53 protein-coding genes (1 of these 53 running past the window's edge) are annotated in these 57,671 nt (G+C 72.2%); 47 read left to right on the top strand and 6 right to left on the bottom strand.

Translation table 11 applies throughout. The features are described 5' to 3' along the window. The 3 genes in view from pyrG to TAE01_RS16280 are tightly spaced (at most 7 nt apart) and all read left to right on the top strand, a layout consistent with a single transcriptional unit that may run on beyond the window. A protein-coding gene (gene pyrG / locus TAE01_RS16290) for a CTP synthase (protein ID WP_371860850.1) crosses the window boundary here: on the top strand, positions 1-281 show its end. Its footprint begins 1,549 nt before the window's first position; 281 of the gene's 1,830 nt are visible here — the last part of the coding sequence; its start codon lies off the left edge, out of view; it ends in the stop codon at positions 279-281. 7 nt (positions 282-288) lie between these two features. Next, positions 289-966 carry an NUDIX domain-containing protein gene (locus tag TAE01_RS16285; protein ID WP_147067860.1) on the top strand — a complete coding sequence of 226 codons (678 nt, stop codon included), beginning with the start codon at positions 289-291 and terminating at the stop codon, positions 964-966. Beyond that, complete coding sequence (locus TAE01_RS16280) at positions 963-1,391, top strand: YchJ family protein (protein WP_147067859.1); 429 nt, start codon at positions 963-965, stop codon at positions 1,389-1,391. The genes TAE01_RS16285 and TAE01_RS16280 overlap by 4 nt, the downstream gene beginning before the upstream one ends. Here the strand turns inward: TAE01_RS16280 and TAE01_RS16275 are convergent. Beyond that, positions 1,293-2,276 (bottom strand): EamA family transporter, encoded by a 984-nt coding sequence (locus tag TAE01_RS16275; protein WP_147067858.1) that lies wholly within the window; start codon positions 2,274-2,276, stop codon positions 1,293-1,295. The two genes, TAE01_RS16280 and TAE01_RS16275, sit on opposite strands and share 99 nt — an antisense overlap. Positions 2,277-2,349: 73 nt before the next feature. On the opposite strand from TAE01_RS16275, the gene TAE01_RS16270 reads away from it, so the two are divergent. Further along, positions 2,350-3,273 carry a LysR family transcriptional regulator gene (locus TAE01_RS16270; protein WP_246111405.1) on the top strand — a complete coding sequence of 308 codons (924 nt, stop codon included), beginning with the start codon at positions 2,350-2,352 and terminating at the stop codon, positions 3,271-3,273. A gap of 22 nt (positions 3,274-3,295) precedes the next feature. On the opposite strand, the gene TAE01_RS16265 is transcribed toward TAE01_RS16270, so the two are convergent. Further along, positions 3,296-4,036 carry a TetR/AcrR family transcriptional regulator gene (locus TAE01_RS16265; RefSeq protein WP_147067857.1) on the bottom strand — a complete coding sequence of 247 codons (741 nt, stop codon included), beginning with the start codon at positions 4,034-4,036 and terminating at the stop codon, positions 3,296-3,298. A gap of 113 nt (positions 4,037-4,149) precedes the next feature. On the opposite strand from TAE01_RS16265, the gene TAE01_RS16260 reads away from it, so the two are divergent. Beyond that, entirely contained in the window at positions 4,150-5,688 is a 1,539-nt protein-coding gene (locus TAE01_RS16260; RefSeq protein ID WP_147067856.1) for an MFS transporter, read from the top strand. A 92-nt stretch (positions 5,689-5,780) separates the two neighbouring features. On the opposite strand, the gene TAE01_RS16255 is transcribed toward TAE01_RS16260, so the two are convergent. Beyond that, positions 5,781-6,869, bottom strand: coding sequence for an acyltransferase family protein (locus TAE01_RS16255; RefSeq protein ID WP_147067855.1), 1,089 nt, complete (start codon positions 6,867-6,869; stop codon positions 5,781-5,783). Between the two features lie 128 nt (positions 6,870-6,997). Here TAE01_RS16255 and aspS point away from each other — a divergent pair, with 128 nt between their 5' ends. The 4 genes from aspS (at position 6,998) to TAE01_RS16235 (ending at position 11,664) form a co-directional block, all read left to right on the top strand. After that, entirely contained in the window at positions 6,998-8,827 is a 1,830-nt protein-coding gene (gene aspS, locus TAE01_RS16250) for an aspartate--tRNA ligase (protein WP_147067854.1), read from the top strand. Between the two features lie 205 nt (positions 8,828-9,032). Continuing rightward, positions 9,033-10,742, top strand: coding sequence for a peptide-N4-asparagine amidase (locus TAE01_RS16245; RefSeq protein WP_147067853.1), 1,710 nt, complete (start codon positions 9,033-9,035; stop codon positions 10,740-10,742). A 25-nt stretch (positions 10,743-10,767) separates the two neighbouring features. Continuing rightward, entirely contained in the window at positions 10,768-11,220 is a 453-nt protein-coding gene (locus TAE01_RS16240) for a helix-turn-helix domain-containing protein (protein WP_222594158.1), read from the top strand. Between the two features lie 9 nt (positions 11,221-11,229). Next, a complete protein-coding gene (locus TAE01_RS16235) occupies positions 11,230-11,664 on the top strand; it encodes a VOC family protein (RefSeq protein ID WP_147067852.1) in 435 nt (144 codons plus the stop codon). Between the two features lie 19 nt (positions 11,665-11,683). Here TAE01_RS16235 and TAE01_RS16230 read toward each other — a convergent pair whose 3' ends face one another. Both TAE01_RS16230 and TAE01_RS16225 read right to left on the bottom strand, forming a co-directional pair. Further along, positions 11,684-12,448 (bottom strand): GNAT family N-acetyltransferase, encoded by a 765-nt coding sequence (locus TAE01_RS16230; RefSeq protein WP_186815246.1) that lies wholly within the window; start codon positions 12,446-12,448, stop codon positions 11,684-11,686. Further along, positions 12,445-14,640 (bottom strand): MMPL family transporter, encoded by a 2,196-nt coding sequence (locus TAE01_RS16225; protein ID WP_147067850.1) that lies wholly within the window; start codon positions 14,638-14,640, stop codon positions 12,445-12,447. Before TAE01_RS16225 ends, TAE01_RS16230 begins: the two co-directional genes overlap by 4 nt. Before the next feature lie 20 nt (positions 14,641-14,660). Between TAE01_RS16225 and TAE01_RS16220 the strand changes: the two genes are divergently transcribed. The 16 genes from TAE01_RS16220 to TAE01_RS16145 all read left to right on the top strand — a co-directional run bounded on the left by TAE01_RS16220 (position 14,661) and on the right by TAE01_RS16145 (position 32,603). Then, positions 14,661-16,061, top strand: a complete 1,401-nt coding sequence (locus TAE01_RS16220) for a replication-associated recombination protein A (RefSeq protein ID WP_147067873.1) — start codon at positions 14,661-14,663, stop codon at positions 16,059-16,061. 271 nt (positions 16,062-16,332) lie between these two features. Then, entirely contained in the window at positions 16,333-17,364 is a 1,032-nt protein-coding gene (locus TAE01_RS16215) for an ABC transporter permease (protein WP_246111404.1), read from the top strand. A gap of 71 nt (positions 17,365-17,435) precedes the next feature. Further along, the gene (locus TAE01_RS16210) at positions 17,436-19,211 is read left to right on the top strand and encodes an ABC transporter substrate-binding protein (RefSeq protein WP_246111403.1); all 1,776 of its coding nucleotides are present in this window, start codon (positions 17,436-17,438) and stop codon (positions 19,209-19,211) included. Between the two features lie 115 nt (positions 19,212-19,326). After that, entirely contained in the window at positions 19,327-20,313 is a 987-nt protein-coding gene (locus TAE01_RS16205; protein WP_222594157.1) for an ABC transporter permease, read from the top strand. After that, complete coding sequence (locus TAE01_RS16200) at positions 20,310-21,380, top strand: ABC transporter ATP-binding protein (RefSeq protein WP_147067849.1); 1,071 nt, start codon at positions 20,310-20,312, stop codon at positions 21,378-21,380. The genes TAE01_RS16205 and TAE01_RS16200 overlap by 4 nt, the downstream gene beginning before the upstream one ends. Next, positions 21,377-22,423 (top strand): ABC transporter ATP-binding protein, encoded by a 1,047-nt coding sequence (locus tag TAE01_RS16195; protein ID WP_147067848.1) that lies wholly within the window; start codon positions 21,377-21,379, stop codon positions 22,421-22,423. Before TAE01_RS16200 ends, TAE01_RS16195 begins: the two co-directional genes overlap by 4 nt. A 411-nt stretch (positions 22,424-22,834) precedes the next feature. Next, on the top strand, positions 22,835-25,507 hold the full coding sequence (gene alaS / locus TAE01_RS16190; RefSeq protein ID WP_147067847.1) for an alanine--tRNA ligase: 2,673 nt from the start codon (positions 22,835-22,837) through the stop codon (positions 25,505-25,507). Positions 25,508-25,509: 2 nt separating this feature from the next. Continuing rightward, the gene (ruvX, locus tag TAE01_RS16185) at positions 25,510-26,016 is read left to right on the top strand and encodes a Holliday junction resolvase RuvX (RefSeq protein WP_147067846.1); all 507 of its coding nucleotides are present in this window, start codon (positions 25,510-25,512) and stop codon (positions 26,014-26,016) included. After that, complete coding sequence (gene mltG / locus TAE01_RS16180) at positions 26,013-27,272, top strand: endolytic transglycosylase MltG (protein WP_147067845.1); 1,260 nt, start codon at positions 26,013-26,015, stop codon at positions 27,270-27,272. Before ruvX ends, mltG begins: the two co-directional genes overlap by 4 nt. Before the next feature lie 14 nt (positions 27,273-27,286). Beyond that, positions 27,287-28,159 carry a shikimate dehydrogenase gene (locus TAE01_RS16175; protein WP_246111402.1) on the top strand — a complete coding sequence of 291 codons (873 nt, stop codon included), beginning with the start codon at positions 27,287-27,289 and terminating at the stop codon, positions 28,157-28,159. Positions 28,160-28,167: 8 nt separating this feature from the next. Continuing rightward, on the top strand, positions 28,168-28,869 hold the full coding sequence (locus TAE01_RS16170) for a prepilin peptidase (protein ID WP_246111401.1): 702 nt from the start codon (positions 28,168-28,170) through the stop codon (positions 28,867-28,869). Positions 28,870-28,943: 74 nt separating this feature from the next. Further along, entirely contained in the window at positions 28,944-30,164 is a 1,221-nt protein-coding gene (aroC, locus tag TAE01_RS16165) for a chorismate synthase (RefSeq protein ID WP_147067842.1), read from the top strand. Next, complete coding sequence (locus tag TAE01_RS16160) at positions 30,158-30,688, top strand: shikimate kinase (protein WP_147067841.1); 531 nt, start codon at positions 30,158-30,160, stop codon at positions 30,686-30,688. Before aroC ends, TAE01_RS16160 begins: the two co-directional genes overlap by 7 nt. Continuing rightward, positions 30,685-31,812 carry a 3-dehydroquinate synthase gene (gene aroB, locus TAE01_RS16155; RefSeq protein ID WP_147067840.1) on the top strand — a complete coding sequence of 376 codons (1,128 nt, stop codon included), beginning with the start codon at positions 30,685-30,687 and terminating at the stop codon, positions 31,810-31,812. Before TAE01_RS16160 ends, aroB begins: the two co-directional genes overlap by 4 nt. 10 nt (positions 31,813-31,822) lie before the next feature. Then, positions 31,823-32,260 (top strand): type II 3-dehydroquinate dehydratase, encoded by a 438-nt coding sequence (gene aroQ, locus TAE01_RS16150; RefSeq protein WP_142178275.1) that lies wholly within the window; start codon positions 31,823-31,825, stop codon positions 32,258-32,260. A gap of 49 nt (positions 32,261-32,309) precedes the next feature. Beyond that, a complete protein-coding gene (locus tag TAE01_RS16145; RefSeq protein WP_147067839.1) occupies positions 32,310-32,603 on the top strand; it encodes a hypothetical protein in 294 nt (97 codons plus the stop codon). A gap of 39 nt (positions 32,604-32,642) precedes the next feature. Here the strand turns inward: TAE01_RS16145 and TAE01_RS16140 are convergent, their stop codons facing one another. Continuing rightward, complete coding sequence (locus TAE01_RS16140; RefSeq protein WP_147067838.1) at positions 32,643-34,700, bottom strand: HelD family protein; 2,058 nt, start codon at positions 34,698-34,700, stop codon at positions 32,643-32,645. Between the two features lie 285 nt (positions 34,701-34,985). Here TAE01_RS16140 and efp point away from each other — a divergent pair, with 285 nt between their 5' ends. The 22 genes from efp to TAE01_RS16030 all read left to right on the top strand — a co-directional run. Next, on the top strand, positions 34,986-35,549 hold the full coding sequence (gene efp / locus TAE01_RS16135; protein ID WP_147067837.1) for an elongation factor P: 564 nt from the start codon (positions 34,986-34,988) through the stop codon (positions 35,547-35,549). Positions 35,550-35,565: 16 nt separating this feature from the next. Further along, entirely contained in the window at positions 35,566-35,979 is a 414-nt protein-coding gene (gene nusB / locus TAE01_RS16130) for a transcription antitermination factor NusB (RefSeq protein ID WP_147067836.1), read from the top strand. Between the two features lie 298 nt (positions 35,980-36,277). Beyond that, on the top strand, positions 36,278-36,880 hold the full coding sequence (gene pyrR, locus TAE01_RS16125; protein ID WP_147067835.1) for a bifunctional pyr operon transcriptional regulator/uracil phosphoribosyltransferase PyrR: 603 nt from the start codon (positions 36,278-36,280) through the stop codon (positions 36,878-36,880). Then, positions 36,877-37,878: an aspartate carbamoyltransferase catalytic subunit gene (locus tag TAE01_RS16120; RefSeq protein ID WP_147067834.1), complete on the top strand. Its 1,002-nt coding sequence runs from the start codon at positions 36,877-36,879 to the stop codon at positions 37,876-37,878. Before pyrR ends, TAE01_RS16120 begins: the two co-directional genes overlap by 4 nt. Continuing rightward, the gene (locus tag TAE01_RS16115; RefSeq protein ID WP_147067833.1) at positions 37,875-39,212 is read left to right on the top strand and encodes a dihydroorotase; all 1,338 of its coding nucleotides are present in this window, start codon (positions 37,875-37,877) and stop codon (positions 39,210-39,212) included. The genes TAE01_RS16120 and TAE01_RS16115 overlap by 4 nt, the downstream gene beginning before the upstream one ends. A 20-nt stretch (positions 39,213-39,232) precedes the next feature. Continuing rightward, the gene (gene carA, locus TAE01_RS16110; RefSeq protein WP_246111407.1) at positions 39,233-40,510 is read left to right on the top strand and encodes a glutamine-hydrolyzing carbamoyl-phosphate synthase small subunit; all 1,278 of its coding nucleotides are present in this window, start codon (positions 39,233-39,235) and stop codon (positions 40,508-40,510) included. A gap of 1 nt (position 40,511) precedes the next feature. Then, positions 40,512-43,844, top strand: a complete 3,333-nt coding sequence (gene carB / locus TAE01_RS16105; RefSeq protein WP_147067832.1) for a carbamoyl-phosphate synthase large subunit — start codon at positions 40,512-40,514, stop codon at positions 43,842-43,844. Further along, positions 43,841-44,731 carry a dihydroorotate dehydrogenase electron transfer subunit gene (locus TAE01_RS16100; RefSeq protein ID WP_147067831.1) on the top strand — a complete coding sequence of 297 codons (891 nt, stop codon included), beginning with the start codon at positions 43,841-43,843 and terminating at the stop codon, positions 44,729-44,731. The genes carB and TAE01_RS16100 overlap by 4 nt, the downstream gene beginning before the upstream one ends. Continuing rightward, positions 44,731-45,681 (top strand): dihydroorotate dehydrogenase, encoded by a 951-nt coding sequence (locus TAE01_RS16095; protein WP_147067830.1) that lies wholly within the window; start codon positions 44,731-44,733, stop codon positions 45,679-45,681. The genes TAE01_RS16100 and TAE01_RS16095 overlap by 1 nt, the downstream gene beginning before the upstream one ends. Positions 45,682-45,713: 32 nt before the next feature. Beyond that, positions 45,714-46,589 carry an orotidine-5'-phosphate decarboxylase gene (gene pyrF / locus TAE01_RS16090; RefSeq protein WP_147067829.1) on the top strand — a complete coding sequence of 292 codons (876 nt, stop codon included), beginning with the start codon at positions 45,714-45,716 and terminating at the stop codon, positions 46,587-46,589. A 4-nt stretch (positions 46,590-46,593) separates the two neighbouring features. Next, the gene (locus TAE01_RS16085) at positions 46,594-46,980 is read left to right on the top strand and encodes a hypothetical protein (protein WP_147067828.1); all 387 of its coding nucleotides are present in this window, start codon (positions 46,594-46,596) and stop codon (positions 46,978-46,980) included. Between the two features lie 171 nt (positions 46,981-47,151). Further along, a complete protein-coding gene (gene mihF / locus TAE01_RS16080) occupies positions 47,152-47,469 on the top strand; it encodes an integration host factor, actinobacterial type (protein WP_030201881.1) in 318 nt (105 codons plus the stop codon). Next, a complete protein-coding gene (gmk, locus tag TAE01_RS16075) occupies positions 47,469-48,089 on the top strand; it encodes a guanylate kinase (RefSeq protein ID WP_147067827.1) in 621 nt (206 codons plus the stop codon). The genes mihF and gmk overlap by 1 nt, the downstream gene beginning before the upstream one ends. A 101-nt stretch (positions 48,090-48,190) precedes the next feature. After that, on the top strand, positions 48,191-48,454 hold the full coding sequence (rpoZ, locus tag TAE01_RS16070; protein ID WP_030201887.1) for a DNA-directed RNA polymerase subunit omega: 264 nt from the start codon (positions 48,191-48,193) through the stop codon (positions 48,452-48,454). After that, positions 48,451-49,719, top strand: a complete 1,269-nt coding sequence (coaBC, locus tag TAE01_RS16065) for a bifunctional phosphopantothenoylcysteine decarboxylase/phosphopantothenate--cysteine ligase CoaBC (RefSeq protein WP_503827262.1) — start codon at positions 48,451-48,453, stop codon at positions 49,717-49,719. The genes rpoZ and coaBC overlap by 4 nt, the downstream gene beginning before the upstream one ends. A gap of 94 nt (positions 49,720-49,813) precedes the next feature. Then, complete coding sequence (gene metK, locus TAE01_RS16060; RefSeq protein ID WP_147067825.1) at positions 49,814-51,037, top strand: methionine adenosyltransferase; 1,224 nt, start codon at positions 49,814-49,816, stop codon at positions 51,035-51,037. 16 nt (positions 51,038-51,053) lie between these two features. Beyond that, positions 51,054-53,093 (top strand): primosomal protein N', encoded by a 2,040-nt coding sequence (locus tag TAE01_RS16055; protein WP_147067824.1) that lies wholly within the window; start codon positions 51,054-51,056, stop codon positions 53,091-53,093. A 97-nt stretch (positions 53,094-53,190) separates the two neighbouring features. Beyond that, complete coding sequence (locus TAE01_RS16050; protein ID WP_147067823.1) at positions 53,191-54,474, top strand: saccharopine dehydrogenase family protein; 1,284 nt, start codon at positions 53,191-53,193, stop codon at positions 54,472-54,474. A gap of 122 nt (positions 54,475-54,596) precedes the next feature. Then, entirely contained in the window at positions 54,597-55,133 is a 537-nt protein-coding gene (locus tag TAE01_RS16045) for an ArsR/SmtB family transcription factor (protein WP_147067822.1), read from the top strand. Further along, positions 55,130-56,413, top strand: a complete 1,284-nt coding sequence (locus TAE01_RS16040; protein ID WP_147067821.1) for an MFS transporter — start codon at positions 55,130-55,132, stop codon at positions 56,411-56,413. The genes TAE01_RS16045 and TAE01_RS16040 overlap by 4 nt, the downstream gene beginning before the upstream one ends. A 42-nt stretch (positions 56,414-56,455) precedes the next feature. Then, the gene (def, locus tag TAE01_RS16035; RefSeq protein ID WP_147067820.1) at positions 56,456-57,001 is read left to right on the top strand and encodes a peptide deformylase; all 546 of its coding nucleotides are present in this window, start codon (positions 56,456-56,458) and stop codon (positions 56,999-57,001) included. 1 nt (position 57,002) lies between these two features. Continuing rightward, positions 57,003-57,671 (top strand): methionyl-tRNA formyltransferase (locus TAE01_RS16030; protein ID WP_147067819.1); only part of this gene is annotated, 669 nt, incomplete at its 3' end.

Below are 57,671 nucleotides of genomic sequence, written 5' to 3'. Positions count from 1 at the left end.
TCGTCGAGTTCGTCGAGCTGCCGAGCGACGTCCACCCGTACTACGTCTCGACGCAGGCCCACCCGGAGTTCCTGTCGCGGCCGAACCGGGCGCACCCGCTCTTCGCGGGGCTCGTGGGCGCGGCGCTCGAGCGCCAGCGCAGCGAGCGTCTCGTCGAGGTCGAGCGTCACCGCGCGGCCGTCGACGCCGGCGCCGCGTCGAACGAGCGGGCCGACGAGCAGCACGCGGCGGACGAGCTCGCGACGGTCTCCTCGGCGGGCTCCGCCACGGACGCCGGCTGAGCCGCCGGTGAGCCTCGACGCACCGCGCGGCACGTCGGCCGACCTCGTCGAGGAGTGGACCGCCGAACCGGTCCTCGAGTCGACGACGCCCTTCGCGGGCATCATCTTCGACGTCGTGCGCGAGCGCGTCGACCTCGGTGCCGGGGGAGTGGTCACGCGTGATCTCGTGACCCACCCCGGCGCCGTCGCCGTGCTCGCCCTGCGCGAGCTCGACGGCGTCCCGCACGTGCTCATGATCCGGCAGTACCGTCACGCGAGCGGAGGCCACGTGTGGGAGCTGCCCGCGGGCCTGCTCGACGTGGACGGCGAGCCGCCATGGGAGGCCGCGGCGCGCGAGCTCGCCGAGGAGGTCGACCTCACGGCCGAGGAGTGGCACGTTCTCGCCGACGACGTCACCTCGCCGGGGGCCTTCCCCGAGACGGTGCGGATCTTCCTGGCCCGGCGCCTCGGGGAGGTGGCCGAGGCCGACGCCCACCAGCGCACGGCCGAGGAGCTGACGCTCCGTCCGCTCTGGGTGCCGCTGGACGACGCCGTCGACGCGGCCCTCGCCGGCCGGATCAGCAACTCGGCCACCCTCGTCGGGCTGCTCTCGGCCGGCTTGTCGCGTGCCCGCGGCTGGTCGACGCTGCGGCCCCACGACGCGCCGTGGCCGGCTCGTGAGGCGCAGCGGGCCGCGAGGTCATGAGCAGGGCCTTCGGGGGCGACCTCTCGACGCCGTGCCCGTGCGGGGGTGGCGCCGAGGGGCTCACGTATGCCGTGTGCTGCGCGCCGCTCCACCGCGGCGAGCGCTTGGCCGTCACTGCGGAGGAGCTCATGCGTTCGCGCTACGCGGCGTTCGCGACCGGCGACGAGGACTACCTCGTGCGGACGTGGCACCCGCGCACCCGGCCCGACCGGGTCGGTCTCGACCCGGCGACGCGATGGACGGGCCTGACGGTGCTCCGCACGCACGGCGGCGGCCCGGACGAACCCGACGGTGTCGTCGAGTTCGTCGCGCGGTGGACCGAGCCGTCAGCGGGGGCCGGGAGTCGTCGGGGAGAGCTGCACGAGGTCAGCCGTTTCGCTCGACGCGCGGGCCGGTGGCTCTACGTCGACGGCGAGCACCGATGAGGGCCCTGCGGACGGCACTGCGCGTCGCCGGATGACCGCGACGGCGACGCCGGCCAGCAGCACGACGCCGCCGACGAGCTCGAGCGCGTGCGGCCGCTCGCCGAACACGACGGCGGCCGCGGCCATGCCGAAGACCGGCACGAGCATCGCGAACGGGGTCACCTTCGCGACGGGGTAGCGCCCGAGCAGCGTGTTCCAGATCCCGTAGCCGACGAGCGAGGACAGGTAGGCCGTGTACGCGGACGAGGCGACGGCCTGCCAGTGGACGTGGCCGAGCGCCGCTCCGATGGCGGTGGGGCCCTCGAAGACGAGCGAGAGGGCCAGCGCGGGCACCGGCACGACGAGGCCCGACCACACGGTCACCCCGAGGCCGGCGCCCCGCCCGGTCAGCGCGCCCGCCCGCCGGGTCAGCACGTTGCCGACCGCCCACGACACTGCTGCGAGGACGAGGACGACGAGGGGCAGCAGCGGCGCGGCCAGACCGCGCCCGACCGCGATGGTGACCAGTCCGGCGCCGCCGAGCGCCACCCCGGCGCGCTGCAGTGCCGAGGGCCGCTCGCGGAGCCAGACGGCGGCGATGACGACGGTGAGGAGCACCTGGGCCTGCAGGACGAGCGAGGAGAGTCCCGGCGGCATGCCGAGGTGCAGCGAGAGGTAGAGCAGGGCGAACTGGCCCAGGCTCGTGAAGGCACCGATGAGGGCGAGGTCGCGCCAGGGCAGCGCGGGGCGGCGCACGAGGAACACCGCGGGGACGCAGACGACGACGAAACGCACCGCGAGGAAGAGCAGCGGTGGCACCGAGTCCAGCCCGGTCCGGATCGCGACGAAGTTCGTGCCCCAGAGCAGGGCGACGAGGACGGCGAGGGCGGTGTCACGGCGGCGCATGTCGCCATCCTCGGGGTGGTCAACCCTTCACGTCCATCGAATGGTCGTTGCCCTGACTGTGTAGCATCGCTGCATGATCGATCCCGTCGCGCTGCGCTCCCTCGTCGCTGTCGAGGCCCACGGCTCCGTCGGGGCCGCCGCCGCCGCGCTCGACTACACCCCGAGTGCGGTGTCGCAGCAGATCAAGCGGCTCGAGTCCCAGACCGGGGTCCAGCTGCTCGAGCGGCAGGGGCGGGGCGTGCTGCTCACCGAGGCCGGTCGCTCGCTGTCCGAGTCGGCGCGCGACCTGCTCGCCCACATCGAACGCCTCGAGTCGCGCCTGCACGGTGCCAGTGGTGAGACCGTCGGCACGGTGCGGCTCGCGACGTTCGCCACGGCATACCGTGGGATCGTCGTCGGCGCCATCGGCCGGCTCCGGGCTCTCGCTCCCGATGTCACCCTCCGGCCCGACGAGATCGACCCGTGGGACGCGGTGGACGCCGTGGCGGCCGGCACGCACGACCTCGCCCTCGTGCACAACTGGGAGCCCTTGCCGCTCGCGATCCCCGACCACCTCGAGGTGCGGGACCTCGGTCGGGACCGGGCCGACGTCCTCGTGCACGAGGACCACCCGCTCGCCACCCGGTCCAGCGTCGGCGTCGCGGACGTGCTCGAGGAGGAGTGGGCCAGTGTCGCCCCCGGCTCGATCTGCCACCAGTGGCTCCAGAAGATGTACGCCGACGTCGGCCGGGCCCCGCGGATCGGCCACGTCGCGCTCGAGTTCGCCACGCACGTCGCCCTGGTCTCACGGGGCGAGGCCATCGCCCTCGTGCCCCGGCTCGGGCGCGGGCCGCTGCCCGCCGGGGTCGTCGCCGTCCCCATCGTCGACCCGGTCTCCGAGCGCACCGTGAGCCTCGTCTGGCGTCGCACCATGACGGCGAGCCCGGCGCTCGCGGTCACCGTGGAATGCCTTGCGGCAGAAGCCTCCAAGGACCTGCGGCCCTTCACGGTGAGCTGATCGGGGGCGCGGATGCGCCGGGTCAGCGGCCGGCCTGGAGGCTCAGCCCGGCGAGAATGAGGTCGAGGCCGGCCCGGAACTGCTCGGCGTCGTCGTGGCCCGCGAACTCGTCGACGACGTGGTGGATGAAGGGAAACTCGTCAGCGTCCAGGGCTCGCCACTGGGCGGCGTAGCGGGCGAGGTACTCGTCCCGGTCGACCTCGCCCGAGAGCACTGCCTCGGGGGCCTGCTGGCCCATGTCGGCGGCGGTGCCGACGACGAAGCCGACGATGGCCGAGACCGCGTGGAAGCTCTCCCGGGGACCCAGCTCCAGCCGCAGCACCTGCTGTCCGAGCCGCTCGTAGAGGCGCAGGCCGTTGGGCTGCACACCGGTGTCGCGCATGAAGTAGGCGCCGAGCCAGGGCCGCTCGACGATCGCGTCGAAGAGTGCCAGCGCGATGGTCCGGAGGTCGTCGACGGGGTCGCCCCCGCCGACGCCCTCGACGGCGACGAGGACGTCGGCCAGGACGTGGTCGGCTGCTCGGTCGAGCAGCTCGTCCTTGCTCGAGACGTACCAGTAGATGCTGGCCGCACCCCCGCCGAGACGGGCTGCGAGGGCGCGGAACGTCAGGGCGTGCTCACCGCTCGTGTCGAGCAGGGCGACGGCCTCGGTGAGGACGGCTTCGAGCGAGTGCGAGGTCCGTCGGCGGCCCGCTGCGGGGCGCTCGCGGACGGCTCGGACCTCGGGTGAGGGCCGGGCGCCGTGCTGTCGCTGAGGGCTCATGCGCCCCATCCCACCACACCGCTCCTCGGCGTGGTTGCGGACATCGAACATCGTTCTATAAGATCGAACAGCGTTCGAGTGTCGAACGTTGTTCGATAAGAAGGAGGCGGTCCATGACGACGATCACGACGCCGAACCACACCTACCCGTCGCTCCGCGCGGCGTGGCTCCCGATGCTCGCGCTCTGTCTCGCCTTCTTCGTCGAGATGGTCGACAACACCCTCCTCACAATCGCGCTGCCGACGATCGGCCGCGACCTCGGGAGCGGCACCACCGCCCTCCAGTGGGTCACCGGCGCCTACTCGCTGACGTTCGGGGGACTGCTGCTCACCGCCGGCTCGGCCGCGGACCGGATCGGCCGGCGCCGCGTGCTCCTCTGGGGGCTCGCGGGCTTCGGGGCCATCAGCCTCGCTGTCGCGGCCGTGACGACGACGGGCGAGCTCATCACCCTGCGCGCTGCCCTCGGGGTGGCGGCCGCAGCCATGGCGCCGATCACCAACGCGCTCGTCTTCCGCCTCTTCGACGGCCAGGCCCTCCGGATGCGCGCGATGACGGTCATGATCGTCGTCGGGATGTCGGGCTTCGTCCTGGGACCGCTGCTCGGCGGCACCGCGCTCGCCCACGTGCGGTGGGAGTGGCTGCTCCTCGTCAACGCCCCCATCGCCCTGCTCGCGTGGGTCGGCGTGCGGCTCGGGGTGCCGGCCGACCGTCCCGAGGACCTCACCGTCGATCGGCCCGACCTGCCCGGCGCCCTGCTCAGCATCGCCACCATGGGCCTCGGCTGCTACGCCCTGACCAGCGGGGTCGAGCACGGGTGGGTGTCGGCAGCGACCGTCACTGCGGTCGTCGGTGCCGGGCTCGCGCTCGTCGCCTTCGTCCGCCACGAGAGGCGCACCGCCTCGCCGATGCTCGACCTCACCCTGTTCTCCAACGGGACCGTGCGTGGTGCGACCGTCGCGCAGGCCGGCACCTCGATCGCGATGGCCGGCGTCATGTTCGGCCTCATCCTGCACTTCCAGTACGCGTGGGGCTGGAGCCCCGTGCGAGCCGGCCTCGCCAACCTCCCGCTCATCGTGACGATGCTCCTCGCGACGCCACTCTCCGAGTGGCTGGCCCGACGTCACGGTCACCGGGTCGCGTGCCTGGTCGGAGCCGCGCTGCTCACCGTCTCGCTCGTCGGTCTGGCCTGGGGGGTCGGCCGTGGCTACCCGGCCATCGCGGCCGCGATGGTCGTCATGACCGTCGGCCTGCGGACCGTGATGACGATCTGCGCCGTGGCCCTCGTCGAGGCGATGCCCGCGAACAGGACCTCCGTCGGCGCCGCCCTCAACGACACGGCCCAAGAGGTCGGCTCGAGCGTCGGCACCGCCGTCGTCGGCACCCTCGTGGCCCTCCTCGTGACGACGGCGCTGCCCGCCGGGACGTGGGGCCCCGCCCTCGTCGCGTCCTTCGTCCGCGGCGAACAGGTGACGTATGCCGTGCTGGCCCTCGTCGTCGGCGCCCTGGTCACGTGGGGTGCGCAGACCCTCACCGACTCCCGCAGCATCGAGGAGCACGCGGAGCACGCGGAGCACGCGGAGCACGAGGCGCACGCGGAGCACGAGGCGCAGGAAGGCCCCCCGGTCGCCGTCACCACGGGCCGGACCGCCTAGGCCGCTCGCGCCCCCGGGACCGGCGCACCCGCACGGTCGCGTCCTGCACCGGTCGCGTTCGCACGGGTCAACCCGGGGCCGCGCCCCGGGGTCTACGCCGTGGGCGCGGCCCGCGGACGCGGTGCTGCGGCCTGCCGGTCGGCGAACTCCTGCTGTCGGCGGGAGGGCTGGTCGAGCCGGAGCCGGCCGCGCAGACGACCCAGCGGTCGTTCGACGAGGACCCACGAGAGCCACGACAGGAGGACGGCGGCCGCGATGAGCAGCAGGTTGCGCGGAGTGGAGTGCTCGCCGAGCAGCAGGCTGTTGATGAAGGTCTGGTGCCACAGGTAGAGCGCGTAGCTGACGGTGCCGAAGAAGACCATGACGCGCGAGCCGACGACCCTCGAGTGACCCGACACGGCGGCATACACGAGCCACACCCCGAGCACGGCGTAGACGGCCCCGAGGGGGCGGAAGAGCGGGTGGTCGACGGCGAGTCCGTGGCTGGGGAACGACGACACCGCGACCATGACGACGAACGGCACGAGCGGGTTGGCCGACGGCAGCTCCCACCCGCGGGCGCGCACCTCGGCCAGGGCGAAGGCCAGGGCCACCCCGAGGAGCAGGGCGAACGCGTTGGTCTCCGTCGAGATGTCGAGCCGGACCGCGGCCCCGACCGTCCACACCGAGTAGAAGGTCGCGAGCGCGGCGAGGCTGAGCACGACGGCGACGGCGCGGCTGCGCCACCACGTCATGAGGCCGATGAACAGGGCGGGCCACACGACGTAGAACTGCTCCTCGACGGAGAGGGACCACAGGTGGTTGAGCACGCCGAGGTCGGTCCCGGAGATGCGCACCCAGTTCCCGACGTAGAACAGCGAGGCGAGGGCGGCGGTGGGGTAGGTCGACAACCGGTCGTCGCCGGTGGCCCACAGCAGCACCGGGGCGAGCGCGAGCAGGAGCAGGAGCGCGGGCAGCAGGCGCAGGGCACGTCGCCCCCAGAAGCGCCAGAGGCTGATCGACCCCCACCGTCCCCACTCGCGCAGGAGCAGGCTGGTGATGAGGTAGCCGGACAGCACGAAGAAGAGCGTGACGCCCGACAGGCCACCCCAGCGCACCGGCAGGCCCGAGTGCGCGGCGACGACGAGGAGGATCGCGAGTCCTCGGACGCCGTCGAGGTCGCGGTTGCGGGAGTGCTGCACGGCGAAGAGCCTAGGTGCAGGCGGTCTAGGATTGGTCCTCGGTGCCCGCGGCCGACCCGCAGCCGGGGTGCCGGTTCACCCCCGGGCGGCCCCGCCGCCGCCCGACTCCCGTCCCGGAAGGACCCTCCGTGCTCCGCACTCACGAGGCCGGCACTCTCCGTGCCGACCACGCAGGCCAGACCGTCACCCTCACCGGTTGGGTGGCGCGGCGTCGAGACCACGGCGGGGTCGCGTTCCTCGACCTGCGCGACGCCTCGGGCGTGGCCCAGGTCGTCGCGCGTGACGAGGTGCTCGCCCAGGGCGGCGCCCACGACGTGCGCAACGAGTTCTGCGTCAAGGTCACCGGAGAGGTGCGCGAGCGCCCCGAGGGCAACGCCAACCCCGACCTGCCCACCGGCGAGATCGAGGTCATCGTCAGCGACCTCGAGGTGCTCAACCCCGCCGCGCCGCTGCCCTTCCAGATCGACGAGCGCGTCACGGTCGGCGAGGAGGCACGCCTGAAGCACCGCTACCTCGACCTGCGCCGGCCGGGGGCCAGCTCGGCCGGTGCGGCGATCCGCCTGCGCTCCAAGGTCAACGCTGCCGCCCGCGCCGTCCTGGGAGCCCGCGACTTCGTCGAGATCGAGACCCCGACGCTGACGCGGTCGACGCCCGAGGGCGCGCGCGACTTCCTCGTGCCGGCCCGCCTGGCGCCCGGCTCGTGGTACGCCCTCCCGCAGAGCCCGCAGCTGTTCAAGCAGCTGCTCATGGTCGCGGGCATGGAGCGCTACTACCAGATCGCCCGCTGCTACCGCGACGAGGACTTCCGCGCCGACCGCCAGCCGGAGTTCACCCAGCTCGACATCGAGATGAGCTTCGTCGACCAGGACGACATCATCGAGCTCGGCGAGTCCATCATCGCGGCGCTGTGGCGCCTCATCGGCGTCGAGCTCGACGCGCCCTTCCAGCGGATGACGTACCACGAGGCCATGGCCCGCTACGGGTCGGACAAGCCCGACCTGCGGTTCGGCAACGAGCTCGTCGACTGCACGGAGTACTTCACCGACACGACGTTCCGGGTCTTCCAGTCCGACTACGTCGGCGCCGTCGTCATGCCGGGCGGGGCCGGCCAGCCGCGCAAGCAGCTCGACGCCTGGCAGGAGTGGGCCAAGCAGCGCGGTGCCCGGGGCCTGGCCTACGTCCTCGTCCAGGAGGACGGTGAGCTCGGCGGACCCGTGGCCAAGAACCTCACCGACGCGGAGCGCGCCGGACTCGCGGCGCACGTCGGCGCCCGGCCCGGCGACTGCATCTTCTTCGCCGCCGGTGCCGCCAAGGCCTCGCGCGCCCTGCTCGGGGCCGCCCGCCTCGAGATCGGTCGTCGCTGCGGCCTCATCGACGAGAACGCGTGGAGCTTCCTCTGGGTCGTCGACGCCCCGCTCTTCGAGCCGGCCGCCGACGCGGTCGCCTCGGGCGACGTCGCCGTCGGGGCCGGGGCGTGGACCGCCGTGCACCACGCCTTCACCTCGCCCAAGCCGGAGTTCCTCGACACGTTCGACACCGACCCGGGCCCGGCGCTCGCCTACGCCTACGACATCGTCTGCAACGGCAACGAGATCGGCGGCGGCTCGATCCGTATCCACCAGCGCGACGTCCAAGAGCGCGTCTTCAAGGTCATGGGCCTGTCCGAGGAGGACGCGCAGGAGAAGTTCGGCTTCCTGCTCGAGGCCTTCGCCTTCGGGGCCCCGCCGCACGGCGGCATCGCCCTCGGCTGGGACCGCATCGTCTCGCTGCTCGCGCACACCGACTCGATCCGCGACGTCATCGCGTTCCCGAAGTCCGGCGGCGGCTACGACCCGCTGACCGCCGCCCCGGCACCGATCACGCCCGAGCAGCGCAAGGAGGCGGGTGTCGACGCGAAGCCCGCCCCGGCCGCCCCCGCCCCCCAGGGCGCTCCCGAGATCAGCCCCGCGCAGAGCTGACCTCCCGCGCTCCCGATGGAGGGGTGTCGTCACCTCGGTGACGACACCCCTCCATCGTCCGTCGTCACCAGGGGCCGCGCGGTCCGTCCCGGCCGTGCCGGCCGTGCCGGCCCTCCGCGGGCAGGTGTGCCGCCATGGACCGCGTATGCCGTCCCAAGCCGATCGCTTTGCCCCGCCTTGACCGGGGCCGTCCTAGCGTCGGGCCATGCGCAAACCCCGCCTCCGCCCGGTCACCTCGGCGGTCCTCGGTGCCCTCCTCGCCCTGACCGGTGCGAGCGCCGCTGCGGCCCTGCCCTCCACCTCCACCGCCGCCGTGCCCTCCCTGGGTCCTGCGGCCACGCCGCCGGCGGAGTTCGGCAGCGTCTGGGACGACCCCCGCACCCCGGAGCCGCCCGTCTCGGTGCCGCCCACCCGCCACTGCACGGTCCGGGTCGTGGAGGACGCCTTCGCCGACTTCGACGTGCACGCCCGGGCCTACACGCCACCGGTGGGCTGCGTCGGTCCGTGGTCCAAGGTCGTCATGCGGCTCGACGGCTCGGTGGCCGGCCGGCAGTTCGACCGCATCGGCCACGTCGACGTCGGGGGAGTGCGCATGCTGACGCTCTCGACCCCCGAGCCCAGCGGTGCCGGGATCCGCTGGCACGTCGAGAAGGACGTGACCGACCTCGCGCCGCTGCTCGGACGGCCGCAGCAGGTGCAGGCCTTCATCGGCAACGTCGTCGACTCCACCTACACCGGTGTCATCCACGTGACGGTCGACCTCGACTTCTACGCGACCGGACCGGGCGCCCCGGCCGCGCACACCGCAGACAGCGTCCTGCCCCTCGCCGACATCGCGCGCGACGGCACCGACCTCGTCGGGTCGCTGACCGTGCCCCGCAACTCGACGCGGTTGCTCGCCGACGTCTTCGCGACCGGGTCAGGCGGTGGCTGCGAGGAGTTCTGGGACACGAGCGCCCCTGCGAGCAAGGGCTACTCGTGTCCTGACGGTCTGCCCTACCGCGAGGTCGACGTCCGCATCGACGGCCGGCTCGCCGGGATCGCGGCGCCCTACCCGGTCGTCTACACCGGCGGCTGGAGCAACCCCTTCCTCTGGTACGCCATCCCCTCACCGAAGGCCTTCGACATCCCGCCGCTCGGCTACGACCTGACGCCGTTCCTCGCCCGCCTCGACGACGGCAGGCCGCATGACGTCCGCCTGTCGGTCGTGGGCCTGCCGGCGGGGCAGGGCGGGTGGACGCTCGCGCCCCGCTTCCGCGTCTGGCGCGACGCGGGTCGCAGCGTGGTGTCGGGGACGATGGGGACGGCATACGCACCCCAGCCCGAGATCACGAGCTCGGTCGCCGGCACCGGCGACCGAGCAGGGCACGTCGACCTCGGGGCCACCCGGGAGCTCCGGGTCAGCGCAAGGCTCTCCACGTCGCGAGGACCCGTCACGACCACCGTCACCCGGACCCTCGGCAACACCTCGACGCACTCCTGGACCGACGGCGAGGCGGACGACACCCTCAAGGCGTCGTGGACCGACACCCAGGTGGTGGCGACGGGGCACGCCGAGGGGACCCCGACCGTCGAGCGGACGGAGCACCGCTGGGACAAGGACGGCGTCCTGGGCTTCCACCCGCGCACCGATGTCGCGGGCGCCTACGACGTGGCCGGAGCCCTCGCGATCTCTTGGGAGCGTGCGACGTCGACCTCGCGCGGCGGGGCGGCGCTGTCGAGCCGTACCGAGACCTCGTCCTACGACGGACGAGCTGCCTGGATCTACGGGGTGCCGCGCGACGAGAGGCACGCGACGGCCGACACGAGTGCCCGGGCCACCGTCACCGAGCACGTCCTCGGACGGCCCGCGACGTCCTGGGAGCACCGGCTCCGGGCCGTCAACGGCATCTTCGTCACCGACGCGGCCGGTTGACGGTCCCGGGGACGACAATGGCCGGGTGACCACCGTGGAACGACGCGCGCCCGACGACGTCCTCGTCCACCTGCGGCGTGCCCGGGACCACGCCGACCGCCACTACGCCCAGCCGCTCGACCTCGACGCGCTGGCGGCCGAGGCGAGCCTCTCGAAGTACCACTTCCTCCGGCTCTTCCGCTCGACCTACGGCGTCACCCCGCTCGAGTACGTCTCGAAGCGCCGGATCGAGCGGGCCCAGGACCTGTTGCGCGCGTCCAACCTCACGATCACCGAGGTCTGCCACGCCGTGGGTTTCACGAGCCTCGGGTCGTTCAGCAGCCGCTTCCGCGAGGTCGTCGGGGAGACACCGAGCAGCTTCCAGGCGAGGTATGCCGGTTCGGGCGGTCCGCACATCCCCGGGTGCGTCATCTTCATGTGGGGTCTGGCCGAGCGATGCGCAACGCAGGAGAAGCAGGACGGGGGCGGCGCGTCCTAACGTGGCTGCATGATCACCAACATCTCCATCGTCAGTGTCTTCGTGAAGGACATCGACGAGTCCAAGCGCTTCTACGTCGACGTCCTCGGGTTCGAGGAGAAGGACGACATCACCCTCGGCGACGGCTACCGCTGGTGCACCGTCGTGCACCCCAACCAGCCCGAGCTCCAGGTCAGCCTCGCCATCCCCGGTCCTCCCTTCCCGGACGAGCTCGTCACGGCGATGAGGCGGGCCCTCGACTCGGGCGGCCTCAACGGGCTCGGCATGTCGGTCGACGACTGCGAGAAGACGTATGCCGAGCTGACGGCCAAGGGTGTCGAGTTCCTCCAGCCACCGTCCGCCCGGCCCTACGGCACCGAGGCCGTCTGCCGCGACAACTCGGGCAACTGGGTGGTCCTCGTCCAGGAGGCCGACCGGAAGGTCGTGGCCGCCGACTTCGCCTGAGACGTCGTCGGTCCCGTGCTCAGCGGTCGATGACGACCGGCCGGCTCGACCACGCGCAGCGGCGGTCGTAGCCGAGCGACAGGTAGAGCCCGCGGGCGACCGTGTTGTGGGAGTACATCCCGAGGGTGCAGACCCCGGCCTCGAGCACGGCCCGTCGCGTCACGGCACCGACGATGGTGCGCCCCAGCCCCTGGCCGCGCCGGCGGGTGTCGACGGCCACCGACGACAGGTGCGGTGCCCCGGCTCGAGTCGTACCCCACGCGGCGACCGCGCACAGGGAGCCGTCGGGCTCCTCGACGGCGAACCAGCGCTCGCCCTGCCCGGGCTCGGTGTCCGCGGTGGGGGAGTGCGCCTCGAGGAAGGCGCGCACCTCGGGCGCCCGGGTCACGTCGTCGAGGGGGACCACCCGTTCGTGCGAGGCGTGCTCGTCGGGGGCGGTGGTGGTGTGGAACCACTCCCAGTCGCCCCCGTCGAGCAGCCGGTAGCGGTCCCGGAGCCGCGGCTCGAGGTGCTGGGGGACGCTGACGGAGACGACGCGCCGCTCGGGCGAGACGGTCGCCGCGATGGCCGGCAGGTGGTCGATGAGCGCCGTGACGCCGTCGTCGTCACCGAGAACGTTGACGGTGCGGCGGACGGCCTTGCGCGTGCGCTGGAAGGCGACGGCCCCCGTGGAGCGCCACCACGTCGAGGCGAGCTCGTCCGTGACCTCCCACCGGACGAAGGGGTGTGCGTCGGCGGCGCCCAGCAGCCCGTCCAGGCCGTGCCCGGTCAGGACGGCCGTCACTCCACGATCCCGAAGCGGTCGTGGAGGCGACGCAGCGGCGCAGGCGCCCACCAGTTGAGCCGACCGAGGAGCGTCATCGTCGCGGGCACGAGGAGCATCCGGACGAGGGTCGAGTCGATGACGACGGCAGCGACGAGGGCCACGCCCATCTGCTTGATGATGAGGATGTCACCGGCGACGAAGCCCCCGAAGACGATGACGATGAGCAACGCCGCGGACGTGATGATCCGCCCGGTCCGCTGGAGACCCAGGGAGACCGCACGGTCGTTCTCGGCACCGTGCCGGTGGAACTCGACGATCCGCGAGAGCAGGAAGACCTCGTAGTCCATCGACAGTCCGAAACCGAAGGCCAGGACGAGGAAGGGCACCATCGACTCGACGGCGCCCACCGAGGTGAAGCCGAGCAGCCCCTCGAGGTGGCCCTCCTGGAAGATCCACACGACGACCCCCAGGGCGGCGCCGAGCGAGATGACGTTGAGCAGGAGCGCCTTGACCGGGACGACGACGGAGCCGGTCATGAGGAAGAGCAGGACGAAGGTGCCGAGCACGACGAGCGCGACGGCATACGGGGCCCGGGCAGCCATGGAGTCGAGGAAGTCGATCTGGCCCGCGGCCTGGCCGGTCGTGAGGGTCTCGAAGGGCGCGGGCGTCGCGCGGATCGTCGTCACGAGGTCCTGGGCGTCGTCCGACGTCGGCCGACCGGCGACGCGGATGTTGACGCGTTGGTGCTCGGTCCCGAGCGGCTGCACCGCCAGCCCCTCGACACCGGGACGGGAGCGGAACTGCCCGGCCCAGGCGGTGACGGCGGCGGTGTCGGACGAGGCGGCGACGACGGTCACCTCGGGCGCGGAGAGCGCGGGGTAGTCACGGTCGAGCTGCTCGAAGAAGACGCGCTGCGGCGCGTCCTTGGGCAGCAGCTCGGTGCCGGACGACGTGAGCTTCATCGACAGCGTGGGCAGCGCCAGGGTCACGAGGACGACGACGACCCCGACGATGACGAGCACCGGCCGGCGCTGCACCCCGACAGCGAGCCGGGAGAAGACGCCGACATCCGATGCCTGCTCGACGGCCTTGCGCGACAAGCGTTTTGCGCCGACCACGCACAGGGCGGGGACGAGCGTGATGGCCACGACCATGGCGACGAGGACGACGCTGACGCCGGCCACGCCGATGGCCCGCATGATCGACGCCTCGAAGACGAGCAGGCCGGCGAGGGCGATGGCGACGGTGAGACCCGAGAAGAGTACGGTGCGTCCCGCCGTGGCCACCGTGCGCTCGGTGGCACGCGCGACCTCCTCCCTGGTCGGGACGTCGTGCCCACGGTGGGCGAGCTCCTCGCGGAAGCGGCTCACGGTCAGCAGGCCGTAGTCGATCGACAACCCGAGGCCGAGCAGGGTCACGATGTTGACGACGGTGGCGTCGAGCTCGACGGCATGGGAGAAGCCGAAGAGCGAGAGGAGGGCTCCGCCGATCGACACGACGGCGCCGACGATCGGCATCCCGGCGGCGACGAAGCCGCCGAAGACGAAGGACATGACGAGGAAGGTCAGTGGCAGGGCGATCCCCTCACCGCGGAGCAGGTCGTGCTCGACCGTGGTCGTGATGGCCTTGATGACCTTGCTCGTGCTGCCCACCGACCCCTGCGCGTGCATGGCCGATGCCACGGCGAGCAGCCGGGTCTCGGCCTGCGCCTCGGCACTCGCCTGCGCTGCCTTGTCGGCGCCGGGCACGAAGTCGACGACCGTGACGAAGCCGCCCGCGGCCGGCGTCCCGCCCTTGAGCAGCGGCGCGACGGACGGGTCGGCGAGGCCTTTCGGCGCGAGCAGGGGCGACCGGACGCTCTTGACGCCCGGGACCTTGGCGACCTCCTGGGTGGCGGACGCCCCGTCGCGGACCGTGGCCGCGTCGGTGAGGTCGGCGCCGGTCACCTGCATCGTCAAGGTCTCGAGCGCGGGCTCGCTCTGGGCGATGACGTCCTGCGCGCGAGAGGCCTCCGACGCCACGGTCGGGGCGCCCGAGTGCAGGCGGTCGAACAGCGACTCCCCGGTGACCCCACCGACTGCGACGGCGAAGCACGCGACGGCGATGACGGCCCCGGCCGCCACCCAGGTGCGCGGGTGACGCGCGATGAGTGCTCCGAGGCGGGCCAGCCGGGTGCGCGGCGCCGGGCCCGCGGGTGAGGGGTTCTGCACGTGGATAGCCTTCCACAGTGATGTCAGACAGCCCGGGGGACCTCTTCGGTGCGGCCTCCGCCGCCGACCGCGGTGAGCAGCCGGCCTCGGCCGGGGTCGCGCCGCTCGCCGTGCGGATGCGCCCCCGGTCGCTCGACGAGGTCCGGGGGCAGGCCAAGGTGCTGCGCCCCGGGAGCCCCCTGCGGCGACTCATCGAGGGATCCGGCGGCGCGGCCGGACCGCTGTCCGCGATCCTCTGGGGACCTCCGGGCACGGGCAAGACGACGCTCGCGCACCTCGTCGCCACGGCGGCCGAGCGGCGTTTCGTCGAGCTCTCCGCGGTCACGGCCGGGGTCAAGGACGTGCGCTCGGTCATGGAGGCCGCCGTGCGCGAGCGGGACCTCTACGCGCGCCAGACCGTCCTCTTCCTCGACGAGATCCACCGGTTCACCAAGGCCCAGCAGGACGCCCTGCTCCCCGGCGTCGAGAACCGCACCGTCATCCTCGTCGCGGCCACGACCGAGAACCCGTCCTTCAGCATCATCTCGCCGCTGCTCTCGCGCTCCGTGCTCGTGACGCTCGAGTCGCTCTCGGACGAGGAGATCGCCGAGCTGCTCCGGGCCGCCCTGACCGACGAGCGGGGCTTTGACGGGGAGCACACCCTGGCCGACGAGGCCACCGACCACCTCGTGCGGATCGCCGGCGGCGACGCGCGCCGCGCCCTGACCTCGCTCGAGGCGGCGGCCGGCGTCGCCCTCGACGCGCAGCCGGCCGGACGCCTGTCCGACGACCCCGTCGAGATCACGCTCGCCCACGTCGAGCAGGCCGTGGCCCAGGCGGCCGTCCGCTACGACCGCGCCGGCGACCAGCACTACGACGTCGCGAGCGCGCTCATCAAGTCGATGCGCGGCAGCGACGTCGACGCCGCCCTGCACTACCTCGCCCGGATGCTCGAGGCGGGGGAGGACCCCCGGTTCATCGCCCGGCGCATCGTCATCTCCGCGAGCGAGGACGTGGGCATGGGCGACCCCACGGCCCTGCAGACCGCCGTGGCGGCGATGCACGCGGTGGCCCAGATCGGCATGCCGGAGGCGCGGATCATCCTGGCGCAGGCGGTCGTGCACAACGCCATGGCGCCGAAGTCGAACGCGGCCTACCTCGGCATCAACGAGGCGATCGCCGACGTGCGTGCGGGGCGCGGCGGGATCGTGCCCGCCCACCTGCGCGGCAGCGGCTACGCCGGTGCCGAGCGGCTCGGCCACGGCAAGGGCTACGTCTACGCCCACGACGAGCCCGACGCGGTGGCGGCCCAGCAGTACCTCCCCGACGACCTGCACGACCAGGTGAGCTACTACCGACCCACCGACCGCGGCTTCGAGGAGCGGCTCCGGACCCGCTGGGAATGGCTCTCCGGACGCCTCGGACGCACCCGCCGGGACTGACACCGTCACGCCCGGGAGGGCCTCCCGTCGGGGATTGTTTCGGGCCTGTGACGCGTGGGCGCACATTATGTCGCGGGACGTGTCGGTCGGTAACGATTTGTCATCCATGCACGTCTCGATGCTTGGACGGCGCAAAAAGCTGTGGCAGGCTCACGACGTCCCGGCGGGGGTTGCATCCGGAAGATCTGATGTGCCCTCGAGGGCGGTTCGGGTGACGAAGACCCCGGGCTGGATGTGATCCCACAAGGATGGAGCCAACGCGTTGAACGCCATGCCGGAGCCCTCAGCAACAACGCTGACCGAGGTATCCGAGGAGAAGTCTCCGACGTCGGCCCCCGAGCACCAGGACGTCCGCACGGGGCGGTCTCCCGGACAGGTCGCCTGGGCCCGGCTCAAGCGGGACAAGGTCGCGATCATCTGCGCCGTCATCATCCTGTTCTTCATCGTCGTCGCGATCTTCGCGCCGCTGCTGGTCTCGCTCGAGGCCGTCGACCCGATCACCAAGGTCAAGGCCGACGTCGGCACGGTGCACACCGAGCTCGTCGACTTCAACGGCCTGCCGACGGTCGGTGCCAGCTCGGCGCACTGGCTCGGCGTCGAGCCGCGACTCGGCCGCGACCTCTTCGCCCGCTGGGCCTACGGCGCCCGCCCGTCGCTCATCATCGGCTTCGTCGCGGCCTTCGCGTCGACGGTCATCGGCGTGACGCTCGGACTCGTCGCCGGCTACCTCGGGGGCGTCGCCGACAAGATCATCTCCTGGATCATCGACTTCTTCCTGTCGCTGCCGATCCTGCTGCTCGTGCTGGCGATCATCCCGATCATGCAGAAGCGCCTCGCTGCCGGCGGTGACCTCTCGGCCGAGGAGACCTCGACGATCCGCTTCTGGGTGCTCATCGTCATCCTCGTCGTCTTCGGCTGGATGGGCCTGGCCCGCCTCGTGCGAGGCGAGGTCAAGAGCCTGCGCGAGCGGGAGTTCGTCCAGGCCGCCCGCGCCATCGGTGTCCCGACGCGCTCGATCCTCTTCCGGGAGATCCTGCCCAACCTCGTCGGCCCGATCATCGTCTCGGCCTCGATCGCCGTCCCCGCGTACATCACCTACGAGGCGACGCTGAGCTACCTCGGTGCCGGTCTCGTCGAGCCCACCGCCTCGTGGGGCCGCACGATCGCCGACGCCCAGAACCTCTTCGCCACGTACCCCCTGTGGCTCTGGCCCTCGGTCATCGGCCTCTCGCTGCTCGTCCTCGCCCTGAGCCTGCTCGGCGACTCGATCCGCGACGCCTTCGACCCCACCAGCCGCCGCTGACCCCACCCGGGTCTCGGCCCACCAGATGTTCCCGGCAAAACGCCGGGACAAGCAAAAGGGAGCAAACAACAATGCGCTGGACCAAAGTCCTGACCGTGGGAGCCGCGGCTTCCCTCGGCTTCGTCGCGGCCTGCGGCGCCCCGTCCGCCAACAACGGCACCGCTGGTGGCACCAACGGCACCGGCGGCAAGGTCGACCAGGCGGGCGCCGCCCTCGACCCGAACGCCAAGGGCCCGGCCCCGGAGATCCCCGGTGCGAAGAAGGGCGGCATCCTGACGGTGCCCTACGCCTCGACGCCGGCCAACATGGACCCGAGCGACCAGTTCTACCAGGACACGGCCGTCATCTTCTCGCTGACGAACCGCGCCCTGACGACCTACGTCTCGCGCAACGGCAAGCAGGTGCTCGTCCCGGACCTCGCCACCGACCTCGGCAAGCAGTCCGAGGACGGCCTGACGTGGACGTTCACGCTCAAGGACGGCCTCAAGTACGAGGACGGCACCCCGGTCAAGGCCCAGGACATCGTCTTCGCGGCCAAGCGCTCGTTCGACCCCGACCTCGCCGCCAACGGTCCGACGTACCAGCGCGAGTTCTTCAAGGGTGGCGCCACCTACCAGGGCCCCTACAAGGGTGACAAGAACTGGAAGGGTGTCGAGGCCACCGACGACAAGACCGTCGTCTTCCACCTCGAGAAGCGCTTCGAGACGCTGCCCTACTTCGTCTCCTTCAACCAGTTCACGCCGATTCCCGAGGCGAAGGACAAGAAGGCCGACTACCAGCTGCACCCGCTCGCCACCGGCCCGTACATGTTCGACAAGTACACCCCCGGCACCGAGCTGGTCCTCAAGCGCAACCCCAACTGGGACCCGGCCACCGACCCGGCGCGCCACAACTACCCCGACGGCTTCCACTTCAAGTGGGGCGTCGACACCATCAAGACGCAGACCGCCATCCTCGCCTCGAACGGCGACGACGCGACGAGCCTCAACTGGGACCCGATCGACTCCTCGCTCATCCCCCAGATCGAGGGCGACAAGAAGGCCCAGTTCGAGGAGGGCCCCTCCTCGTGCGTGCTCATGGTCAACCTGGACGCCCGCAAGATCCCGCTGCCGGTCCGCAAGGCCATCGCCGTGGCGTGGCCCTTCGACTCGATCCACAAGGCCGGCGGTGAGACGACGCACTCGTTCTCGCCCGCCAGCACGATCATCCCGCCGCAGATCGCCGGTCACCTCGACTACGTGGCCGAGGCGGCTCCCGGCTTCAAGATGAACGGCCAGGGCGACGGCAACCCCGACGAGGCCAAGAAGATGCTCGCCGCGGCCGGCTACGGCCCCGACAAGCCCTTCGAGCTCGTGTACTACTACACGAACGACGACGACATCGCGCAGAAGGTCAACCAGGTCCGCAAGCAGAAGCTCGAGGCCGCGGGCTTCAAGGTCCAGGACATCGGTGCGCCGGCGGCCGAGCGTCGCAAGCTCGTCGGTGACCCGAAGGGCAAGTACAACATGCTCCAGTCGCCGCGCGGCTGGTGCTTCGACTGGCCCTCCGCCGACTCCATCATCCCGCCCACCTTCGGCACCATCGCCCTCTCGCAGGGTGGCACGACCTTCGGCAACTTCTCCGACGCCAAGATCGACGCCGAGATCAAGCGCATCCAGCAGCTCTCGATCACGGAGCAGGGTCCGGAGTGGGGCAAGATGGACAAGTGGCTGACGGAGAACTACCTCCTGGCCATCCCGGACAACAACGACAAGGGCAACGCGGTCTTCGGCACGAAGGTCATGAACGTCCACAACAACCCGAACAAGGGCATGCCCGACCTCACGGACGTGTGGCTCAACTCCTGAGTCGGCAGTGACAGCGTCCCCACGGGGACGCAGGATCTGAACTGACCGCCGTGGTGGGGGTCCGGGCACTCCCGGGCCCCCACCACCGGCGCCCACCTCGTTTGGAAGGCAAAACGTGCTCACGTACATCCTCAGGCGGTTGGCTCTCGCCCTGAGCGTCATCCTGGCCACGCTGGTCTCGGCGTTCCTGCTGTTCTTCGCGGGCCCCTCCGACCCCGCCCAGGCCATGTGTCCGGAGACCCGCTGCAACCCGCAGCGACTGCAGCAGATCACGCAGAGCATCGGGCTCGACAAGCCGCTCTCGGTGCAGTTCCTCGAGTACTTCAAGGGGCTCTTCGTCGGCCGCGACTTCCTGTATGCCGGTGACACCGTCCACTGCGGCGCCCCCTGCCTGGGCTTCTCGTTCGTGACCCGCCGCTCGGTCAACGACGAGCTCTTCACCCGCTTCCCGAACACCGTCGTGCTGGCCCTCATGGCCGCCGTCGTGTTCGTGACCGTCGGCGTCACGCTGGGCATCATCGCCGCCGTGCGCCGCGGCTCCGCGACGGACCGCGGGCTCGTCGGCGCCTCGCAGGTGCTCGGCTCGATCCCGTACTACGTCCTCGCGCTGCTCGTCGCGCTCTACCCCGTCATCCTCTGGAACGTGCTGCCGCAGTACTCCGCGATCAGCGCCGGGGTGGGCCCGTACTTCCTCGGCATGCTCGCGCCGGCACTGATCCTCGGGTTCGTCACGTCGGCGTCGTACGTGCGCTACACCCGCAACTCGATGATCGAGACGCTCTCGATGGACTACATCCGCACGGCCCGCTCGAAGGGCATCAACGAGCGGACGGTCCTGTTCAAGCACGGTTTCCGCGCGGCCATGAGCCCCATCGCGACGATCCTCGGTCTCGACATCGCGGCCCTGCTCACCGGAACGCTCATCACCGAGCAGATCTTCGGTGTCGACGGCATCGGCCGTCGCGGCCTGGCCGCGCTCAAGGCCTTCGACCTCCCGGTCATCATGGGGACCGTTCTCATCGGAGCCGTCGTCGTCGTCGTCATGAACCTCGTCGTCGACATCGCGTACTCCTTCATCGACCCGCGAGTGAGGCTGTCGTGACCGCCACCGTCAACACCATCTCCACGCAGAGCGCGGAGGCCCGCGACGCGGGCGACGTCGTCCTCGACGTCGCCGACCTCTCGGTCGCCTTCCCCACCGAGGAGGGGGTCGTCAAGGCGGTCTCCAACCTCACCTACCAGGCTCGTCTCGGACGCACCCTCGCCATCGTCGGCGAGTCGGGCTCGGGCAAGTCCGTCAGCAGCATGGCGGTGCTCGGCCTGCACAACCCGAAGCGCACGAAGATCACGGGCAGCATCAAGCTCGACGGCATCGAGCTCGTCGGCGCCCCCGCCTCGACCTTCCAGAAGATCCGCAGCACCAAGGCGGCGATGGTCTTCCAGGACCCGCAGAGCTCGCTCCACCCGTTCCACAAGGTCGGCAAGCAGATCGCCGAGGCCTACCAGGCCCACCACAAGGTGAGCAAGCAGGTCGCGCTCAAGCGGGCCGTCGAGATGCTCGACCTCGTCGGCATCCCCAACCCGCAGCGGCGGGCCAACTCCTACCCGCACGAGTTCTCCGGCGGCATGCGCCAGCGCGCCATGATCGCCCTCGGTCTCGTCAACAACCCGAAGCTGCTCATCGCCGACGAGCCGACGACCGCCCTCGACGTCACGGTCCAGGCCCAGATCCTCGACCTCGTCAACGACCTCCAGAAGGAGTTCGGCTCGGCGGTCATCCTCATCACGCACGACCTGGCGGTCGTCGCCGAGACGGCCGACGACATCCTCGTGATGTATGCCGGTCGCGGCGTCGAGAAGGGCAGTGCCAAGGAGGTGCTGGCCCAGCCGTCGCACCCCTACACCTACGGCCTGCTCCAGTCGCTGCCGTCGCACTCCGAGGACCTCGAGGAGCTGCGCGCCATCAAGGGCACGCCGCCGAGCCTGCTCAACCTGCCGACCGGCTGCTCCTTCCACCCGCGCTGCGACTTCAAGAGCCAGGTGGACGGCGACGCCTGCTGGACCCAGCTGCCCGAGTGGCGCCCGACGCCGGGCCTGTCCAACCGCGAGATCCGTTGCCACCTGGCCGATCCCGTGGCCACCCTCAAGCACGACGAGGAAGCCCGATGAGCGACCAGACCCTGCTCAAGGTCACCGACCTCCAGCGCCACTTCCCCTTCCGCGAGGTCCAGGGCCTGCGGATGGTCCGCGCGACGGTCAAGGCCGTCGACGGCATCAGCTTCACGGTCAAGGAGGGCCAGACGCTCGGCCTCGTCGGCGAGTCCGGCTGTGGCAAGTCCACGACGTCGCGTCTCGTGACGCGGCTCGACGAGCCGACCGCAGGGGTCATCGAGTTCGGGGGGCGTGACATCACGCACCTCAAGGAGCACGAGCTGCGCGACATCCGCCGCGACGTGCAGATGATCTTCCAGGACCCGTACTCCTCGCTCAACCCGCGGCAGACGGTCGGAGCCATCCTCAGCACGCCGCTGCGGGTGCACGGCCTGCACCAGGGCAAGGAGAAGGCCCGCGTCCAGGAGCTGCTCGAGCTCGTCGGCCTCAACCCCGAGCACATCAACCGCTACCCGTCGGAGTTCTCCGGCGGCCAGCGCCAGCGCATCGGCATCGCCCGCGCCCTCGCGGTGGAGCCGAAGCTCATCATCGCCGACGAGCCGGTCTCGGCCCTCGACGTCTCGATCCAGGCGCAGGTGATGAACCTGCTCGCCAAGCTCCGCAACGAGCTCGGCCTGGCGTTCATCTTCGTCGCGCACGACCTCGGCGTCGTGCGCCACTTCTGCGACCAGGTCGCGGTGATGTACCTCGGCAAGATCGTCGAGTACGGCGACAAGAAGAAGATCTACGAGGCTCCCGAGCACCCCTACACCCAGGCGCTGCTCTCGGCGGCTCCCGACATCAACGTCGCCCGCGGCATCGCCCCCAAGGAGCGCATCCGCCTCGTCGGTGACGTGCCGAGCCCGATCGACCCGCCGAGCGGCTGCCGCTTCCGCACGCGGTGCTGGAAGGCGCAGGACATCTGCGCCCAGCAGGAGCCGCCGCTCCTGTCGGCCACCGCCGACGAGGCGACCCGCGCCTTCCGCGAGGGCGGCGTGCACCTGCAGGCCTGCCACTTCCCGGAGGTCAAGACCGACCTCGTCGCCGAGGTGCCGGCCTGACGGCCGACGCGCACGAGCACGAGGTGTGCCGCTGGGTCGGCTCCCGCACGGGGGCCGGCCCAGCGACATGCACCGGTCCGGACGGGCGCCCCGGGCCCGTCCGCCGGTCGCGACACGGACGTCACCACCCGGCATACCGGGCAAAGGTGGTGGGACGCGCCCGACGAGGTCCGTTAGGGTTGACGTACCTCGGCGCGAGCGTGCGCAGACGATCGAAGGACGATGAACGTGGCCCAGAAGGGACCCAGGCGCAGCCGTGTCGACGGTCTGGAGCCGGCGAGGCGAGCTCCCCGGGGGCCAGCCGCGCCCCGCTGAGGCGCGAGGCTGACCCCGCCCCGCCCGCCTGTCCGCCCGCCGTCGGCGGGGGACCGGCCTCCCGCAGACCACACCCGTCGACCCCAAGGACCCATCATGGAAACCGCTGAGATCAGGCGTCGCTGGCTCTCGTACTTCGGCAGCCACGGCCACACCATCGTGCCGAGCGCGCCGCTCGTGCACGACGACCCGAACCTGCTGTTCGTCAACGCCGGCATGGTCCCGTTCAAGCCGTACTTCCTCGGCCAGGAGACCCCGCAGTTCACCCGCGCGACCAGCGTGCAGAAGTGCGTGCGCACCCTCGACATCGAGGAGGTCGGCAAGACCACGCGGCACGGCACGTTCTTCCAGATGAACGGCAACTTCTCCTTCGGCGACTACTTCAAGGAAGGCGCCATCCAGCTGGCGTGGGAGCTGATCACGCGCAGCCAGTCCGAGGGCGGTCTCGGCTTCGACGAGAAGGACCTCTACGCCTCCGTCTACCACGAGGACGACGAGGCGATCGCGCTGTGGAAGAAGGTCGCGGGCCTGTCCGACGACCGCATCGTGCGACTCGGGCGCAAGGACAACTACTGGAACATGGGTGTCGCCGGCCCCGGCGGCCCGTGCTCCGAGATCCTCCTCGACCGCGGCCCGCAGTACGGCGCCGACGGCGACTGGGAGGCCGGCGACCGCTACCTCGAGTTCTGGAACCTCGTGTTCATGCAGTACGAGCTCGAGAACGTCCGGTCCAAGGAGGACTTCGACATCGTCGGGGACCTGCCCAAGCGCAACATCGACACCGGCATGGGCCTCGAGCGCGTCGCGTTCCTGCTCCAGGGCGTCGACAACATCTACGAGACCGACGAGGTCTTCCCGGTCATCGCGGCCGCCGAGGACCTGACCGGGCGGCGCTACGGCGCTGCGCACGAGGACGACGTGCGCTTCCGCGTCGTGGCCGACCACGTGCGCAGCTCGCTCATGCTCATCGGTGACGGCGTGACCCCGGGCAACGAGGGCCGCGGCTACGTCCTGCGCCGCCTGCTGCGCCGCGCGGTGCGCTCGATGCGCCTGCTCGGTGTCGACGCGCCGACCCTCGAGCAACTGCTGCCCGTCAGCATGGAGCGGATGAAGGCGTCCTACCCGGAGCTCGAGACCGACTTCAGCCGGATCAGCCAGGTCGCGTATGCCGAGGAGGAGGCCTTCCGGCGCACCCTGAGCTCGGGCACGACGATCCTCGACACCGCGGTGGCGCGAGCCAAGTCGTCGGGGTCGAGCACCCTGGGCGGGGCCGAGGCCTTCGCGCTGCACGACACCTACGGCTTCCCGATCGACCTCACCCTCGAGATGGCGGCGGAGCAGGGCCTGCAGGTCGACGAGCCCGGCTTCCGTCGGCTCATGGGCGAGCAGCGCGACCGGGCCAAGGCCGACGCGCGGTCGAAGAAGTCGGCGCACGGCGACACCAGCGTGTACCGGCAGCTGTCCGACACGCTCGGGCACGACGTCGAGTTCACCGGCTACGACCAGACCCTGACCGACACCCGCATCCGCGGCCTGATCCGCGACGGTGTCGTCGTGGACCGCGTGGGCCCCGGCGACGAGGTCGAGATCGTCCTCGACCGGACGCCGCTCTACGCGGAGTCCGGCGGGCAGCAGGCCGACCACGGACGCATCCGGCTGGCCAACGGCGCCCTCCTCGAGGTCACGGACGTCCAGCGGCCCATCACCGGCCTCGTCGTGCACCGGGCCACGGTGCTCGAGGGCGAGGCGGGAGTCGGTGCCGATGCCGAGGCCGAGGTCGACGTCGCGCGCCGCCGGTCCATCTCGCGCGCCCACACGGCGACGCACATGGTGCACCAGGCGCTGCGCGACGAGCTCGGCGACACCGCGACGCAGGCCGGCTCGGAGAACTCGCCCGGTCGCCTCCGCTTCGACTTCAAGTCGCTGCAGGCCGTCCCGGCAGCCGCGATGCACGAGATCGAGGGCCGGATCAACGCCGTGCTCCTCGACGACCTGCCCGTCACCGCCGACATCATGGCCATCGACGCCGCCAAGAAGCTCGGCGCCATGGCGCTCTTCGGCGAGAAGTACGGCGAACGCGTGCGCGTCGTGTCGATCGGCGAGTGGTCCCGTGAGCTGTGCGTCGGCACGCACACGCCCCGCGTCGGCCAGATCGGTGTCGTCAAGCTGCTCGGCGAGAGCTCGATCGGTTCGGGCGTGCGACGGGTCGAGGCCCTCGTCGGTGCCGACGCCTACACCCACCTCGCTCGTGAGGCGACGATCGTCAGCCAGCTCACCGACACCCTCGGCGTGCGGCGCGACGAGCTGCCCGACCGCATCGCGGCCATCCTCGGGCGGCTGCGCGACGCCGAGAAGGAGATCGCGGCCGTGCGCCAGAGCCAGGTGCTCGGTGCGGCGACCGGCCTCGTGCAGTCCGCCCGCGACATCGGCGGCGTCACCTTCGTGAGCCACGACGCCGGCGACGGCGTCACGGGAGACGACCTGCGCAAGCTCGTCACCGACGTCCGCGGACGCCTCGGCAACGACCGGCCCGTGCTCGTGTCGATGGCGTCGGTCGCCAACGGCCGCCCGGTCGTCATCGTCGCCACCAACGAGCGGGCCCGCGAGGCCGGTCTCAAGGCCGGAGCCTTCGTCAAGCTCGCCGCCCAGGCCCTCGGCGGCGGTGGCGGCGGCAAGGACGACCTGGCCCAGGGTGGCGGCACCGACCCGGCGCGGGTCTCGGCCGCCCTCGGCGCCGTCGAGGACCACCTGCGCAACCGGGGCGCCTGACCTTGACCGACCCTCGCTCCCGCACCGGGACACGTGTCGGCGTCGACGTGGGCAACGCCCGCGTCGGCGTCGCCGCGTCGGACGCGACGGGAGTGCTCGCCCACCCGGTGCGCACCCTCCCACGCGACGTCGAGACCGACAGCGACGTCGAGGCGATCGTGGTCCTCGTGCACGAGCTCGAGGCCATCGAGGTCGTCGTGGGGCTGCCCAGACTGCTCTCCGGCGAGGAGGGCGAGGCGGCCCGCATCGCCCGGGACTACGCCGGTCGGCTCGCGGCCCGACTGGGTACGGTGGGGGTGCGGATGGTCGATGAACGCTTGACCACCGTGGACGCGCACCGCAGACTACGCGACAGCGGCGTCCCGGGTCGGGGGCAACGGGCCGTCGTCGACCAGGCAGCCGCAGTGCTCATCCTGCAGTCGGCTCTCGACACGGAGTCACTGTCGGGCCGCCCTCCGGGGGAGACCGTCACGCCGGGGGGCAAACGGAAGAAGGAACGTCGTCGATGAAGGACCATCTCGAGTCATCCATCTTCGGCGACCACGAGGACACCGTCGAGCACCTCGACCACGTCGACGACGTCAACCACCTCGAGGAGACGCACGCCGCGCCCCCGCTCAGCCGTCGCGAGCTGCGTGAGCAGGAGCTCGCCTCGCGCAAGCGCGGCGGCCGGCGGTCGGGCAGGCGAGGCAAGACCGCGACGTCGGGGGTGCCCCGCGGCAAGCCGTCGGTCTTCCGGCGTCTCGTGGTCATCGTGCTCGCGCTCGCCGTCATCGGCGGCGGTGTCGCCGTGGCCTACAAGGCGCTCCGGCCCGTCGTCGAGGGCTTCCTCGAGTCCAACGACTACCCCGGTCCCGGCACCGGTGAGGTCCGCGTGACCATCGACGCCGGCTCCGGCGGCACGGCCATCGCCAAGGCCCTCGTCGACGCGGACGTCGTGAAGTCGACCAAGGCCTTCGTGGACGCCGCCAACAACGACCCGCGGAGCGCCGGCATCCAGCCCGGGGTCTACACGATGAAGAAGCAGATGAAGGCGTCGGACGCCCTGGCCTTCCTCGTCGACCCGAAGAACCGTCTCATCACCCGCGTCGTCATCCCCGAAGGGCTCTGGGCCGACGAGATCTACGACCGGCTCTCGAAGGTCTCCGGCATCCCGGTGGACCAGTACGTCGCGGCCTCGAAGCAGGTCGACCAGCTGGGCCTGCCGCCGTCGGCCAAGGGCAACATCGAGGGCTACCTCTTCCCGGCCAGCTACGAGTTCGGCCCCACCTCGACCGCGCTGGACCAGCTCAAGCAGATGGTGGCCGAGTCGACGAAGCGGCTCGACGCCCTGCAGATCCCGCCGGACCAGATGGAGCGGGTCGTCACCATCGCGAGCCTCGTGGAGGGGGAGGCGCAGAACGACGCCGACCGCTCGAAGGTGGCCCGCGTCGTCGAGAACCGGCTCGCGGCCAAGATGTCGCTCGGCTTCGACTCGAGCGTGAACTACATCTTCAAGAAGCGCGGCGTCCCGACCCAGCAGATGCTCGACAGCAGCAACCCCTACAACACCCGTCGCTTCCCGGGGCTGCCGCCGGGACCCATCTCCAACCCCGGTGACAGTGCGCTCAAGGCGGCCGCCAACCCCGTGGCAGGCCCGTGGCTCTACTTCGTCACGGTCAACCTCGACACGGGCGAGACGAAGTTCGCCGCCACCTACGCGGAGCACCAGCGCAACGTCGCCGAGTTCCAGAAGTGGTGCGCCGACAACAAGGGCAAGTGCTGAGCGAGGCGACCGGCGTGGCCCGGCGCTGTGCGGTGTGGGGCAGCCCGATCGGGCACTCGCTGTCGCCGGTGCTGCACCGCGCCGCCTACGCGGCTCTCGACCTGCACGACTGGACCTACGACCGTCGCGAGGTCGACGAGGCCGGATTCGGCGACGCCCTGTCGGGCCTCGACGGATCGTGGGTGGGGCTGTCGCTGACGATGCCGCTCAAGGAGGTCGCCCTGCACAGCGCTGCCGTCGCCACCCCGGTCGCCGCCGCGACCGGGGCGGCCAACACGCTCGTTCGGGAGGCCGGCCCGGAGGCGGGGTGGACCGCCCACAACACCGACGTCCACGGGATCACCATGGCGCTGCGCAACGCCGGCTGCGACGACCCGTCCGACGTCCTCGTCGTCGGGTCGGGCGCGACGGCGCGTTCCGCACTGGCCGCTGTGACGACGGCCGCGGCTGCGAGGGGTTCCGGTGCCAGGGTCGTGCTCATGGTCCGGGACCGCGTGCGCCCCGAGACCCTCGACCAGGCGGCCTCGGCCGGGCTGCACGTCGAGACCGTGGCGATGGGGGAGTGGGACGCCGCGACCGACGTCGCCGCCGTCGTCAGCACCGTCCCTCCGTCGGCCCTTCCCGGCCTCGACCGTCTGCCCCGGGCCAGGCCGGGCGCCGGACGCCCGGTGCTGCTCGACGTCGTCTACGGCGACGGCGAGACTCCGTTGCAGCAGGCGGCTCGGGCGCAGGGATGGGCCGTGGCCGAGGGCACGGACATGCTGCTGCACCAGGCCGGTGAGCAGGTGCGCCTCATGACGGGCCGGGAGGCCCCGCTCGAGGCGATGGCGTCCGCCCTCCGGGCGGCCCTGTCGGCGGCCGAGCGGGATCGACGGTCCCACCGGTGATCCCTCCGATGACGTGGGCCCCCTCCGCCGGGGCTCCGTGGTGGTTCGTCGCCGCGCTCGTCGTGGCCGGCGGTCTCGTCGGGGAGGTGCTGCGGCGCCGGCTCGCCTCGGGCGGCTACCGCATCGAGGACGAGACCGGGCCGCCGCCGAGGGTGTCCTCCTTCGTCGTGCCCGTCGCGGTCGCACTGCTCTGGGGACTGCTCGGGTGGCGCTTCGGCCCGCTGTCGCAGTGGGCCCTGACGCCCGCGTACCTCGGCTTCGCGTTCGTGGCCGTGGCCCTCGCCTGGATCGACGCCGACGTGCACCGCCTGCCTCGGGGACTGACGCGCCCGGCCTACCCCCTGCTCGTCGCCCAGCTCGCGCTGGCCTCCCTCGCCTCCGGGGACTGGGACGCGCTGCGCCGCGCGGCCGTCACGGGCGCCGTGCTGTGGGGGATCTACTTCGCCCTCGCGGTCGTGGCGGCCCTGCTGGGCAGCGGTTTCGGCTACGGCGACGTCACCCTCGCCGGACTCGTGGGGCTGGCGACGGGCTACGTCGGGGTCTCGACGACCCTCGTCGCCTCGTATGCCGCGTTCGTCCTCGCCGGGGTCTACGGCGTCGCCCGCCTGCTCCTGCGCCGTGGCTCGCGCAGGGACGACATCGCCTTCGGTCCCTGGATGCTGCTCGGGCTGCTCATCTCGCTCGTCGTGCAGGTGCAGACCCCGTTCTGACGCTCGAGCCGGGCCGTGGTCCCGCGGAGCGGGCGGGTCGGGGGCGCTCCCTCGGCGCATGGGAGGATCGGGTCATGTTGCGTTGGTTGACGGCCGGTGAGTCGCACGGTCCCGCACTCGTGGCCATGATCGAGGGCCTCCCGACGGGGGTCGAGGTCGGCGCGAAGGACCTGCAGGCCGCCCTGTCCCGCCGACGCCTCGGTTACGGCCGCGGTGCCCGGATGAAGTTCGAGCAGGACGAGGTCGAGTTCCTCGGCGGCCTGCGGCACGGACGGACCCTCGGCTCGCCCATCGCCGTCCGCATCGGCAACAGCGAGTGGCCGAAGTGGACCACCGTGATGAGCCCCGAGGCCGTCAGCGACGAGGCGTATGCCGCGTCCGACGACGTCAACGCCGAGAAGGAGGTCGCGCGCAACAAGCCGCTGACCCGTCCGCGGCCCGGCCACGCCGACCTCGTCGGCATGCAGAAGTACGGCCACGAGGACGCCCGCCCGGTGCTCGAGCGGGCCTCCGCCCGTGAGACGGCGGCCCGGGTCGCCCTCGGCGAGATCGCCGCCCGCTTCCTCGACCAGTCCTACGGGATCCGCCTCGTGTCCCACACCGTCTCGATCGGAACCGCCGGTGTCCCCGCCGGTGCCGCGCTCCCCACCCCCGACGACCTCGAGCGCCTCGACGCCGACCCGGTGCGTGCCTTCGACCCCGAGGGCTCCGCTGCCATGGTCGCCGAGGTCGACGCCGCCAAGAAGGACGGCGACACCCTCGGTGGCGTCGTCGAGGTCCTCGCCTACGGCGTGCCACCGGGCCTGGGCTCGCACGTCCACTGGGACCGCAAGCTCGACGGACAGCTCGCGCAGGCGCTCATGAGCATCCAGGCGATCAAGGGCGTCGAGGTCGGCGACGGCTTCGAGACGGCCCGTCGACGCGGGTCCGAGGCGCACGACGAGATGGAGCTCGTCGACGGCGTCATCACCCGTCGGACCGGCCGCGCCGGCGGCACCGAGGGCGGGATGTCGACCGGTCAGGTGCTCCGGGTCCGCGCCGCCATGAAGCCGATCAGCACGGTGCCGCGCGCCCTCTCCACGATCGACGTGGCGACCGGCGAGGCGGCGACGGCCATCCACCAGCGCTCCGACGTCTGCGCCGTGCCCGCTGCCGGCGTCGTCGCCGAGGCCATGGTCGCCCTGGTGCTCGCTGCGTCGTGCCTCGAGAAGTTCGGGGGCGACTCGGTCACGGAGACGTCGCGCAACCACACGGCATACCTCGACGGCATCCGAGAGGGGCTGCGCACATGGTGAACCAGACCCCTCCCCGGCCGCTCGCGGTCGTCGTCGGTCCGCCCGGCGCCGGCAAGACGACGGTCGGCCGGGCGCTGGCGACCCGGCTCGGCGTCGCCTTCCACGACGTCGACGCCGCGATCGAGGCGGCCCAGGGCCGCTCGATCTCCGACATCTTCGTCGACGACGGTGAGACAGTCTTCCGTGACCTCGAGCGTGCCGAGGTGGCGCGCGCGCTCGACGAGGAGCCCGGCGTGGTCTCGCTCGGCGGTGGGGCCGTCATGGACCCGCGCACCGAGGCCGCGCTCGCCGGCCATGCCGTCGTGTTCCTCGACGTCGCGATCGCCGACGCGAGCAAGCGCATCGGCTTCGACCGCTCGCGGCCGCTGCTGTCGGTCAACCCCCGCGCGTCGTGGGTGCGGATGATGAACGACCGTCGGCCCACCTACGAGCGCGTCGCGACCGTCCGGGTCGACACCGCGGGACGCACCCCGGAGCAGGTCGTCGACGTCGTCGTCGCCGAGCTCGAGGCGGCCCGCGCGTGAGCGGTGCCCCCGTGCCGACGACCATCCCCGTCGGCACTGACTACGACGTCGTCATCGGTGCGGGCGTGCTCGACCGGGTCGGCGACCTGCTCGGCGACGACGTCGAGCGTGTCCTCGTCGTCCACCCGCCGACCCTGCCGGAGCTCACCTCGCGGGTCGCCGCCGCCCTCGAGGCGCAGGGGTATGCCGTGCACCTCGCCGAGGTGCCCGACGCCGAGGCCGCGAAGACGGCCGAGGTCGCCGCGACGCTCTGGGCGCAGCTGGGCCGGGCCGGCTTCACCCGCACCGACGCCGTCGTCGGGGTGGGCGGCGGCACGGTCACCGACCTCGCAGGTTTCGTCGCCGCGTCGTGGCTGCGCGGGGTGCGCGTCGTCCAGGTGCCGACGACTCTGCTCGGCATGGTCGACGCGGCCGTCGGCGGCAAGACCGGCATCAACACCGCCGAGGGGAAGAACCTCGTCGGCGCCTTCCACCCCCCGGCCGGCGTCCTCTGCGACGTCGACGTGCTCTCGACGTTGCCGGGAGCCGACCTCGTCGCGGGCCTCGCCGAGGTCGTCAAGTGCGGCTTCATCGCCGACCCCGTCATCCTCGACCTCGTCGAGGCTGCCGTCGCGGACGACCCCGACCGGGCGCGCAGCGCCGCCAACCCGCACCTGCGTGAGCTCATCGAGCGGGCCGTCCGGGTCAAGGCGGAGGTCGTCGCCGCCGACCTGCGCGAGAGCTCGCTGCGCGAGGTCCTCAACTACGGCCACACGTTCGGCCACGCCGTCGAGCAGGTCGAGCAGTTCTCGTGGCGGCACGGCGAGGCGGTCGGCGTCGGCATGGTCTACGTCGCCGAGCTCGCCCGTCTCACCGGCCACCTCACCGGCCCCGAGGGGGACGCCCTCGTCGCGCGGCACCGCTCGGTGCTCGAGTCGCTCGGGCTGCCGACGACGTATCCCGCCGGCCGCTGGGACGCGCTGCTCACCGCGATGCGCCGTGACAAGAAGTCCCGCGGCTCGACGCTGCGCTTCGTCGTGCTCGACGGCCTGGCCGAGCCCACCCGCCTCGCCGGCCCCGACGTCGCTCTGCTCCAGGCGGCCTACGGACTCGTGTCGCGGCATGCCGACGCGCCCGCTCACTAGACTCCCCGGCATGACGGCACCCACGGTCTTCGTCCTGTCGGGCCCGAACCTGAACCGACTCGGCACGCGCGAGCCGGAGGTCTACGGCTCCGACACGCTCGACGACGTGCACGCGGCCGTGCAACGCGAGGCGCGCGACCTCGGCCTCGTCGCCGACTGCCGCCAGACCAACCACGAGGGCGAGCTCATCGACTGGCTGCACGAGGCCGTCGACGTCGGCGCCGACGTCGTGCTCAACCCCGGGGCCTTCACGCACTACTCGTATGCCGTGCGCGACGCGTGCGCCATCGTGACCACGAGCGGGCGCAGCCTCGTCGAGGTGCACCTGAGCAACCCGGCGGCGCGTGAGGAGTTCCGCCACACGTCCGTCGTCGCGGGGGTCGCGACCGGCACGGTGGCCGGGTTCGGGCTGCAGTCCTACCTGCTGGCCCTCCGCGCCCTCGTCTGAGTCCGCCGCAGCCTCGTCGACGCTCGTTCCCGGATGGCAGTCTGGACCGATGAGTGAGGACGAGGACCTCGTCATCAGCGCGATGGCGATCAACGTGACCATCCCGGAGCCCCTGCGCTGGACGGACTCGCGGCGCGACCAGACGTTCCGGCTCGACACCCTCAACGTCCGCATGCTGCCGGACGGCCATCTCGCGGCCAAGGCCTACGGGCGTCCGGTCGACGGCGGGCGGGGAGCCTACGTCTCCTTCTCCGTCCCCGACCGGCCCGAGCTCGCGGCGCTCGTCGACGCGGCCGCGCACCGAGCCGGTGCGCGGTGGGCCGCCCACCGAGGGCTCGGCTGACGGGTCCGCCGGGGTCCTGCAGGTGGCGACCTCGGGTGGTCAGGACGGCGAGAGGGCCTCGGGGAGGGGCTCGGCGTGCACGATCGTCAGCTCCGACACGGCGCGGGTCAGCACGACGTAGAGACGGCGCAGGCCGGTGCGCTCGTCGGGCTCGGCCGCCGCGATGGCGGCCGGCTCGACGACGACGGTGCGGTCGAACTCGAGCCCCTTGGCGACGCTGGCCGGCACGACCTCGACCTGGTGGTCCTCGTCGTCGCCGTGATCGCGGTCGAGGCGGCCGTGGGACACGTCCGTGGCAGTGAGTGCCGTCGAGAGGGCGTCGACCAGGGCGTCCGGCGCGATGACGCCCACCGACCCCGCGGTGCTCGACGCGGTCCTGACGGCGCGGACGGCCTCGGCCAGGACGCCGTCGTCGCCGGCCGGCCGGATATCGAGCCGTCCGGGGTTGTCGCGCACCGAGACGGGCGCGCCCAGTCCGGGGGCCATGAGCGGCAGGAGGCGGGCGGCGTACTCGATGACGACGGCCGGCACGCGGAAGCCGCGGTCGAGGACGACGAGGTCGTGCTCGTCCTTGCCGAGGTGGCGCATCGCGTCGCCCCACGACGCCGTCGCCCACGGTGTCGTCCCCTGGGCGATGTCGCCGAGCACCGTCACCGACCCGGTCGAGCACCGACGACCGACGGCACGCAGCTGCATGGGCGAGAGGTCCTGAGCCTCGTCGAGCACGACGTGCCCGAGACTGGGCTCGCGCCGCAGGAGGTCCTCGACCTCGTCGAGCAGGGCCATGTCGGCGCGCGACCACCGGGCCGAGCCCTTGGTGCGGGCGGGCTTGTCCCACAAGAGCATCGACTGCTCCGCGTCGGTGAGGTCGTCACCGGCGGCCTCCCGCAGGGCCGCCGCGTCGGACCACAGCCGGTGGAGCACACCCGCCGGGTCGAGCGCCGGCCACACGGTCGAGACGTACGCGCGAACGGCCGCGGACCTCGCGACCGCGTCCTGCACCCGGTCGTCGGGGGCGTCCCCGGCCCGCTCCATCTCGAGCAGGACGTGGTGGGCGAGCCGCTGGGGGAGCAGGTCGCGCGCCGCCGAGTAGCGCACGCCGCGCGCGGCGAGCTCGTCGACGATCTCGGCGACCTCGTATGCCGGCACGCGCCACTTGCGCACGCCGCGCGGGACCACGAGCGCCTCCGACGGCCGGACGAGACTCGACCACACGGCCCGGCGCAGGACCGTCGCCAGCCGCTCGTCGCCCTTGAGGGTGGCGACCTCGGCCGGTTCGTCGGCCCGCACCCGACCGTGGTCGAGGAGCGTCTCGATCGTCGCGTGGGCGACCCGCACCTCACCGAGCGAGGGCAGCACGGCGCCGATGTGGTCGAGGAACGCGCGGTTGGGACCGACGACGAGGACCCCGGAGCGGTCGAGGCGCTCGCGGAAGGAGTAGAGCAGCCACGCCGCGCGGTGCAGACCGACGGCGGTCTTGCCCGTGCCCGGCGCGCCCTGCACGCACACGCTGACGGCGACGTCGCTCCGCACGATCTCGTCCTGCTCGGGCTGGATCGTCGAGACGATGTCACGCATGGGCCCCGTGCGCGGCCGTTCGATCTCGGCGGCGAGGATCGAGCCGCCGCCTGCGTTCGCCTCGTCCGAGGGCGCCGGGCCGCCGAGGTGCTCGTCCTCGAGGGCGGTCAGGCGTCCGCGGTCGGCGCCGAAGCGGCGGCGCAGGACGACGTCCATGGGCTCGAGGGGCGAGGCCCGGTAGAAGGCCGTCGAGATCGGCGCCCGCCAGTCCACGACGACGGGGTCGCCCGCCTCGTCGGTGACGTGCCGCCGTCCGATGTGGAACTGCTCGGCAGGTCCGTCGGCGGGGTCGACGTCGATGCGGCCGAAGAAGAGCGTCGTGCGCGGGTCGTCCTGCAGCGACGCGATGCGCCGCGCGAGCACCCAGCCGAGGACCTCTCCCGAGATCGCGTCGCTCGCCTTCGAGGCGTCGAGCGACTCGGCGAGCCGGCGCATGCGCGCCAGCTGTTCCCGCGCGTCGTCGAGGTAGGCCTGCTCCCGGGCGAGCTCCGAGTCGAGTCCGTGGTCGGGCGAGCGCACGCGAGGCACCTTTCTGCAGCGGGACACACCGAGCAGGTGGCAACCCACCGGGATCGGACGCCGGTGGGTTGCCATCTGCACGGTGTGTCGTGGTGGCGGGAGGAGCGGGGAGAACGGGTCAGGCTACACCGCGCAGGCCGGTGCCGGGTGCGTGCGATTCCGCGATCCGCTGGACCCCCGGCTAGACTCGTGCGGCAACTCCCCAAGTCAATTGAACGTCCGGGGCTCAGGCGTGCCCAGGGGCACCCGACCGAGCCGGCCGGCATACGAAAGTGGTTTGTGACGATGGCTTCGACCAACGACCTGAAGAACGGCATGGTGCTCAACATCGAGGGACAGCTCTGGTCCGTCGTCGAGTTCCAGCACGTGAAGCCCGGTAAGGGCCCTGCGTTCGTGCGCACCAAGCTCAAGGCCGTCCTGTCCGGCAAGGTCGTCGACAAGACGTTCAACGCCGGCACCAAGGTCGAGACCAGCAACGTCGACAAGCGCACGATGCAGTACCTCTACAAGGACGGCACCGACTTCGTCTTCATGGACACCGACACCTACGACCAGCTCAACGTGTCGGAGGCCGTCGTCGGCGACGCCGCCAACTACCTGCTCGAAAACCAGAACGCGCTCGTGGCCACCAACGAGGGCCTGCCGCTCTACGTCGAGCTGCCCGCGTCCGTCGTCCTCGAGATCACGCACACCGAGCCGGGCCTGCAGGGCGACCGCTCGACCGGCGGCACCAAGCCGGCCACGCTCGAGACGGGCGCCCAGATCAACGTGCCGCTCTTCCTCGAGACCGGCACGCGCGTCAAGGTCGACACCCGCGACGGGTCGTACCTCGGCCGCGTCAACGACTGAGCGGACTCGAACTCCCTTGGCAGCACGCAGCAAGGCCCGTACGCGGGCCCTCGACATCCTCTTCGAGGCGGACCAGCGCGGCCTCAACGCCGAGACGCTCCTCGACGAGCGGCTGACCGACAGCGAGTCGCGGGCCGCGAACAACCCCTACACGGCGGAGCTCGTGCGCGGCGTGGTGGCCAGGTGGAACGACATCAACGCGGCCCTGACCGACTACAGCCAGGGCTGGACCCTCGAGCGGATGCCCGCCGTCGACCGCGCGATCCTGCGCCTCGGCGCGTGGGAGGTGCTGTGGAACGACCAGATCCCCGACGCTGTGGCCATCTCCGAGGCCGTCGCCCTGGCGACCGAGCTGTCGACCGACGAGTCCCCGGCCTTCGTCAACGGGCTCCTCGGGCGTCTCGCCGAGGTCAAGGCGACCATCGTCTGAGCTGCGCCGACCACGCAGCGTCGACCGCCACCCCGACCGCCGCCCCGACCGCCTCCCCGACCGCGACGTCGGCGGCGCCGGGTCACCGGTCAGCCACGAAGCCACCCGTCCGCGGGTGGCTTCGTGCGTTCCGGCCGAGGACGGTGGGGACCGGGCGGCGGCCTGCCGTAGGGGAGCCCGGCGGCGACGTGCCGAGGGGCGGACCGGTGTCGGGCCGGTGCGGGCGCCGCGTTAGACTCCCTCGCGAAGACATCCTTTAACCACCGTCCTGTGAGGCGGGGAAGGAGGTCCAGCGGCGATGTCCTGCCCTGACCTGAACGCATCTGCCCAGTCACCGACGGACCGCTCGAGCATCCCCGAGGACGCTCGCGACGTCATGAGCGAGGGCGACATCGCCCGGGCGCTGCGGCGCATCGGTCACGAGGTGATCGAGCGCAACAAGGGCAGTGAGGGCCTCGTGCTCCTCGGCATCCCCTCGCGGGGAGTGCCTCTCGCGCGTCGCCTCGCCGCCGGCATCGAGCAGGTCGAGGGCCACGCGGTGCCCGTCGGCGAGCTCGACATCACGCTCCACCGCGACGACCTGCGCCGCAACCCGGTGCGCACGGCGCACCGGTCCCGCATCCCCGACGGCGGCATCGACGACAAGGTCGTCGTCCTCGTCGACGACGTGCTCTACTCCGGTCGCACCATCCGCGCGGCCCTCGACGCGCTGTCCGAGCTCGGCCGCCCGCGCGCGGTCCGCCTCGCGGTCCTCGTCGACCGCGGCCACCGCGAGCTGCCCATCCGCGCCGACCACGTCGGCAAGAACCTGCCGACCTCGAGCGCCGAACGGGTGCACGTGCGGGTCGCCGAGGTCGACGGCCTCGACGTCGTGCGCATCAGCGGTGGTGACGCCCGATGACGAAGCACCTCATCTCCTCGGCCGACCTCAGCCGCGCCGAGGTCGAGGACATCCTCGAGACCGCGGCCTCGATGCACGACCTCCAGCGCCGCGAGGTCAAGAAGGTGCCCACCCTGCGCGGCCGCACCGTCATCAACTTCTTCTTCGAGGACTCGACCCGCACCCGCAGCTCCTTCGAGATCGCGGGCAAGTGGATGTCGGCCGACACCATCAACCTCTCGGCCAAGGGCTCCTCCACGAGCAAGGGCGAGAGCCTGCGCGACACGGCCATGACCGTCGATGCGATGGCCGTCGACGCCCTCGTCATCCGCCACAACGCCTCGGGCGCCTGCCAGCAGGTGGCCCAGTGGGTGCGGTGCAGCGTCATCAACGCCGGGGACGGCACCCACGAGCACCCGACGCAGGCCCTGCTCGACGCGTACACGCTCCGGACGCGGCTCGGGGACCTCGACGGCAAGCACGTCGTCATCGTCGGGGACCTCACCCACTCGCGCGTCTTCCGGAGCAACGTCATCACCCTCAAGACCCTGGGCGCCCGCGTCACCGTCGTCGCACCGCCCACCCTCATGCCGAGCGGCATCGGCGCCTGGAGCGCGGCCGACGGGTTCGCCACGAGCTGGGACCTCGACCCCGTGCTCGACGGCGAGGGCGAGCACGGGCCGGTCGACGCCGTCATGATGCTCCGCGTGCAGCGCGAGCGGATGAGCGGCGGCTACTTCCCGACGGCGCGCGAGTACACCGTCGGCTACGGCCTGACGCGGGACCGCCTCGAGCGGCTCGTGGCGCGCAACGACGACGTGCTCGTGCTCCACCCCGGCCCGATGAACCGCGGCCTCGAGATCGCCCCCGAGGCCGCCGACGCGCCGCAGTCCGTCGTGCTCGACCAGGTCTCCGCCGGGGTCGCGGTCCGGATGGCCGTGCTCTACCACCTGCTCGCGGGCGACGACACGCCCGCGCCCGTCCCGCCCGTCACCGCCACCGAAGGAGCCGTCCGATGAACCGCCTCGTGATCCGCGGCGCCCGGCTCCTCGGCACCGAGTCGGCCGACCTGCTCGTCGAGGACGGCGTCATCACCGAGGTGGGCTCGGTCTCCACCCCGAGCGGCGCCGAGGTGCTCGACGCCGACGGCCTCGTCGCGCTGCCGGGCCTCGTCGACCTCCACGTGCACCTGCGCGAGCCGGGCCGTGAGGACGCCGAGACCATCGCCACGGGGTCGGCGGCAGCGGCGGCCGGTGGGTTCACCGCCGTCTTCGCGATGGCCAACACGAGCCCGGTCACCGACACCGCCGAGGCCGCCGAGCGCGTGCTCGACCTCGGCCGCGCCTGCGGACTCACCGAGGTGGTGCCCGTCGGGGCCGTGACCAAGGGGCTCGAGGGCGCCGAGCTCGCGGAGCTCGGCCTCATGGCCCGCTCCCGGGCGCAGGTGCGCGTCTTCAGCGACGACGGCCACTGCGTCCACGACGCGCGGATCATGCGTCGGGCGCTCGAGTACATCAAGCCCTTCGGTGGGGTCATCAGCCAGCACGCGCAGGACCCGCGCCTCGCCGGCCGCGAGGCCTGCTGCCACGAGGGCGAGGTCTCCGGACGCCTCGGGCTGCCCGGTTGGCCCGGCATCGCCGAGGAGTCGATCGTGGCGCGCGACGTCATGCTGGCGCGCCACACCGGCTCCCGGGTCCACGTGGCGCACGTGTCGACGGCCGGCACGGTCGAGGTCATCCGATGGGCCAAGGCTCAGGGCATCGACGTCACCGCGGAGGTGACGCCGCACCACCTGGCCCTGACGACCGACCTCCTGCTCGGCTACGACCCCGTCTACAAGGTCAACCCGCCGCTGCGTCCGGCCGAGGACGTCGAGGCGCTCCGCGCCGCCCTCGCCGACGGGACCATCGACGCCGTCGCGACCGACCACGCGCCGCACGCGCGGCACGACAAGGAGCACGCCTTCGTCGACGCGGCCTTCGGCATGCTCGGCCTCGAGACGGCCCTGTCGGTGGTCAGCGACGTCATGGTGCGACCCGGCCTGCTCGACTGGGCCGACGTCGCCCGCGTCATGTCGAGCGCACCGGCCCGGATCGGTGGACTGGCCCACCAGGGGAGGGAGCTCGCCGTCGGCAGCCCAGCCCACCTCACCCTCGTCGACCCCGACCGCGAGGTCACCGTCGACGCCACGGCGAGCCGTAGCCGCTCGCGCAACAACCCGTGGCACGGACGCACCCTGCGCGGAGCCGTCCTCGCGACGGTCCACCGGGGCCGTGTCACCCACGACGTCCGCAACGGCGCGGGCACCCGACGAGAACTGACGACCGCGACGACCTCGGGAGCAGACCTGTGACCACCCAGACACCGTTGACCGTGCCGAGCCGCGAGGGGAGGCAGCGTCGCGAGCGCCTGGCGGCGACCCTCGTCCTCGAGGACGGCCGAACCTTCCGCGGGGCGTCCTACGGCGCCCTCGGCGAGACGGTCGGCGAGGCGGTCTTCTCCACCGGCATGACCGGCTACCAGGAGACCCTCACCGACCCGAGCTACCACCGCCAGGTCATCGTCATGACGGCCCCCCACGTCGGCAACACCGGCGTCAACACCGAGGACGACGAGAGCACCCGCATCTGGGTCGCCGGCTACGTCGTCCGCGACCCTGCGATCCGCTCGTCCAACTGGCGTGCGACCCGCGAGCTCGAGGACGAGCTCGTCGACCAGGGCGTCGTCGGCATCTGCGACATCGACACGCGCGCCCTGACCCGCCACCTGCGCGAGCGCGGCGCCATGCGGGTCGGCATCTTCAGCGGCGACGCCGCGGACCGCCCCGAGCCCGAGCTGCTCGAGGCCGTGCGCACGAGCCCGCAGATGGCCGGCGCCGCCCTGGCGGCCGAGGTCACCACGACGGAGGCGTATGCCGTCCCCGCCGTCGGTGAGAAGCGCTTCACCGTCGCGGCCGTCGACCTCGGCATCAAGGCGATGACGCCCGCGCTCATGGCGCAGCGCGGCATCGAGGTGCACGTCCTGCCGGCGACCGCCACGATCGAGGACGTCCTCGCGGTGGGGGAGTCCGGTCCCGACGGCGTCTTCTTCTCCAACGGCCCCGGTGACCCGGCCACCGCCGAGCGCGAGGTCGCGTTGCTGCGCGAGGTGCTCGACCGCGGCATCCCGTTCTTCGGCATCTGCTTCGGCAACCAGCTGCTCGGCCGGGCCCTCGGCTTCGGCACCTACAAGCTGAAGTACGGCCACCGCGGCATCAACCAGCCGGTCATGGACCGCACGACGGGCAAGGTCGAGGTGACCGCCCACAACCACGGCTTCGCGGTGGACGCGCCCCTCGATCAGGACAGCGACACGGCATACGGCCGCGTGCGCGTCTCCCACGTGTGCCTCAACGACGACGTCGTCGAGGGTCTCGAGTGCCTCGACCGCCCGGCGTACTCCGTCCAGTACCACCCCGAGGCCGCGGCCGGCCCACACGACGCCGCCTACCTCTTCGACCGCTTCCTGGAGCTGATGGACGGTTCGGCGCGCGTGGCGCCTGGACTGACAACCGAAGCGAGCGCAGCGAGCCAGCCGAGGAGGGAAGGCGCCACGCAAGAGAGCGCCGAACACGCGAGCGAAGCGAGCCAAGAGCAGAGCGGGAGCAAATGACATGCCCAAGCGCCACGACATCAAGAGCGTCCTCGTCATCGGGTCCGGCCCGATCGTCATCGGCCAGGCGTGCGAGTTCGACTACTCCGGCACGCAGGCCTGCCGCGTCCTGCGCGAGGAGGGCATCCGCGTCATCCTCGTCAACAGCAACCCGGCGACGATCATGACCGACCCCGAGTTCGCCGACGCGACCTACGTCGAGCCGATCACCCCCGAGGTCGTCGAGGCGATCATCGCCAAGGAGCGTCCCGACGCCGTCCTCGCGACGCTCGGCGGCCAGACCGCGCTCAACTGCGCGATCTCCCTGCACGACAACGGAGTCCTCGAGAAGTACGACTGCCCGCTCATCGGCGCCAACGTCGACGCAATCAACCTCGGCGAGGACCGCGAGAAGTTCAAGGGCGTCGTCGAGCGCTGCGGCGCCGAGTCGGCCCGGTCGATCATCTGCCACTCGATGGACGAGCTGCTCGCAGCCGCCGAGGAGCTCAGCTACCCCGTCGTCGTCCGGCCGTCCTTCACGATGGGCGGCCTCGGCTCGGGCTTCGCCTACGACGAGGCCGACCTGCGCCGCATCGGCGGCCAGGGCCTGCAGTACTCCCCGACGACGGAGGTGCTCCTCGAGGAGTCGATCCTCGGCTGGAAGGAGTACGAGCTCGAGGTCATGCGCGACCACGCAGACAACGTCGTCGTCGTGTGCTCGATCGAGAACCTCGACCCGATGGGTGTGCACACCGGCGACTCGATCACCGTCGCCCCGGCGCTGACCCTGACGGACCGTGAGTACCAGCGGCTGCGCGACATCGGCATCGCGATCATCCGTGAGGTCGGCGTCGACACCGGCGGCTGCAACATCCAGTTCGCCGTCAACCCGCGCGACGGTCGCATCATCGTCATCGAGATGAACCCCCGCGTCTCGCGCTCGTCCGCGCTGGCGTCCAAGGCGACCGGCTTCCCGATCGCGAAGATCGCCGCCAAGATGGCCATCGGCTACACCCTCGACGAGGTGCCCAACGACATCACGCGGGAGACGCCGGCGAGCTTCGAGCCGGCGCTCGACTACGTCGTCGTCAAGGTGCCGCGCTTCGCGTTCGAGAAGTTCCCGGCTGCCGACCCGACGCTGACGACGACGATGAAGTCGGTCGGCGAGGCCATGGCGATCGGCCGCAACTTCACCGAGTCGCTGCAGAAGGCCCTGCGCTCGCTCGAGAAGAAGGGCGCCAGCTTCCACTGGGACGGCGAGCTGACCAGGGTGGCCGCCGAGCGTGCGCTCGAGGAGGCCAAGGTGCCGACGGACGGCCGGGTCGTCCTGGTGCAGCAGGCCCTCCGTGGTGGGTGCAGCGTCGAGGAGGTCCACGAGGCCACCGGCATCGACCCGTGGTTCCTCGACCAGATCGCGCTCATCAACGACGTCGCGGCGATGCTCGCCGAGGCCGACCAGCTGACGCCCGACCTGCTGCGCCTCGTCAAGCGGCACGGCTTCAGCGACGCCCAGGTCGCCTCGATCCGCCGTATGCCGGAGGCCGTCGTCCGCGGCGTGCGCCACGCCCTGGGGGTGCGCCCGGTCTACAAGACGGTCGACACGTGCGCCGCGGAGTTCGCGGCCACGACGCCCTACCACTACAGCTCCTACGACGAGGAGACCGAGGTCGAGCCGCGCGAGCGACCAGCCGTCATCATCCTCGGCTCGGGACCGAACCGCATCGGGCAGGGCGTCGAGTTCGACTACTCCTGCGTGCACGCGTCGTTCTCCTTGCGCGACAAGGGATTCGACACGGTCATGGTCAACTGCAACCCCGAGACGGTCTCGACCGACTACGACACGAGCAGCCGCCTCTACTTCGAGCCGCTGACGCTCGAGGACGTCCTCGAGGTCATCCACGCCGAGGGCAAGGCCGGCCCCATCGCGGGTGTCATCGTGCAGCTCGGTGGGCAGACTCCCCTCGGGCTCGCGCAGGCCCTCGAGGACGAGGGTGTGCCGATCGTCGGCACCTCGCCGAGCGCCATCCACCTCGCCGAGGACCGCGGCGCCTTCGGTCAGGTGCTGGCCCGGGCGGGACTCATCGCCCCGAAGCACGGCACGGCCTTCAGCTCCGACGAGGCCCTCGTCGTCGCACGCGAGATCGGCTACCCGGTGCTCGTGCGCCCGTCCTACGTCCTCGGCGGCCGGGGGATGGTCATCGTCTACGACGACGACTCACTCGTCACCTACGTCGAGAAGGCCACCGAGGCCTCGCCCGACCACCCGATCCTCATCGACCGCTTCCTCGACGACGCGATCGAGATCGACGTCGACGCGCTCTTCGACGGCGAGGACATGTACCTCGGCGGCATCATGGAGCACGTCGAGGAGGCCGGCATCCACTCCGGCGACAGCTCGTGCACGCTGCCCCCGGCCACGCTCGGCGACGGCGAGCTGGAGCGGGTGCGCATCGCCACGCGCAAGCTCGCCGAGGGCATCGGCGTGCGCGGCCTCATGAACGTCCAGTTCGCGTTGGCCCAGGACATCCTCTACGTCATCGAGGCCAACCCCCGCGCCTCGCGCACCGTGCCGTTCGTGGCCAAGGCCACGGGCGTGCCGATCGCGAGTGCCGCGGCCCGCGTCATGCTCGGCTCCACCATCAAGGAGCTGCGCGAGGAGGGCATGCTGCCCCCGACCGGCGACGGGGGTCGGATGCCCGACCACGCTCCCGTGTCGTGCAAAGAGGCGGTCCTGCCGTTCAAGCGCTTCCGCACCAAGGAGGGCGTCGCGGTCGACTCGCTGCTCGGTCCCGAGATGCGCTCGACCGGCGAGGTCATGGGCATCGACGTCGACTTCGGGTCGGCGTTCTCCAAGGCCCAGCAGGGGGGTGGCTCGGCACTGCCCCGCTCCGGCGCGATCTTCGTGTCGGTCGCCAACCGGGACAAGCGCGCCATGCTCTTCCCGGTCAAGCGGCTCGTCGACCTCGGCTTCACGATCCTCGCGACGAGCGGCACGGCCGCCGTGCTCAAGCGCAACGGCATCCCCGCCACGCTCGTCCGCAAGATCACCGAGCGCGACGGTGACGCCCCGGGCGAGAAGTCGATCGTCGACCTCATCCTCGACGGCACGGTGCAGATGGTCGTCAACACGCCCTCGGGCCAGGACGCCCGCGCCGACGGCTACGCGATCCGAGCCGCGACGACGAGCGCCGACAAGCCGATCATTACGACGATCGCGACCCTCGCCGCAGCCGTCCTCGGCATCGAGGCCGGGCTGACCGAGGAGATCCGGGTCAAGTCGCTGCAGGACCACGCGCGTGACCTCGACCTCTACGGCCGGCGCGAGGCCGTCGCGGCGACGGGAGCCCCTGCATGAGCGAGCGCTCGCTGCGGGCCCGCGTCACCCAGGAGGTGGCGGAGGTCATCGCGACCCGCCGGGTCGGCGCCTACCAGCACATCACCCTCGTCGCCCCGGGCGTCGCCGAGCTGGCCCGCCCCGGTCAGTTCGTCGCCCTCGCGGTCGGTGGCGAGACGTCGGGCACGCTGCTGCGTCGCTCCTTCTCGATCCACAAGGTGAGCCCCAGCGGCACATACGGCGGCACGGTCGAGATCGTCGTGTCCGCGGTCGGTGTCGGCACCCGGTGGATCGTCGAGCGCGCCCCGCACGACACGATCGACGTCGTCGGACCGCTCGGCAAGGCGTTCCCCCTGCCCACCGCACCGGTCGCCTGCGTGCTCGTCGGCGGCGGCTACGGCAGCGCTCCGCTCTTCTGGCTCGCCGGCGAGCTCCGCGAGCGTGGCTGCCACGTCGAGATGGTGCTCGGCGCCGCGAGCGAGGACAAGCTCTTCGGGGTCGTCGAGGCCCGCCGCAGCAGCGACGGCGTCACCGTCACGACCGACGACGGCTCGGCCGGTCAGCGGGGCTGGGTCAGCGACCCGCTGCCGGAGATCATCGACCGCACCAAGGCCGGTGTCGTCTACGGCTGCGGACCCATGGGGATGCTCGAGTCCATCACCCGGGTCGCCGAGGCGCACGGCGCCGTGGCCCAGGTGGCCGTCGAGGAGTCGATGGCCTGCGGCGTCGGGGTCTGCATGACGTGCGTCATGCCGGTCGTCGGCTCCGACGGCAGGACCCGGATGGTGCGCTCGTGCGTCGAGGGACCTGTCTTCCGCGGCGACCGCGTCCGGTGGGACGCCTTCGACGGGGGTCACGCCCGCGTCCCGGACGACGCCGTCGGCGCCCCGAAGGTGGGTGGCCACTGATGGTGGACCTCTCCGTCGACCTCGGGCGAGGCCGTCGCCTCCCCAACCCGCTCATGACGGCCTCGGGCTGTGCGGCGAACGGCAAGGAGCTGCACCGCTTCTTCGACGTCGCCGACCTCGGCGCCTTCGTCACGAAGTCGGTCATGGCCGACCCCCGGTCTGGCCGCGGGACTCCGCGCATGGCCGAGACGCCCTCGGGCATGCTCAACTCCATCGGCCTGCAGGGTCCCGGCATCGGCGCTTTCGTCGAGGAGGACCTGCCGTGGCTCAAGTCGGTCGGCGCGCGCGTCCTGCCGTCGATCGCGGGCAGCTCGAGCAGGGAGTACGCCCAGGTCGCCGCGACGCTCCGGGACAGCAGCGCCTTCGACTCCGTCGTCGGCGTCGAGGTCAACATCTCGTGCCCCAACGTCGCCAACCGCGGCCTCGTCTTCGCCTGCGACCCGATGGCCTCGGCCGACGTCATCGGCCTCGTGCGCGAGCAGCTCCCGCGCGAGATCCCGGTCTTCGCCAAGCTCAGCCCCGACGTCACCGACATCACCACCATCGCGTCGGCCTGCGTCGAGGCGGGGGCCGACGGCCTGACGATGATCAACACCCTTCTGGGCATGGTCATCGACACCGACCGCCTGCGGCCGCAGCTCGGCGGGGTGACCGGCGGGCTGTCGGGGCCGGGCATCCGGCCCGTGGCCGTGCGCGCCATCTGGCAGGTGCGCCAGGCCATGTTCGAGGGCAGGTTGCCCACCGTGCCGATCATCGGTGTCGGGGGAGTGCGCACCGGGCGTGACGCGCTCGAGCTCGTCGCCGCCGGCGCCAGTGCCATCCAGGTGGGCACGGCGGTCTTCAACGACCCGTCGGCGCCGGTCCGAGTGCTGCGGGAGCTGTGCGAGCTGCTCTCGGCCAAGGGCTTCGAGCGGTTCAGCGACGCCGTCGCCGTGGCGCACGGCCGCTGACGACCCACACCGTACGACGAGGGAGACCGACGATGACCCAGGCCTTCGGGGCCCGCCTGCAGGACGCCATGACGGCCCACGGCCCGCTGTGCGCCGGCATCGACCCGCACCGCTCGCTGGTCGAGGCGTGGGGGCTGTCCTACGACCTCGCCGGGCTCGAGCGGTTCGCGTTGACCTGCGTCGAGGCCTTCGCCGGCAGGGTCGCCGTGGTCAAGCCGCAGTCGGCGTTCTTCGAGGTCTTCGGCAGCCGCGGGATCGCCGTCCTCGAGCGGGTGCTCGACGAGCTGCGCGACGCTGGGACGCTGACCATCCTCGACGCCAAGCGCGGCGACATCGGCTCGACGATGGCGGCCTACGCCGAGGCCTACCTGGGGCCGCATGCCGTGGCGCCGCCGGACGCCCTGACCGTGAGCCCCTACCTGGGCTACGAGTCGCTGCGTCCTGCGATCGACCTCGCGCAGCAGACGGGCCGCGGCCTGTTCGTGCTGGCGCTGACGTCGAACCCCGAGGGCGCCTCCGTCCAGCACGCCGTCCGCGACGGTGAGTCGGTCGCGGCGTCGGTGGTGCACGGGGCCGGCGTCGACAACGCGGCCGCCCTCGACAGGGGGGAGCTCGGCTCCGTCGGTCTCGTCATCGGGGCCACGGTGGGCACCGCCGTCGCCGACCTCGGTCTCGACCTCGTGGCAGCCGCGACGCCCGTGCTCGCGCCGGGTTTCGGGGCCCAGGGCGGCACGGTCGCGTCGCTGGCGGCGACGTTCGGCCCGGCCCGGGGTCAGGTGCTGGCCTCGTCGAGCCGGGAGATCCTCGGGGCCGGTCCCGAGCCGGGTCGCCTCGTCGACCGGACCGAGCGCGTCCGGGACGCGTTCGGGGAACTCGCAGGACGGCGCCGACGACACGGCATACGGTGAGGGGATGTCGACGACCACCGGTGGCCGGGGTGTGCAGCTTGCCGTCGCGCTGCTGCTCTCGTCGTCGGCGCTCGCCGGGTGCTCGGCGTCGTCGGTGGGCTCCTACTGCGACGCGCTCCGCTCGGTGCAGGCCGACTGGAAGGGGAGCAGCGCGATGCTGAAGAACCCCGCGGCGGCCACGCGTTTCGCCGCCTCCGTCGCACAGGTCGAGGCGACCGCCCCCGACGAGGTCAAGCCCGACTGGGCCTCCCTGCGCACGCTCGTGCAGAAGTTCACGGTGGCCACCCCCGACCTGACGGGCCTGACCAAGCAGCTGCAGGGCTTCGAGGCCTCGGCCAAGCGCATCGAGGTCCACGCCAGGGAGACGTGCCAGGTCGACCTCTCGCACTGAGGCCGGTCGGGGCCGCGGCCCCCGTGACCGGACGTGCGCCGGACGCGCCGACGCGCCGCCCCGCGTTGCGGCGCCCGCCGCCAGATCGCTAGGTTCGGGCGGAGACAGCACGAGATGTGAAGACGACGGGGGCGCGGGCCGCTCCCGAAGGCAGCAAGGAGACCGAAGACCGTGGCGCTTCCACCGCTCACCCCTGAGCAACGGGCCGCAGCACTCGAGAAGGCTGCCGCCGCACGTCGGGAGCGGGCCGCGGTCAAGAACCGGCTCAAGTACTCCAGCGGATCGCTCGCCGAGGTCCTCGAGGACGGCAAGGTCGACGCCGTCATCGGCAAGATGAAGGTCACCGAGCTGCTCGAGTCGATGCCCGGCGTCGGCCGGGTGCGCGCCAAGGCCATCATGGCCGAGGTCGGGATCGCCGAGTCCCGCCGCGTCCGCGGCCTCGGAGCGAACCAGGTCGCGGCGCTCCTGCACCGCTTCGAGAAGCCGTGATGGCGGCAGACGCGACCGCTGCCCCCCAGCCCCCGCACGAGGCGATCGACCGCGGGCGTGGGCGGCTCATCGTCCTGGCAGGGCCCACCGCCGTGGGCAAGGGCACCATCGCCGAGTACGTCCGCACCCACTTCCCGGGGGTGTGGTTCTCCGTCTCCATGACGACCCGACGCCCCCGGCCCGGTGAGGTCGACGGCGTCCACTACCACTTCGTCGAGGACCACGAGTTCGACCGCCTCGTCGAGGCCGGGCAGTTCCTCGAGCACGCCGTCGTGCACGGCGCGGCCAAGTACGGCACCCCGAGGGGCCCGGTCGAGCGGATCATCAGCAGCGGGCGCGACGCACTCCTCGAGATCGACCTGCAGGGCGCCCGGCAGGTGCGCGAGACGTGGCCGGACGCCCTCTTCGTCTTCCTCGCACCGCCGAGCTGGGACGAGCTGGTGCGCCGCCTCGTCGGACGCGGCACGGAGGGCGAGGCCGAGCGTGAGCGCCGTCTGGCCACGGCCCGCGCCGAGCTGGCCGCCCAGAGCGAGTTCGACGAGGTCGTCGTCAACGACGATGTTCGTCGGGCGAGCGAAGAACTCGTATCATTGATGAGATCGGGACGCGCCGACCGGTGAGTCCCGCCCTGATGTGTGCCGGCCGCCGGCATACGACCGCTGTGTCCCCGACGCCGCGGCGCACACCTCACGCCCGCTGAAACCAACGAAACGAGATCACTGTGTCCGGTACCCAGGCAGCTCCCATCGGCATCACCAACCCGCCGATCGACGACCTCCTGACCGTTGCCGACTCGAAGTACGCGCTCGTCATCTACTCCGCCAAGCGCGCGCGCCAGATCAACGCCTACTACTCCCAGCTGCAGGAGGGCCTGCTCGACTACGTCGGCCCGCTCGTCGAGACCGAGGTCCACGAGAAGCCGCTGTCGATCGCGCTGCGCGAGATCAACGAGGGCCTGCTGACCTCGACGCCCACCGAGGCCTGAGCACCCCGACGGGTCCGGAGCAGCCGATGCGCGTCGTGCTCGGGGTGAGTGGCGGCATCGCCGCCTACAAGGCGTGCTCGCTGCTCCGGCTCTTCACCGAGCACGGGCACGACGTCACGGTCGTGCCCACGGCCGCCGCGCTCCGGTTCGTCGGCGCACCGACGTGGTCGGCCCTGTCGGGCAAGCCCGTGAGCACCGACGTCTGGACCTCGGTCCACGAGGTGCCGCACGTGCGCATCGGCCAGTCGGCCGACCTCGTCGTCGTCGCGCCCGCCACGGCGGACGTGCTCGCCAAGGCCGCCCACGGCCTCGCGGACGACCTGCTGACCAACACGCTGCTCACCGCCCGGTGCCCGGTCGCGTTCGCGCCGGCCATGCACACGGAGATGTGGGAGCACCCCGCGACGCAGGCCAACGTGGCGACGCTGCGCTCGCGCGGCGCACACGTCATCGACCCCGCCGTGGGCCGCCTCACGGGCCGGGACTCTGGCGCCGGGCGACTCCCCGAGCCCGAGGCGTTGTATGCCGCGTGCCTGGCCCTCGTGTCGGGTGACACCCTCGGGTCGGGTGGGTCGCGGATCGCCGACCTCGAGGGGCGCCGCGTCGTCGTCTCGGCCGGTGGCACGCGTGAGCCGCTCGACCCGGTCCGCTACCTCGGCAACCGCTCGTCCGGCAAGCAGGGCGTGGCCATCGCCCGGGCCGCCTCCGACCGTGGCGCCACGGTGACCCTCGTGGCCGCCAACGTGTCGGTCCCGGTGCCCGAGGGCATCGACGTCGTGCGCGTCGAGACGACCCTGGAGCTCCAGCGCGCCGTCGAGGAGGCCGCCGGCGGTGCCGACGTCGTCGTCATGGCGGCGGCCCCGGCCGACTTCCGGCCCGCCACCGTGAGCGACAGCAAGATCAAGAAGTCCGCCGACCCCGACGCCGGTCTGCGCGTCGAGCTCGTCGAGAACCCCGACATCGTCCGCGGGCTCGTGGCCGCCCGTGCGGCCCGGGGGGCGAGCGCGCCCTTCATCGTGAGCTTCGCCGCCGAGACGGGTGACGCCCACGGGTCGGTGATGGACCACGCCCGCGCCAAGTTCGCCCGCAAGGGCAGCGACCTGCAGGTGGTCAACGAGGTCGGCACCGACCTGACCTTCGGCAAGGACGACACGACCGTGCACCTGCTGCGCCGTTCGTCGGACGACGCGACGACCATCGGACCGGCCTCGAAGGACGCCGTCGCCGACGCGCTCTGGGACACCATCTCGCCGCTGCTGGACTGAGCACTAGACTCTCGCCCCAACGCGGCCTGCCATCCGCAGGCCCCGGGCCGCCGAACCACCCGCACCAACTCCGCACCCGACCGAGGGAGAGCAAGTGTCCGCACGTCTGTTCACGTCCGAGTCCGTCACCGAGGGACACCCGGACAAGATCTGCGACCAGATCAGCGACTCGATCCTCGACGCCCTGCTCACCGACGACCCGCAGGCGCGCGTCGCCGTCGAGACGATGGTCACCACCGGCCTCGTCCACGTCGCCGGTGAGGTGTCGACGACCGCCTACGTCGAGATCCCGCGCATCGTGCGCGAGACGATCCTCGAGGTCGGCTACGACGGGTCGCAGAAGGGCTTCGACGGTCGCACCTGCGGCGTGTCCATCTCCATCGGCGCCCAGTCGCCCGACATCGCCCAGGGCGTCGACACCGCCCACGAGCACCGCACCGGTGACGTCGGCGACCTCCTCGACAAGCAGGGCGCCGGCGACCAGGGCCTGATGTTCGGCTACGCCTGCGACGACACCGCCGAGCTCATGCCGCTGCCGATCCACCTCGCGCACCGCCTGTCCGAGCGCCTGACGCAGGTGCGCAAGAGCGAGGAGCTCGCCTACCTGCGCCCCGACGGCAAGACCCAGGTCACCATCGCCTACGACGGCGACCGCGCCGTGTCGCTCGACACCGTCGTGCTCTCGACCCAGCACGCGCCGGACGTCTCGCTCGACGGCATGCTCGAGCCCGACATCCGCGCCCACGTCATCGAGCCGGTGCTCGCCGAGCTGCGCGAGAGCGGGACCGACCTCGACGTCAGCAGCTACCGCGCCCTCATCAACCCGACCGGCCGCTTCGAGATCGGTGGCCCGATGGGTGACGCCGGCCTGACCGGCCGCAAGATCATCGTCGACACCTACGGCGGCATGGCCCGCCACGGCGGCGGCGCCTTCTCGGGCAAGGACCCGAGCAAGGTCGACCGCTCGGCCGCCTACGCCATGCGCTGGGTCGCCAAGAACGTCGTCGCCGCGGGTCTGGCCCGTCGCTGCGAGGTCCAGGTCGCGTACGCCATCGGCAAGGCCCAGCCCGTCGGCCTCTACATCGAGACCTTCGGCACCGAGACGGTCCCCGTCGACAAGATCCAGCAGGCCATCGGCGACGTCTTCGACCTGCGTCCCGCCGCCATCGTCGACGCCCTCGACCTGCTGCGCCCGATCTACCGCCCGACGGCCGCCTACGGCCACTTCGGCCGCACCAAGGCCGACGGCGTGGAGAACCCCTTCACGTGGGAGCGCACCGACCGCGTCGAGGCCCTGCGCAGCGCCGTCTCCGGCTGAGGATAGGTTCGCCCCCGTGGGCGACGACAACGACGAGAGCACGCAGCGACCGGCCCCGCGGCCGGTCGCTGCTGTCGTCGTCGAGACGCCCCTGGCGCACCTCGACCGCGTCTTCGAGTACGCCGTCCCCGACGACCTCGACGCCGACGCCGTGCCGGGGGCGCGCGTGCGGGTGCGCTTCTCGGGGCGTGAGCTCGACGGCTTCGTCGTCGAACGCCGCGCCCAGCCGCAGCACGACGGCCGGCTGACGCCGTTGCGTCGCGTCGTCAGTGCCGAGCCGGTGCTGACACCGGAGGTGCTCGCGCTCTGCCGCGCCGTCGCCGACCGGTATGCCGGCACGCTGAGCGACGTCCTGCGCCTGGCCGTCCCCAAGCGCCACGCGACCGCCGAGCGCAACCTCGCGATGGAGTGCGCCCCTGCCGAGGTGCTCGAGGCCCCGGAGCCCGGACCGTGGACGGCCTATCCCGCAGGACCGGCGTGGCTGCGGCGGGTCGCATCGGGCGAGGCCCCGGCGGCCGCCTGGGCCGCGCTGCCGGGACGACGCGGCGAGGGCGACTGGCCGGCCGCGCTGGCGGTGGCGGCTGCCACGGCACTGGCCGCCGGCCGCGGCGCTCTCGTCGTCGTCCCCGACCACCGTGACGTCGACCGTCTCGACGAGGCGCTCACCGCGGTGCTCGGCAAGGGCCGGCACGTGCGGCTCACGGCCGACCAGGGGCCGCAGGCGCGATACACCGCGTGGCTCAAGGTGCTGCGCGGGCACGTCAAGGTCGTCATCGGCACGCGGGCGGCTGCCTTCGCGCCGGTTCGCGATCTCGGGCTCGTCGCCTGGTGGGACGACGGTGACGACCTGCTGGCCGAGCCCCGGGCGCCCTACCACCACGTCGGGGTCGTCCTCGGGCTGCGGGCCGCCGCGACGGGCGCGGCGCTGCTGGCCGGGGGTTTCGCGCGCAGCCTGCGCGTGCAGGGGGAGGTCGAGGCCGGTGCGCTCGTGCCGGTGGAGGCCGATCCGGCGCTGCTGCGGTCCGCGGCCCCGCGGGTGACGATCGCCGGCGAGGGGCTCGACGAGGAGCGCGACGGGCCTGCCGCCCGGGCCCACATCCCGTCACGGGCCTGGCGCGTCGCCAAGGACGCGCTCGTCGACGGCCCGGTGCTCGTGCAGGTGCCGCGGCGCGGCTACCTCCCGTCCCTCGGCTGCGCCGAGTGCCGTACCCCGGTGCGCTGCGTCCGCTGCCAGGGCCCGGTGGCCCTCGGTGCGGCGGGCACGGCCCCCGCCTGCCGATGGTGCGGACTCACCCTCGCCGGGAACGGCTTCGAGTGCGAGCACTGTGGCTCGCGACGGCTGCGCTCGTCGATCACCGGGGCCCGCCGCACGGCCGAGGAGATCGGTCGGGCCTTCCCGGGCTTCCCGGTCCACACCTCGGGGTCGGGTGAGGTGCTCGCGAGCGTCGGGCGGGAGCCGTCGCTCGTCATCGCCACCCCGGGGGCCGAGCCGGTCGCCGACGGCGGCTACACGGCGGTCCTGCTGCTCGACGCATGGGCGAGCCTCGACCTGCCCACGCTCGACGCCCCGCTCGAGGCGCTGCGGCGCTGGATGGCTGCCGCCGCCCTCGCGAGGGAGGGGCGCGCCGTCGTGCTGAGCGGCACCCCCGAGGCCGTGGCACTGCCGGCGGTCGAGGCGCTCGTGCGCTGGGACCCGGCGTGGCTCGCCGCGCGCGAGCTCGCGGAGCGGCGCGAGCTGGGTCTGCCGCCGGCCGTGCGCGTGGCCCAGCTGACGGGCGGGCGGCGCGCCCTCGAGGAGGCCCTCGAGCAGGCAGACCTGCCCGCCGCTGCTCAGGTGCTCGGCCCCGTCCGGCTCACGGCGACGGGCGGTCCGCCCCGTCGCCCGTCCGCCGAGGGGGAGCCGGAGCGGGTCGCTGACCACCACGTGCTCGTCCGGGTCCCGGACTCGGGCACCGAGTCGCTCACCCGGGCCCTGCTGGCGCTCAAGGCCTTCCGGTCCGCCCGCAAGGAGCCCGAGGTCGTGGCGGTCCGGATCGACCCGCTCGACATGTTCTGAGCGAGCTCTCCGGCCACGAGCGTCGCGGGCACGCGCAGCCACCGGTGCCCTGTGTGCCCTCGGGTGGCGTGGGCTGGCCTCGTGGCAGAGTGGCGGCATGCCCGATCGCGAGCTCGACATCGTCCTGTACGGCGCCACCGGCTTCGTCGGGGCCCTCACGGCCGCCCACCTGGCCCGACACGCAGGTCCCGAGGTGCGGATCGCCCTCGCGGGGCGTTCCAGGCCCAGGCTCGAGGCGCTCCGCGCCGAGCTGGGCCCGTCCGCGTCGTCGTGGCAGCTCGTCGCGGTCGATGCGACCGACACGCCGGGCCTGCACGCCCTGGCCGCCCGCACCCGGGTGCTCGCCACGACCGTCGGTCCCTACGCGGCGTACGGCAAGCACGTGGCTCGTGCCTGTGCCGAGTCCGGGACCCACTACGCCGACCTGACCGGCGAGGTGCTCTTCGTGCGGTGGTCGCTCGACGAGCTCGACGCCGTCGCCCGCGAGACCGGGTCGGCCGTCGTGCACGCCTGCGGCTTCGACTCCATCCCGTCCGACCTCGGCGTCCTCGTGACGGCCCAGCAGGCCGCGGCCGACGGCGAGGGCACCCTGACGGAGACGACCCTGCTCGTGCGGTCGCTCAAGGGCGGCTTCTCCGGAGGAACCGTCGACTCGGCCAGGCAGCAGGCGATCACGGCCCGTGCCGACGCCGAGGCCCGTCGCGTGCTCGGCGACCCCTACGCGCTCAGCCCCCGCCGCGGGGAGGAGCCGTCGTCGGGTCGTCGTCCCGCAGCCGGCCTCGCCGGACGGCTGCGACGACTGGTCCCGGTCGACCGGGACGCGGAGACCGGACGGTGGTCGGGACCGTTCGTCATGGCGTCGTTCAACACCCGCATCGTGCGGCTGTCCAACACGCTGACCGACTGGTCCTACGGGCGTGACCTGCGCTACCGGGAGGCCACCGACTTCGGCTCCGGTCCGATGTCGCCCGTCCTCGCCGGTGGCATGGCCGTCGGGCTCGGGGGTGTCGTGGCCGGGATGGCGTTCCGGCCGACCCGCGCGCTCATCGACCGCTTCCTGCCCAAGCCCGGTGAGGGGCCGAGCCCCGAGGCGCAGGCAGCCGGACGCTTCCGCCTCGAGATCCGCAGCACGACGACGACGGGCGCCCGCTATCGCACCAGGGTCGGGGCCGACTACGACCCGGGCTACGGCGGCACGGCCGTCATGCTCGGCCAGACCGTGCTCGCCCTCGCCCTCGAGAAGGGCCTGCCGCTCCGGGCCGGCGTGTGCACCCCGGCCACCGCACTCGGGGAGGTGCTCGTCGAGAGGCTCCGCACCCAGGGCTTCACTTTCGACGTCGAGCAGGTCCCGGCCGCGACGACCCCGCAACACGCCGAGTAGCCGCCGAACCGGACGGCTGCAACCGTCAGGGTTGGCGACTGATCGGTGTGTTGCGGTGGGGAGGGGGCGACCTCCAAAGGAGTGCTTGACGGTGTGGCGGGCCTGACGGCATACTCCCCAACATGTCTTTGGAGCAAGAGCGCATCGGAGAGCTCCGCGCCACCGCCCACCCGCTCCGGCTGCAGATGCTCTCGCTGCTGACGGCGTCCGAGCTCAGCGCCGCCGAGGTGGCCCGCGAGCTCGGCATCACCCAGGCCAACGCGAGCTACCACCTGCGACTGCTCCACGCCGCGGGACTGCTCGAGGTGGCCGGGGAGGAGACGGTGCGAGGGGGCAGGGCCAAGAGGTACCGCCACCCGTGGGACGCGCCCGTCGTGCGGCCGCAGACGACGCGCGAGGAGGACCGGCTCGCCTACGTGCGGGTGCTCGCCGACATGATCCCGAGGCGCTTCCTCGAGCGCGAGCCGGGCACCCCGAGCCGCTTCACCGACGCGGACCTCTGGGTCGATCCGCAGGCCTGGGAGAAGGTGACGGCGCTCCTCGACGAGGCCGGCGCCCTGATGCACGCCTCGGCGCGCCCCCCACGCACCGAGGGCACCGTCCGGGCCGCCCTGTCCGTCGCCGCGTTCCGTCTCACGGGGGAGGGACGGCCCTCATGAGGCTCCAGCGGTCGCTCGGGGCGCTGTCGGACCGCCGGTTCGCGTGGTACTTCACGGCCCGTACGGTCTCGACCGCCGGCTCGGTGATGGTGCCTGTCGCGCTCGCCTTCGCCGTCCTGCACATCGACCAGTCGGCGGGTGCGCTGGCGCAGGTCCTCGGCGTGCGCACCCTGACGATGGTCGTCTTCCTCCTCGTGGGCGGCGTCGTGGCCGACCGCTTCTCGCGCATCGTCGTGCTCCAGGTCTCGCACGTGCTGACGTGCCTGACCCAGGCGCTCGCGGCCTACCTCATCATCAGCGGCGACGCGACACTGACCCAGCTGACCGTCCTCGAGGGCGTCAACGGAGCCGTGTCCGCCTTCACGATGCCGGCGATGATGGGCGTCGTCCCCCTCGTCGTCGACCGCTCGCGCCTGCAGCAGGCCAACGCGCTGCTGTCGTTCAGCCGCAGCGGCCTCGCCGTCATCGGACCGGCCGTCGCCGGCCTGCTCGTCGTGGGCGTCGGACCCGGGTGGGCGCTCGCCGTCGACGCGCTGACGTATGCCGTCGCCATCGTCTGCCTGACCCGCGTCGGTCTGCCGCGTCGCTCGACCGAGTCCGCGTCGGCGGGCGCGCCGCACCGCTCGATGGTGCGTGAGCTGCGCGAGGGTTGGAGCGAGTTCACCGGCCGCGAGTGGCTCTGGGTCATCGTGCTGGCCTTCGGGTTGACCAACGCCATCCACTCCGGCGTCATCGGGGTCCTCGGCCCGCTCATCGCGAAGTCCACCGCGTCGATCGGTGAGGCGGGCTGGGGTCTCGTGCTCAGCGCGGAGGCGGTCGGCACCGTGATCATGACGCTCGTCATGCTCAGGCTGAGGCTGCGGCGGCCGCTGCGCGCGGGGATGCTCGCCATCTGCGTGCTGGCCGTCCCCATGGTGCTGCTCGGCGTCGCTCCGGCCGTCGTCCCCGTCGCCGTCGGCTTCTTCCTCGCCGGTGCCGCGGTGGAGGTCTTCGGCGTCGGGTGGAGCACCGCGCTGCACGAGCACGTCCCCGTCTCGGTGCTCTCGCGCGTCTCGAGCTACGACGCGCTCGGGTCGTTCGTGGCGATCCCGATCGGCACGTTCCTCTACGGGTGGCTCGCGACGACCGTCGACGTCGAGACGTTGACGGTCGTCAGCGCCGGGGTCTACGTCGCCATCTCGCTCTCGGCCCTGCTCTCCCGGTCGGTGCGCGAGCTCGGACGCAGCAGCGGTGACCCGGCACGCACCGGCGCCGCGGCCGACGAGCCCTCACGGTCCTAGACTGGCGGCGCCCCCACCGCCTCTCCCCACCCCTGGAGACCTGTGTCGATCAAGGACATCCGACTCTTCGGTGACCCGGTCCTGCGCACTGCCGCCGCCGAGGTCACCGACTTCGACAAGCAGCTGCGCGTGCTCGTCAAGGACCTCGAGGACACCATGCTCGACGCGCCCGGGGCGGGGCTCGCCGCCCCGCAGCTGGGCGTCGGTCTGCGGGTCTTCACCTACTGGGTCGACGGGGTGCTCGGCCACCTCGTCAACCCGGTGCTCGACCTCTCGGACGACGAGCAGGACGGCCCCGAGGGCTGCCTGTCGATCCCGGGTCTGGCGTTCGACACCAAGCGCGCCCTGTACGTCGTGGCCAAGGGCCAGAACATGTGGGGCGAGCCGGTCGTGCTCGAGGGCACCGCGCTGCTCGCGCGCTGCGTCCAGCACGAGACCGACCACCTCGACGGGATCCTCTTCGTCGACCGCCTCGACCCCGAGGCCCGGCGTGAGGCGATGCGTGCCATCCGCGAGGCGGAGTGGTTCGCCGACAACCCACCCGAGGTACGCATCAGCCCGCACTCGACCTTCGGCCGGGCGATGTGACATGAGAGTCGTCTTCGCAGGCACCCCCGAGGCAGCCGTGCCCAGCCTCGATGCCGTGGCCGCGTCGAGCCACGAGCTCGTCGGCGTGGTCACCCGACCCGATGCACCCTCCGGCCGTGGGCGTCGGCTCGAGGCCTCGCCCGTGCGCCGTCGGGCCGAGGAGCTCGGCGTCCCGGTGCTCACCCCGACCCGCGTCAAGGACCCCGACTTCCTCGACGCGCTGACCGCCCTGGCCCCCGACGCGTGCCCGGTCGTGGCCTACGGCAACCTCATCCCGGAGCAGGCGCTGCAGATCCCGCGGCTCGGGTGGATCAACCTGCACTTCTCGCTGCTGCCCGCCTGGCGGGGGGCCGCTCCGGTCCAGCACGCCATCATGGCCGGTGACGAGGTGACCGGCGCCTCGACCTTCGTCATCGAGAAGGGACTCGACACCGGACCGGTGCTCGGCGTCATGACGGAAACCATCCGCGCCGCCGACACCGCCGGCGACCTCCTGTCCCGGCTCGCGACCGCCGGGGCGGCCCTGCTCGTCGCCACTATCGACGGCCTGGAGACGGGCGACCTCGTGGCCGTGCCACAGCCGGGCGAGGGGGTCTCGCTCGCGCCGAAGATCGAGGTCGACGACGCCCGTATCGTGTGGTCGCGACCCGCCTCGGCCGTCGACCGGCTC

Source organism: Terrabacter aerolatus (assembly GCF_007991735.1).
GTDB classification, from domain to species: Bacteria; Actinomycetota; Actinomycetes; order Actinomycetales; family Dermatophilaceae; genus Terrabacter; species Terrabacter aerolatus.
This window is presented reverse-complemented; position numbering and strand designations above follow the sequence as displayed.

What these genes read in the sequence shown, in the direction of transcription:
- TAE01_RS16280 (WP_147067859.1), top strand. Translation starts at nt 963, where the DNA reads ATGAGCAGGGCCTTCGGGGGCGACCTCTCGACGCCGTGCCCGTGCGGG.
- TAE01_RS16275 (WP_147067858.1), bottom strand. Translation starts at nt 2,276, where the DNA reads ATGCGCCGCCGTGACACCGCCCTCGCCGTCCTCGTCGCCCTGCTCTGG.
- TAE01_RS16270 (WP_246111405.1), top strand. Translation starts at nt 2,350, where the DNA reads ATGATCGATCCCGTCGCGCTGCGCTCCCTCGTCGCTGTCGAGGCCCAC.
- TAE01_RS16265 (WP_147067857.1), bottom strand. Translation starts at nt 4,036, where the DNA reads ATGAGCCCTCAGCGACAGCACGGCGCCCGGCCCTCACCCGAGGTCCGA.
- TAE01_RS16260 (WP_147067856.1), top strand. Translation starts at nt 4,150, where the DNA reads ATGACGACGATCACGACGCCGAACCACACCTACCCGTCGCTCCGCGCG.
- TAE01_RS16245 (WP_147067853.1), top strand. Translation starts at nt 9,033, where the DNA reads ATGCGCAAACCCCGCCTCCGCCCGGTCACCTCGGCGGTCCTCGGTGCC.
- TAE01_RS16235 (WP_147067852.1), top strand. Translation starts at nt 11,230, where the DNA reads ATGATCACCAACATCTCCATCGTCAGTGTCTTCGTGAAGGACATCGAC.
- TAE01_RS16220 (WP_147067873.1), top strand. Translation starts at nt 14,661, where the DNA reads ATGTCAGACAGCCCGGGGGACCTCTTCGGTGCGGCCTCCGCCGCCGAC.
- TAE01_RS16215 (WP_246111404.1), top strand. Translation starts at nt 16,333, where the DNA reads ATGCCGGAGCCCTCAGCAACAACGCTGACCGAGGTATCCGAGGAGAAG.
- TAE01_RS16210 (WP_246111403.1), top strand. Translation starts at nt 17,436, where the DNA reads ATGCGCTGGACCAAAGTCCTGACCGTGGGAGCCGCGGCTTCCCTCGGC.
- TAE01_RS16195 (WP_147067848.1), top strand. Translation starts at nt 21,377, where the DNA reads ATGAGCGACCAGACCCTGCTCAAGGTCACCGACCTCCAGCGCCACTTC.
- alaS (WP_147067847.1), top strand. Translation starts at nt 22,835, where the DNA reads ATGGAAACCGCTGAGATCAGGCGTCGCTGGCTCTCGTACTTCGGCAGC.
- mltG (WP_147067845.1), top strand. Translation starts at nt 26,013, where the DNA reads ATGAAGGACCATCTCGAGTCATCCATCTTCGGCGACCACGAGGACACC.
- TAE01_RS16170 (WP_246111401.1), top strand. Translation starts at nt 28,168, where the DNA reads ATGACGTGGGCCCCCTCCGCCGGGGCTCCGTGGTGGTTCGTCGCCGCG.
- aroC (WP_147067842.1), top strand. Translation starts at nt 28,944, where the DNA reads ATGTTGCGTTGGTTGACGGCCGGTGAGTCGCACGGTCCCGCACTCGTG.
- TAE01_RS16160 (WP_147067841.1), top strand. Translation starts at nt 30,158, where the DNA reads ATGGTGAACCAGACCCCTCCCCGGCCGCTCGCGGTCGTCGTCGGTCCG.
- aroQ (WP_142178275.1), top strand. Translation starts at nt 31,823, where the DNA reads ATGACGGCACCCACGGTCTTCGTCCTGTCGGGCCCGAACCTGAACCGA.
- TAE01_RS16145 (WP_147067839.1), top strand. Translation starts at nt 32,310, where the DNA reads ATGAGTGAGGACGAGGACCTCGTCATCAGCGCGATGGCGATCAACGTG.
- efp (WP_147067837.1), top strand. Translation starts at nt 34,986, where the DNA reads ATGGCTTCGACCAACGACCTGAAGAACGGCATGGTGCTCAACATCGAG.
- pyrR (WP_147067835.1), top strand. Translation starts at nt 36,278, where the DNA reads ATGTCCTGCCCTGACCTGAACGCATCTGCCCAGTCACCGACGGACCGC.
- TAE01_RS16120 (WP_147067834.1), top strand. Translation starts at nt 36,877, where the DNA reads ATGACGAAGCACCTCATCTCCTCGGCCGACCTCAGCCGCGCCGAGGTC.
- TAE01_RS16115 (WP_147067833.1), top strand. Translation starts at nt 37,875, where the DNA reads ATGAACCGCCTCGTGATCCGCGGCGCCCGGCTCCTCGGCACCGAGTCG.
- carB (WP_147067832.1), top strand. Translation starts at nt 40,512, where the DNA reads ATGCCCAAGCGCCACGACATCAAGAGCGTCCTCGTCATCGGGTCCGGC.
- TAE01_RS16100 (WP_147067831.1), top strand. Translation starts at nt 43,841, where the DNA reads ATGAGCGAGCGCTCGCTGCGGGCCCGCGTCACCCAGGAGGTGGCGGAG.
- TAE01_RS16095 (WP_147067830.1), top strand. Translation starts at nt 44,731, where the DNA reads ATGGTGGACCTCTCCGTCGACCTCGGGCGAGGCCGTCGCCTCCCCAAC.
- pyrF (WP_147067829.1), top strand. Translation starts at nt 45,714, where the DNA reads ATGACCCAGGCCTTCGGGGCCCGCCTGCAGGACGCCATGACGGCCCAC.
- TAE01_RS16085 (WP_147067828.1), top strand. Translation starts at nt 46,594, where the DNA reads ATGTCGACGACCACCGGTGGCCGGGGTGTGCAGCTTGCCGTCGCGCTG.
- gmk (WP_147067827.1), top strand. Translation starts at nt 47,469, where the DNA reads ATGGCGGCAGACGCGACCGCTGCCCCCCAGCCCCCGCACGAGGCGATC.
- TAE01_RS16050 (WP_147067823.1), top strand. Translation starts at nt 53,191, where the DNA reads ATGCCCGATCGCGAGCTCGACATCGTCCTGTACGGCGCCACCGGCTTC.
- TAE01_RS16045 (WP_147067822.1), top strand. Translation starts at nt 54,597, where the DNA reads ATGTCTTTGGAGCAAGAGCGCATCGGAGAGCTCCGCGCCACCGCCCAC.
- TAE01_RS16040 (WP_147067821.1), top strand. Translation starts at nt 55,130, where the DNA reads ATGAGGCTCCAGCGGTCGCTCGGGGCGCTGTCGGACCGCCGGTTCGCG.